We start from the raw sequence: 57671 nt of genomic DNA on the forward strand, positions 1-57671 counted from the left end.
GCTGCACGGGAGGATCGAGGCCCACATCGAGCGCGCGCTGCAGGCCCGACACGACCTGAGCGTGCGCGAGTACTCCCTGCTCGACGTCCTCAGCCGCCAGCACGATGGCGACGGGGGCCACCTGCAGATGAAGCAGGTCGCCGACGCGGTCGTCCTCAGCCAGAGCGCCACCACCCGGCTGGTCACGCGGCTGGAGGACCGGGGCCTGCTCGAGCGCTATCTGTGCCCCACGGACCGCCGCGGCATCTACACCAACGTCACCGAGGCCGGCCTGAAACTGCTCGCCGAAGCGCGCCCGACCAACGACGCGGCACTGCGCGAAGCCCTCGACGTGGCGGCGAAGAACCCCGAACTGGCCCCACTGGTAAGGGTCGTGGAGTCCTTGAAGGCGCCCACCCCCGCTTAGACGTCCTTGCACCTTCAACCAGAAGGGGAACCCGGTTCGCGACGCCTGGCACGCACGCTCGCCACGTTGCGATCGCACTCACCGGACGCCGCGAGCCGATCACCCCCCTTGCTCGGAGCTCTTAGGCTGCGGACATGGGAGATCTTGAAATACGCGCCGCCGTCGCCGACGACCTTCCCGCGATCGTTGCCATGCTCGCGGACGACCCGCTGGGCGCACAGCGGGAGTCACCGGACGACCTCGCCCCGTACCGGACCGCCCTGGAGCGTCTCAGCGCGGATCCGAACCAGCGGCTGATCGTCGCCGTGCGCGAGGGGCGCGTGGTCGGCACGCTTCAGCTGACGATCGTCCCCGGCCTGTCCCGGCGCGGTGCGACCCGGTCCATCATCGAGGGCGTACGCGTCCACAGCGACGAGCGCGGCAGCGGCCTGGGCACCCGGTTCATCGAGTGGGCCGTCGAGGAAGCCCGTCGGGAGAACTGCCAGTTGGTGCAGTTGACCTCCGACACCTCGCGCACCGACGCCCATCGCTTCTACGAGCGGCTGGGGTTCGTGGCCTCGCACGTCGGCTTCAAGTTGCAGCTCTGACGGGGTTCCCACCCGCGGCGAAGGCGGTCGTGTTTCACGTGAAACACGACCGCCTTTTCACCTGCCGAGGCTCAGCCGATCCCTCGCCATCCTTCGAGGTCCACACCACCGGGAACGGTGGCCTTGTCGTCGTACGGCTCACGCGTGAACACGAACGAGCCGAGGTCCAGATGGTCCAGGCTCCCGTCCGGCCGCCGTACCGCCCGCAGGATCTCCCCTGCGAAGTACCCCTCGAGTCCCGTCCAGCTGCCGTCGCCGTTCGGTCGGAACCGAGAGTTTCGACCGCCGCCCGCGAGCGGCCCCAGAGAGACGAGTCCGTCGGCCGTCAGCCGCAGGACGAAGGGACTGGTCCCCCAGTACCACTGGCCCGCCAGCTCCAGGACGGAGGGATCGACCTCGCGCAGCGGTCGCCACGGGTCGGGGATCCGGGGTTCGGCCTCGGCGACGATCCGTACGAGGTCGACCCCCACCTGGGACACCAGCGGACCGGAGGTGCAGTTGGTGAGCACCACCGCGGCGACGTCGTCGGCCACGCTGAGGGTGAGGCTCGCCAGGAAGCCCGGGACCGACCCGGAGTGGCCCACCAGCAGACGTCCGTCCTGGTGGTCGATCCGCAGTCCGAGACCGTAGCTGCCGCCGTCCCGGAGGTCCGCGAGTTCGGGCGGTGCGGAGGGGGTGCGCATCTCGAGCAGGGTTTCGGCACTCAGCACCCGCTCGTCCCCGCGGGTGAGGAAGGCGGCAAACCGAGCCAGGTCGGCGGTCGTGGACCACAACTGGCCTGCCGCGGCCATCCGGCCGAAGTCCTCGGTGGGCTCCGGCAGCATGACGTCGGCCCACGGGTGCACCGCCCAGCCGCCCGCATGCGGATGACTCGGTCGGGTACTCGTTCGCTCCAGACCCAGCGGTTGGAGCACTTCCCGCCGCAGGACGTCCTCCCAGGCGGCCTCCCGCAGCTTCTCGACGAGGGCGCCCAGAAGGCTGTAGCCGGGGTTGGAGTAGTGGAAACGGCGGCCGGCCCGGTGCAGGACGGGGTGGTCGCCGAGGACGTCGCCCAGTTCGGGCCGCAGCGTGCCGGGCGTCCGCTCCCACCACGGCCCGGGCGACTCGGCGGCCAGTCCACCGGTGTGGGAGAGCAGTTGGGCCACCGTGATCTCCCCCGCCCCCGTCCCCGGCAGGTGCTTCTCCAACGGGTCCTCGAGGTCGAGCGCTCCCTCGTCACGCAGCCGCAGCACGAGCACGGCGGTGAAGGTCTTGGTGATCGAGCCGATCCGGTACTGGACGTTCTCGTCCGGTCCGTGGCCGTCGACCGAGGTGCGTGACCCGTGCCAGACGGCTCGGCCGTCCCGCACGACCGCGGCCACGAGCGACGGGGTCCGACCTTCGGCCTGTGCCACGGCGATGCGGTGCAGCAGCGCACGCCGGGTGCCGGGAAGGAGCTCCTCCTGATGTGTTGTCATGGGGCCAGTCCACCCGCCCGCTCCATCGGCGTCGAGCGCATTACCCGGCGAGCCAGGCACGGTGGACGGTGAAAAGCGGGTCTCAGGGCGTCGTGCTCTCCGGGGAGGCAACGGTGAGCACCTTCTCCGCGGATCTCCTCGCCGATCCCCGGGCGGACGACGGTGTCCACGGGCCTGCCGACCAGCGTGACCCCGCGTCGCGTGCCTGCTGCCAGTTCAGCAGCCAGCCCGGGAAGCCGACGTCGTGTGCAGCGGCGAGCCGGGGGAGACAGAGGCCATCAGCGGTGGCGTCATGCCGGGCGTCCCCTGCCGGCAAGACGGCCACGGGCACATGGATCAGGTCGATCCGATCCGGTCGACGGCATCGGTCTCAGTCCCGTGGCATTCACCAATGGGCGGGCTGAGGTGAGGCTGCGTCATCTCGACGCGTCAGCGCCTGGAGCTATGGCCGGTCCGGTCCTTCGGCCGCCTTCATCTCGAGATGCGGGCTTCGATGCCGTCGAGCAGGAAATCGAGGCCGACCCGGAAGGTCTGGTCGGCGTCCAGGTGGTCGGCATCGCGCACCACCGTGGCCAGCGCGGGGAATCGGCCAGTGGCGAAGGTTCGCTCCAGATAGGGCCCGAGTGAGGCCTGCCAACGCTTCTCGTCCATCCCCGTGGCCCGCTCGGCCCGCCGCTCGGCGATCTCCCGACGCACCGCCCCGATCACGTAGGCGTTGACCGCGGCGACCACCGGCATGACGGCGTCGATGTCGACATCGCCCAGTGCGGCCACCACGGTCTCCCCGGTGGCCAGCGCGTGCGGCCCGAGCTGGGGTCGGCCACCCAACAGGTCGGCGAGCCATTCGTGCTCGTGAGCGGCGTGCCGAGTGGCTTCGGCAAGAGACCGGAGCACTTCCCGCCAGCCGTCTCCGACCGGCCGGATCCGAGCCGGATGGCACCCTGCTGCTCCAGGAGGACACGCCCGACGACGCCCCGCTGGAGCGACCCGAGGTCGACCGCGCCGATCTGCGCGACCTACTGCTGGATTCCCTCCCCGAGGACGTGGTGCGCTGGGGGCACGCGTTCACATCCGCCGACAACGGCCTGCTGCACTTCGCCGACGGCAGCAGTGCGGCGTACGACCTGCTGGTCGGCGCGGACGGCGCACAGTCCCGGGTCCGCGCGCTGCTCACCGACGCCCGCCCGGCGCACATCGGTCAGAACGTCGTCGAGGTCGGCATTCCCGACAACGACCGCACGCACCCCGACCTCGCGGCGATGGTCGGGCGCGGCAACTACTGGGTGCTCGGCGACGGAGTATCCCTGGCGGCGCAGCGCAACGGCGACGGCCGCGTTCGCATCGGCCTCAGCTTCTACAACACCGCCGAGGACTGGTTCGCCACCAGCGGGATCCCGTTCGACGACCCGGCAGCCGCCCGGGCGCGGCTGATCGACCTGCTCCCCGGCTGGGACTCACGGTTCACCGCGCTGATCGCCGCCTGCGACGACACGGTCGTGCAGCGGTCGATCACCACGCTCCCGGTCGGCCTGACCTGGCCGTCGACGCCAGGCGTCACGCTGCTCGGCGATGCCGCGCACCTGATGCCACCGGTGGGAGAGGGCGCCAACATGGCGTTGCTCGACGGCGCCCTGCTCGGTCTCGCACTGGCCGCGCACCCGGACGACTTTCCCGCCGCCGTCAAGGAGTACGAATGCGAGATGTTCGAACGCACCAGCGCTGCCGCCCGGATGTCGGCGGACATACAGGAATTGCTGATGTCGCCGGACGCCGCCCAGAAGATGCTCTCGTTCTTCCGACCTGACTGAAGGCAACCGAACACGACCAGGAACCGGTCGTCCGGCCAGCGCCATCAGCAGGACCCCGTTCGATGTCGGGATCCCGGCGACCGTGCCGCGGTTCCGGCCCGTATCGCCCTCCCGGCGGCGATCCGCGCGGCGACCCGTCGGCCGATCTCGTGTGACCTGGGCGTCTTGGCCGTCTCACGGCCTTGCCACCGATGATCAGCCTCACTTCCGTGGCGTTTCCTCGCGAGGGCGAGGTCGAGATCAGGCGGCTTGCCTTGTCGGCCGAGTACACCACGCTGAGCCCCGAGCACGAGGACTACCGGCGGGCCCAGATAGCGCACCGATGAGTTTCCCGCGCCGCGCCGGTCCACACGCCGGACACCCGTGGACGGAAGGCTGGGCGGCCATGCGGAAACTGATCTACGGCATGAACCTGACTCTGGACGGCTACGTCGCCGCGGCCGGCGACGACATCGGTTGGAGCGGACCGCCGAGCCACGAGCTGTTCCGGTGGTGGCTCGACCACGAGCAGGCGAGTGGCCTGTCGCTGTACGGGCGCAAGCTGTGGGAGACGATGAGCTCCTACTGGCCGACCGGCGACCAGCAGCCCCACGCCACCCCGGCGGAGATCGAGTTCGCGCGGACCTGGCGTGACACGCCGAAGGTGGTGTTCTCCTCGACGATCGACACGGTCGACTGGAACACCCGCCTGGTCACCGGCGACGCGATCGCCGAGATCACCCGGCTCAAGGCCGAGGACGGCGGCCCGATGAACATCGGCGGCGCAACGCTCGCCGGGGCTGCCATGCGCGCCGGCCTGATCGACGAGTACGTGATCGCCGCCCATCCGGTCCTGGTGGGCGGCGGCACGCCGTTCTTCACCGCGCTGGACAGCTGGGTGAACCTGAACCTGGTGGAGACGCGGACGTTTCCCGGCGGCGTGGTCCTGACCAGGTACGAGACGAGGCGCTGAGCAGCAGCACCCACGCACTGGTCTCACGGTGATGTCGTACACACGACATCGGTACGGCACGGCCCGTGAGATGACGACATCGGCCGCGAGGTCCTACAGGCTCCCGTCAGGTCTGTGCCATGTCCACGAAGCGCGAGTAGTGGCCCTGGAAGGCCACGGTGATCGTGGCGGTCGGGCCGTTACGGTGCTTGCCCACGATGATGTCCGCCTCGCCCGCGCGCGGCGACTCCTTCTCGTAGGCGTCCTCGCGGTGCAGGAGGATGACCATGTCGGCGTCCTGCTCGATGGAGCCGGACTCACGCAGGTCGGACACCATCGGCTTCTTGTCCGTGCGCTGCTCCGGGCCACGGTTGAGCTGCGAGAGCGCGATCACCGGGACCTCCAGCTCCTTGGCCAGGAGCTTGAGGTTCCGGGACATGTCCGAGACCTCCTGCTGACGGCTCTCGGAGCGCTTGGAGCCGCCGGACTGCATCAGCTGTAGATAGTCGATGATCACGAGCCGGATGTCGTTGCGCTGCTTGAGCCGACGGCACTTGGCGCGGATCTCCATCATCGACAGGTTCGGCGAGTCGTCGATGTACAGCGGTGCGGACGACACCTCGGGCATACGGCGGGCCAGGCGGGTCCAGTCCTCGTCCGTCATCGTGCCGGAGCGCATGTGGTGCAGGGCGACGCGGGCCTCGGCGGACAGCAGACGCATCGCGATCTCGTTGCGGCCCATTTCGAGGGAGAAGATGACGCTCGGCAGGTTGTGCTTGATCGAGGCGGCCCGGGCGAAGTCCAGGGCGAGTGTGGACTTACCCATGGCGGGACGGGCCGCGATGACGATCATCTGGCCGGGGTGCAGACCGTTGGTGAGCGAGTCCAGGTCGGTGAACCCCGTGGGCACACCGGTCATCTCACCACTGCGCGAACCGATCGCCTCGATCTCGTCGAGGGCGCCCTCCATGATGTCGCCGAGGGGGAGGTAGTCCTCACTGGTGCGCTGCTCGGTGACGGCGTAGATCTCCGCCTGGGCCCGGTTGACGATCTCGTCGACGTCGTCCTCGCCCGCGTATCCCATCTGGGTGATGCGGGTGCCGGCCTCGACCAGGCGGCGCAGCACGGCCCGCTCGTGGACGATCTCCGCGTAGTACTCGGCGTTCGCCGCCGTCGGCACCGTCTGGACGAGCGTGTGCAGATAGGAGGCACCGCCGACCTTGTTGATCTCGCCGCGCTTGGTCAGCTCGGCGGCGATCGTGATGGGGTCGGCGGGCTCGCCCTTGGCGTAGACGTCGAGGATCGCCTGGAAGATCGTCTCGTGTGCGGGCTTGTAGAAGTCGTGGCCCTTGATGATCTCGACGACGTCGGCGATCGCGTCCTTGGACAGGAGCATGCCGCCGAGCACGGACTGTTCGGCGTCCAAATCCTGCGGCGGCACCCGCTCGAAAGCGGTGCCGCCGCCGTCCCACTCGCCGGTGTCCCGGCCCCGGTCATGTTGTTCGTCACGGCCGCGGCCACCCTCGCGCCGTCGGGCGGGGGGCAGACGATCGCTGGGACCGCTGTCGGCCCACGGATCGTCCAAGGGCTCGGAAATGCTCACCGAGCCACCTCCTCCCGTCCGCGGAGCGGACCTCGCCGCGCTCTCCATTTCTACGGCACGGCACTGACAACTAAGGGGCCCAACTCCGGTTCTGGCAGGTCGGTTTTGTCGGGTTTTCCGAACCGGTGGACGGAGCAGGCGCCGGACCACCGTAGGGCCGTCGGCACCGTCAGCCAATCTGGTTATCCACAGGCCATGTGGACGACGGCCCGGATGCTGTGGAGAACTCCGCCAAACCTGTGCACGAGTCGGTGGACAGCGCTGTGAACAAGCCCTCCCCTTTTCCCATCGGACCGCTCTGACCAGCAGCTTTCCCATCCACCGGCTGTGCAGAAGAAAAACTTTCCCAGTCGGCGCAAGATCGCTTCGAACGGTGCGCGAGGGGACACGCGAGCGCATGCGCTGTAATAGGCATTCACGCATTGCATCTCTTACCTGTGGACGATTAGATTGATGCTCATGACACAGGCTCCCGCGACCCCCAAGGCCACCCGGCGACGGCACGACCGAGAGATCGTCGCGCTGGCCGTCCCCGCCTTCGGCGCACTCGTCGCCGAGCCACTCTTCGTCCTGGCCGACAGCGCGATCGTGGGTCACCTCGGTACCGCACAGCTCGCGGGACTCGGTATCGCCTCCGCATTGCTGATGACCGCCGTCAGCGTCTTCGTCTTCCTCGCCTACGCCACCACCGCCGCCGTCGCCCGCCGTGTAGGCGCCGGAGACCTCCCGGCCGCCATCCGCCAGGGCATGGACGGCATCTGGCTGGCTCTGTTGCTCGGCGCCGCCGTGATCGCCATCGTCCTGCCGACCGCTCCCGCACTCGTGGAGCTCTTCGGGGCATCCGACACCGCGGCTCCTTTTGCCACCACCTACCTGCGTATCTCCTCACTCGGCATCCCCGCCATGCTCGTGGTGCTCGCCGCCACCGGCGTCCTGCGCGGCCTCCAGGACACCAGGACCCCGCTCTACGTCGCCGTCGCGGGCTTCGTGGCCAACGCCGCACTGAACGTCGGCCTGGTCTACGGCGCGGACCTCGGCATCGCTGGTTCCGCGTGGGGAACCGTCATCGCCCAGTGCGGCATGGCCGCGGTCTACCTCGTCGTCGTGATCCGGGGGGCTCGCCGCCACGGGGCCTCGCTGCGCCCCGATGCCGCGGGCATACGCGCCTCCGCCCAAGCCGGTGTGCCCCTGCTCGTGCGCACCCTCTCCCTGCGTGCCGTGCTGATGATCGCCACCGCCGTTGCCGCCCGCCTCGGTGACGCGGACATCGCGGCACACCAGATCATCCTGTCCTTGTGGAGTCTGCTCGCCTTCGCCCTCGACGCGATCGCGATTGCCGGACAGGCCATCATCGGGCGGTACCTCGGCGCCGGTGATACCGAAGGCGCGCGCGACGCCTGTCGCCGCATGGTGGAGTGGGGCATTGCCGTGGGCGTGGTCCTCGGCGTTTTGGTGGTGCTCACCCGGCCGCTCTTGCTGCCCTTGTTCACCAGCGACGCGGTGGTCAGGGACGCCGCACTCCCCGCCCTTCTCGTCGTTGCCCTGTCCCAACCGATCTCGGGCATCGTCTTCGTCCTGGACGGCGTTCTGATGGGCGCGGGCGACGGGCCCTACCTCGCCTGGGCCATGGTGCTCACCTTGGTCGTCTTCGCTCCGGTGGCCCTGCTCGTTCCGGTGCTGGGCGGAGGCCTCACCGCGGTATGGGGAGCGATGGCACTGATGATGATTGTCCGGATGCTCACTCTCTGGTCGCGAGCCCGCTCGGGTCGCTGGGTGGTCACCGGCGCGACCCGCTGACCGTTTCACGTGAAACCGGCGTTGAACCAGCGTTTCACGTGAAACATGGCCGTGCTTCAGCGAGCCACCGCGGTCGGGTCCGAGCACGCGGAAGGGGCCGCATCCTCACGGATGCGGCCCCTTCTCAGCTCTGCGAGCCGAACGCGACGATCAGGCCGCGACGACCTCGATGTTGACCTTGGCGGCAACCTCGGGGTGCAGACGCACGGACGTCTCGTGGGCGCCCAGGGTCTTGATCGGCGTACCGAGCTCGATGCGGCGCTTGTCGACGTCGGGACCGCCGGCGGCCTTGATCGCCGAGGCGATGTCGGCCGGGGTGACGGAACCGAAGAGACGACCGGCGTCGCCGGAGCGGACGGCCAGGCGGACCTTCACGCCCTCGAGCTGGGCCTTCACCTGGTTGGCCTGCTCGATGGTCTGGATCTCGTGGATCTTGCGAGCCCGACGGATCTGCTCGACGTCCTTCTCGCCACCCTTGGTCCAGCGGATCGCGAAGTTCCGCGGGATCAGGTAGTTGCGAGCGTAACCGTCCTTGACGTCGACGACGTCGCCCGCGGCGCCGAGGCCGGAGACCTCGTGGGTGAGGATGATCTTCATGTGTCGGTCACCCTTCCCTTATCGCGCGGTGGCGGTGTAGGGCAGCAGCGCCATCTCACGGCTGTTCTTGACGGCCGTGGCGACGTCACGCTGGTGCTGCGTGCAGTTGCCGGTCACGCGGCGGGCACGGATCTTGCCACGGTCGGAAATGAACTTCCGCAGCATGTTCGTGTCCTTGTAGTCCACGTACGTGACCTTGTCCTTGCAGAAAGCGCAGACCTTCTTCTTCGGCTTGCGCACAGGCGGCTTCGCCATGGTGTTTCTCCTGTGTGATCAAGAAGTTGGGATACGACCCGCCTTCGGACCGACAGAACCCGGAGAACCGGGCTCGAAGGCCTAGAAGGGGGGCTCGTCCGAGTAGCCGCCACCGCCGCCGCCGGAGTTTCCACCCCAGCCGCCACCGCCACCCTGCTGGCCACCGGCAGGAGCGCCGGTCGCCCAGGGGTCGTCGGTGGGAGCGCCGCCCTGCTGACCGCCACCGGGGCCTCCGCCCCAGCCACCGCCACCCTGGCCGCCACCGCCACCGCCGCCGAAACCGCCGCCGCCACCCTGGCCACCGCGGCCGGAGGTCTTGGTGACCTTGGCCGTGGCGTTGCGCAGGCTGGGGCCGACTTCCTCGACGTCCAGCTCGAAGACCGTGCGCTTGACACCCTCGCGGTCCTCGTAGGACCGCTGCTTCAGCCGGCCCTGCACGATGACGCGCATGCCTCGCTGGAGCGACTCCGCGACGTTCTCCGCCGCCTGGCGCCAGACCGAGCAGGTGAGGAAGAGGCTCTCGCCGTCCTTCCACTCGTTCGTCTGGCGGTCGAAGGTGCGGGGGGTGGACGCGACGCGGAACTTCGCGACCGCCGCACCGGAGGGGGTGAAGCGCAGCTCGGGGTCATCGACAAGATTGCCGATGACCGTGATGACGGTCTCGCCTGCCATGGGGGAACCTCTCGGCGGGTTTGCTGCTGCTGGCTGCTTGTGCTGCTACTCAGATTCCCGAGATCAGCTGAGCGGGAAAGCTCAGTGGGTCTCGGGGCGGAGGACCTTGGTCCGGAGGACCGACTCGTTCAGGTTCATCTGGCGGTCGAGCTCCTTGACGACCGCAGGCTCGGCCTGCAGGTCGATGACCGAGTAGATGCCCTCGGGCTTCTTCTTGATCTCGTACGCGAGACGACGACGGCCCCAGGTGTCGACCTTCTCCACCTTTCCGTTGCCCTCACGGACGACGGAGAGGAAGTTCTCGATCAGCGGGGAGACAGCGCGCTCCTCGAGATCGGGGTCGAGGATGACCATCACCTCGTAGTGACGCATGTGGAACCCACCTCCTTTGGACTCAGCGGCCACGGTCGTTCCGTGGCAGGAGGGTTGTGATGCGTACGCAACGGTATAGGCCGCCACTGACAATCGGGGGTCGGCTGGCGACGCTCCCGCTGTGAGTGGACGGAGTCCCTGGCTGTGCCTGGGCAGACACCGGTGCAGACGGTACAGACTACCTGCACCCCGCTTCCGGTTGAAATCCGGCCGGGGGGACCGCCAATCTGTACACATCGGGTGTGTACGGCGCTACGATGCGCCGCCTTCCGCAGGAGGTGCCTCATGGCACAGGCATTGCGACCCAACACCGCCGGCTCCCTCTTCGCCACCGACGACCGGCGCCATCCCGTCCAGGACGCCCTCTTGGCAGTGACCCTGGTGCTCGGGGTGGTGTCCTTCGTCACGGCGATGTTCCACAACCTCCACCTGCTCAGCTCCTGGACCGGCCTGGTGGGGATCTTCACCGGTGCTTACGGACAGTGGATCTCCGAGACCACCCGTGAGCGCTTCGGTCTGATCCTGGGCCTCGGCGCCTCCGCCGTCGGCTTCTTCCTCGGCATGGCGCACGGCGGCCTCTTCGGCGGCATGTGGTGACCTGACCGACGCCGGCCGGCCCCCGCGACCCCGTCCCCGGCCGACGCGCGGGAGCCCTGCCACGCCTCCCGCTTCGCCCCGGCCGCCAACTCGGCCGGGGCGAAGGTGCCGTGCGCCCAGACGGGCCGCTCGCCAGGCGCAGTAGGCTTCGGCGCGAGAGCCGGAGCCCCTGAACCCATGGGGACACACCAGCCCGAGGAGCGCCCCGAATGAGCCTGACCCTGAGGACGATCAGTCGCGAGCAGCATCTGGCGTACATCCAGAGCCTGCCGTCGGCGAGCCACATGCAGGTTCCGGCCTGGGCCGACGTCAAGGCCGAGTGGCGCTCGGAGAACCTCGGCTGGTTCGACGGCAGGACCGGCGAACTCGTGGGTGTCGGTCTCGTCCTCTACCGCCAGCTGCCCAAGATCAAGCGCTACCTGGCCTACCTGCCCGAGGGCCCGGTCATCAACTGGTACGCGCCGAACCTGACCGACTGGCTGGAACCCATGCTGGCGCACCTCAAGCAGCAGGGTGCCTTCTCCGTGAAGATGGGCCCGCCGGTCATCATCCGGCGCTGGGAGGCCGCCTCCATCAAGGCCGGCATCCAGAACCCCGACGTGAAGCGGCTGCGCGACATCGAGGCCGACTTCATCGAGCCCCGCGCCTTCGAAGTGGCCGACAAGCTGCGCCGGATGGGCTGGCAGCAGGGCGAGGACGGCGGCGCCGGCTTCGGCGACGTCCAGCCGCGCTACGTCTACCAGGTGCCGCTGGCGAACCGTTCCCTTGAAGAGGTCCACAAGAACTTCAACCAGTTGTGGCGGCGCAACATCAAGAAGGCCGAGAAGGCCGGCGTCGAGGTCGTCCAGGGCGGCTACCACGACCTCGAGGAGTGGCAGCGCCTCTACGAGATCACGGCGGTGCGCGACCACTTCCGGCCCCGCCCGCTGTCGTACTTCCAGCGCATGTGGACGGCCCTCAACACCGAGGACCCCAACCGGATGCGGCTGTACTTCGCCCGTCACAACGGCGTGAACCTGTCGGCGGCGACCATGCTGATCGTCGGCGGGCACGTCTGGTACTCCTACGGCGCCTCCGACAACATCGGCCGCGAGTTCCGCCCCTCCAACGCCATGCAGTGGCGGATGCTGCGCGACGCCTACGCGCTCGGCGCAACCGTCTACGACCTGCGCGGCATCTCCGACTCGCTGGACGAGTCGGACCACCTCTTCGGCCTGATCCAGTTCAAGGTCGGCACGGGCGGGCAGGCCGCCGAGTACCTCGGCGAGTGGGACTTCCCGCTGAACAAGCTGCTCCACAAGGCGCTCGACATCTACATGTCGCGCCGCTGAGCACTCAACTGACGCGACGCTCTCGCCGACTCCGTCGGCTCCGACAGTTTCGACACCGCTGACACACCGCAGCCACGAGAAAGGTCCCAGGTCCGGCCATGGCGCTCACGCTCTACGTCGACACCGCGCGCTGGCGGGCGCACCACAAGCACGTGCAGGAGCAGTTCCCGGCACTCGTCCCGGTCTGCAAGGGCAACGGCTACGGCTTCGGGCACGAGCGGCTGGCGGAGGAGGCCACGCGGCTGGGCTCGGACGTCCTGGCCGTCGGCACGACCTACGAAGCCGCGCGGATCAAGGACTTCTTCAGCGGTGACCTGCTGGTGCTGACGCCCTACCGGCGCGGCGAGGAGCCCGTACCGCTGCCCGACCGGGTCGTGCGCTCGGTGTCCTCGGTCGACGGCGTGTACGGCCTCGTGGGCGCCCGTGTGGTCATCGAGGTGATGTCCTCGATGAAGCGCCACGGCATCAGCGAGCAGGACCTGCCGCAGTTGCACGCCGCCATAGAGAACGTCCGCCTGGAGGGCTTCGCCATCCATCTGCCGCTGGACCGCACCGACGGCTCCGACGCCGTCGAGGAGGTCATCGGCTGGATGGACCGGCTCCGCGCGGCCCGGCTGCCGCTGCACACGATGTTCGTCAGCCACCTCAAGGCCGAGGACCTCGTGCGGCTGCAGCAGCAGTTCCCGCAGACCCGTTTCCGCGCCCGCATCGGCACGCGGCTGTGGCTCGGGGACCACGACGCCACCGAGTACCGCGGCGCCGTCCTGGACGTCACGCGTGTCGCCAAGGGCGACCGCTTCGGCTACCGGCAGCAGAAGGCGGCCTCCGACGGCTTCCTGGTGGTCGTGGCGGGTGGTACGTCGCACGGGGTGGGTCTGGAAGCCCCCAAGGCCCTGCACGGCGTCATGCCGCGCGCCAAGGGCGTCGCCCGTGCCGGTCTCGCCACGGTGAACCGGAACCTCTCGCCGTTCGTGTGGGGCGGCAAGCAGCGCTGGTTCGCCGAACCGCCGCACATGCAGGTGTCCATCCTTTTCGTGCCGGCGGACGCCCCGGAGCCGACGGTCGGCGACGAACTGGTGGCCCATCTGCGGCACACCACCACGCAGTTCGACCGGCTCGTGGACCGCTGAGCGGCCCCGGCAACGTCGAAGGCCGTACACGGAGGCTCCGTGTACGGCCTTTCGCATGAACGGGCAGATGCCGTGTTCGCTCAGGGCGAACCGTCGACCGCTTCCCGCTTGCCCCACTCCACCTGCGGGCCGTCGGCGGGGGCCGAGTGCCGGGAACGATGCGTCCGGCCGAGGACGAAGACGTCCGCCGCGCCGTCGAGGACGCCCCCCGAGGGGTCGTCGTCGCCGGACTGCCGCACCACGTCCCGCTCCGGCATCAGGATGTCCCGCACGATCACGACGCACAGGTAGAGCGTCCCCAGCAGGTGCACGCCGATGGCCCAGTGGTAGCCGTCGGTGGGCAGGCCCTTGTGGGCGTCCCCGCTGGTCGTGTACGCGAGGTACAGCCAGATGCCCAGGAAGTAGGCCACCTCGCAGGCCTGCCAGATCAGGAAGTCCCGCCACTTCGGCCGGGCCAACACCGCCAGCGGAACCAGCCACAGGACGTACTGCGGCGAGTAGACCTTGTTGGTGAGGATGAAGGCCGCCACGATCAGGAAGGCCAGCTGGGCGAAACGGGGCCGGCGCGGCGCGGACAGGGTCAGTGCCGCGATGCCCACGCAGCTCAGCGCCACCAGCAGCGTGGCGAAGGTGTTGACGCTGTCGGTGGTGAGCGGGTCGCTGGAGTTCTGCGCCAGGATCAGCCAGAACGAGCCGAAGTCGACGCCCCGCTCCTGGCTGAAGGTGTAGAACTTCGACCAGCCCTCGAAGGCGAACAACATCACCGGCAGGTTCACCACCAGCCAGGCGACGAGCGCACCGCCCAGCGCCGCACCGTACTCCCGCCACTTCCCCGCCCGCCAGCACAGCAGGAACAGCGGACCGAGCAAGAAGACCGGATAGAGCTTGGCGGCGGTGGCGAGTCCCAGCAGGACGCCGAAGGCGAGCGAGCGGCCCCGCGACCACATCAGCATCGCCGCGGCCGTCAGGGCGACCGCGAGCAGGTCCCAGTTGATGGTGGCGGTCAGCGCGAAAGCGGGCGCCAGGGCGATCAGCAGGCCGTCCCACGGCCGCCGGGCGTGGGTACGGGATACGCAGACGGCGATGACGGCCGCGCAGGCCATCAGCATCCCGGCGTTGACCATCCAGTACCACTGTTCCTGGTCCTGGATGCTTCCGCTGCCCGGGGTGAGCCAGCTGGCGACCTCCATGAACACACCGGTGAGCACCGGATACTCGAGGTACTCCATGTCGCCGGGGAGCCTGTCGAAGTACGGGACCAGCCCGTCGGCGAACCCGCGGGCCTGGTAGAGGTGCGGGATGTCCGAGTAGCAGGCGTGCGTGTACTGGGAGCTGGCACCGAAGAACCAGGCCCCGTTGTAGCAGGGCGCCTTCTGGACGAGCCCGAGGGCGAACATCCCGATCGCCACGAGCGCGACGACCCGTACGGGGGTCCACCAGGACGTTCCGAGCAGGGCTCGTCGTCCGAGGGGGCCGCCGATCAGCTCACTACCGGCTGCGGCCACCTCGTCGTCCTTGGTGGGTCGCACCAGATCCGGCTCGTGCGCGCGCGCTGGCGTCGATTCTGCACTGGGCATGGGGCACATCCTGCCGTACGGACCCAGGGAAACGCCGAGGGCCGCCCCACCTGCTGCGGTGGGGCGGCCCTCGTTTCACGTGAAACATGCCCATGTTTCACGTGAAACGCCCGTGTCGGGCGATGCTGCGGCTAGCCGGTTCCGCCTCCGAAGAAGCCACCGCCTGCGCCATTGCCGTTGCCCCTGCTGTCGCCCTGCGTCTCCGAGATCGACGGGGACGGGCTGATCTCTCCCGTGCCGCCGTCCGTGCCGCCGCTGTTCGCGCCGCCCGAGTTCTCGTCACAGTCGAAGAACGAGGTGCACGTCTCGCTCGGGGACGGCGACGGCTCGGTCTGCGTCTCGCTGGGAGTCGGGGAAGGCGACGGACTCGTCTCCTCGGTCTCGGTGACCGAAGGAGTGGGAGTCGGCGACGGTTCCGCGTTGACGACCTCGCCGATGGGCTCGGGCGTCGGGAACGACTTGACCGGCAGACCCTTCATGGCGTCTTCCATGTAGTCGTGCCAGATCTGGGCCGGGAACGAGGCACCGTGGATCTTCTTCTCGCCACCCGTGCCGAACATCTCAAGGAACTGCCGGTTCTTGTTGGTCTCGTCGTCGTCCATCCGGAACATGCTGATCGCGGTGGACAGCTGCGGCGTGTAGCCGACGAACCAGGCCGACTTGTTGCCGTCGGTGGTACCGGTCTTGCCGGCCACTTCCCGGCCGGGCAGCTGGGCGTTGGTACCGGTGCCCTTCTCGACCACGGTCTTCAGGACGTCCGTGACGTTGTCGGCGACCTTCTTGGTGAAGGCCTCCTTCGTCACGGTCTTGTGCGTGTAGATGACGCCGTCCTTGCTCGTGACCTTCTGGACCGAGTACGGGTCCCGCTGCTTGCCGCTGGCCGCGAAGGTGGCGTAGGCGCCCGCCATGCGGATCGCGCTCGGGTCGGAGATGCCGATCGAGAACGAGGGGAACGCACTGCCGCTCAGGCTGTTCTCCTTGACGCCGGCGCTGACGGCGGCCTCCTTCACCTTGTCCAGGCCGACATCCATGCCGAGCTGTACGAAGGCGGAGTTCACCGACTCACGCATGGCCTCCCGCAGGTCGATCTTGTAGTCCGGGGGATCGCCGAGCGAGACGTTGCCATCGTTGGTCTGCAGCCACTCCTCGCCCTTCTCGTTCTTCCAGACCGTCCTGTCGTAGTTCTCGATCTTCAGCTTGTTCTTGCCGCTGAACAGGCTCTTGGGGGAGACGATCGTCCGCTCGTCCTGAGCCTGCGACGATCCCAGGTCCGGGTCGCGCACGCCCCAGGTCATCGCCGCCGCGAGCACGAACGGCTTGAACGTCGAACCCACCTGGGCGCCGGTCTGGTCGGCGTTGTTGGTGAAGTGCTTGGTCGCGTCCTCACCGCCGTAGATCGCCTCGATGGCGCCGGTCGCCGGATTGACGGACGCCCCGCCGAACTGGACGTGGGTGTCCGTGTCCGGGCGCAGATCCGGCTTGATCTTGGCCTTCTGGACCTTCTTGACCGCCGCCTCGAGCTCGTTGATCTTCTTCTTGTCGAAGGTCGTGTAGATCGAGAAGCCGCCGCGCTGCAGCTTGTCCTGGGTGATCCCCGTTTCCTCGCTGTGGGTGACCACATAGCTGTTGGCGAGGTCGACGAGGTAACCGATCTGGCCGCTCAGCTGCGTGTTCGAGCGAGGGTTCTCCCACTTGGGGAGCGTGGTGTACTTGGCCCGCTCCGCGGCGCTCAGGTGCTTGTACTCGACCATCTTGTCGAGGGTGTCCTGCATCTGGCGTGTGGCCCGCTTGCGGTTGGCGTCCGCCGTCGCGGCCGGGTCGATGGAGACCGCGCCCGCGGGGTCGTAGTACGTGGCGCCCTTCAGCATGGCGGCCAGGAAGGCGCACTCGCCGGGGTTGAGCTTGATGGCGTCCTTGTTGAAGTACGCGCGGGCGGCGGCCTGGATCCCGTAGGCGTTGCGTCCGTAGTACGCGGAGTTCAGGTAGCCGGCCATGATCGTGTCTTTGTCGAGCTTGGCGCCGACCTTGATCGACACGAAGATCTCCTTGAACTTCCGGGAGACCGTCTGCGACTGGTCGTTCAGCATGGCGTTCTTGACGTACTGCTGGGTGATGGTCGAGCCACCCTGCGTCTGTCCGCCCCTGGCCATGTTGAACACGGCCCGCGCGATGCCCTTGGGATCGATGCCGCTGTCGGTGTAGAAGGTCTTGTTCTCCTGCGAGATCACCGCCCAGCGCATGGCTTCGGGGATCTGTGAGAGATCGATGATCTGGCGGTTCGTCTCACCACCGGTGGCAACCATCTGGCTGCCGTCCTTCCAGTAGTAGACGTTGTTCTCCGACGTCGCCGTCTCGTCGACCTTCGGGATGCCCACCATGGCGTATCCGATGCCCGCCACGGCCACCAGGCTGCCGAGGAAACCGACGAAGAGGCCGGTGACCAGCTTCCAGGAGGGCACCCAGCGGCGCCAGCCGTCCTTGTAGGCGCGCGGATAGTCGATCAGGCGCTTCTTGCCGGGTGCGGGGCGCCCCCTGCCCCGGCCGGCGAGTCCGGTCGAGTCGCCGCGGCGGCCTCCTGCGGGTTCGGCTGCTCGGCGCCGGCCGCCCGCACTTCTCTGGGCCGCGCGCCGGGCCTCGGCGCGACCGCCGGACGACTGCTCCTCGCCTCCCAACCCGTAGAAACCCGACCCCTGCGAGTCGGATGGAGACCCGGTGGCGCCTCGCGGTGCCGCACGGCGGCCGGAGGACGAGCCGGACTGGCCGCGTCGGGCCGCGGCACGTCCGCCTCCCTGCGGCTGCGGCGGTTTGCGACGGTGCTCGCTCATCGAACGATTACTCCTCGGGCAGGCGCATCCGTGCGCGCCTGGAAACGGCGGCTGGTTTCCTGTCCCCCCGATGTACGGATGCGGTCGCTGGCGCATTCACCCGTACCGCACCGGGGACCTCGACGCCCCCCGGCGTCATATGAGACCCGGTGGTGTGCATGGCGCACAGACTACGCACCGTCAAAACCTGCCCAGCCCCAAGGTTCACCCCAAATCAGGCAACTTGCCCACAACTAATCGACGATGTGATCCCGTTCACCCTCCTCCCTCTTGTCGCATGCGGAAGGCCGTTCTATCGTCGTGATGTATCGAGTCGATACATCGGGGCGAGATAAGGAGAGAGGGGGCGATCATGAGCCGGCGTTCCGGGATCCTCGAGTTCGCCGTCCTCGGCCTGCTCCGCGAGTCCCCGATGCACGGCTACGAGCTGCGTAAACGACTCAATACGTCACTGGGTGTGTTCCGAGCCTTCAGCTACGGCACCCTTTACCCCTGCCTCAAGACACTGGTCGCCAACGGCTGGTTGATCGAAGAGCCGGGGACCGCTCCCGAGGACGCCCTCACCGCTCCCCTCGCGGGACGCCGCGCCAAGATCGTCTACCGGTTGACGGCGGAAGGTAAGGAGCACTTCGAGGAGCTGCTCTCCCAGACCGGCCCCGACGCGTACGAGGACGAGCACTTCGCCGCTCGCTTCGCCTTCTTCGGGCAGACCTCCCGCGATGTGCGCATGCGCGTCCTGGAGGGACGGCGCAGCCGCCTGGAGGAGCGTCTGGAGAAGATGAGTGCCTCCCTGGCGCGCACCCGGGAGCGCCTCGACGACTACACGCTCGAGCTCCAGCGCCACGGAATGGAGTCCGTGGAGCGCGAAGTGCGCTGGCTGAACGAGCTCATCGAGAGCGAGCGGGCCGGGCGGGACCTGAGGGGTTCCGCATCCGGGGGTACCGCTCAGCAGGACACCACATATGGAGCGACGGGCGGCCTGCCCCGTCCCGGGGACACCCCCGGGACGGATACGCCCGACGACACCGCCACGTGAGCGCCCACTCAGGGCCTCACTCGTACAAACAGGGAGCAACCGGAATGGGTTCGGTTCGCGTAGCCATCGTCGGCGTGGGCAACTGCGCCGCGTCGCTGGTGCAGGGCGTGGAGTACTACAAGGACGCCGACCCGGCGGCCAAGGTCCCCGGCCTGATGCACGTCCAGTTCGGCGACTACCACGTCCGTGACGTGGAGTTCGTCGCCGCGTTCGACGTGGACGCGAAGAAGGTCGGCCTGGACCTCGCGGACGCCATCGGCGCGTCCGAGAACAACACCATCAAGATCTGCGACGTGCCCACCTCCGGTGTCACGGTCCAGCGCGGTCACACCCTCGACGGTCTCGGCAAGTACTACCGCGAGACCATCGAGGAGTCCGCCGAGGAGCCGGTCGACGTCGTCCAGGTCCTCAAGGACAAGCAGGTCGACGTCCTCGTCTGCTACCTGCCCGTCGGCTCCGAGGACGCGGCGAAGTTCTACGCCCAGTGCGCCATCGACGCCAAGGTCGCCTTCGTCAACGCCCTGCCGGTCTTCATCGCCGGCACCAAGGAGTGGGCGGACAAGTTCACCGAGGCGGGCGTCCCGATCGTCGGTGACGACATCAAGTCCCAGGTCGGCGCCACCATCACGCACCGCGTCATGGCCAAGCTGTTCGAGGACCGCGGTGTCATCCTGGACCGCACGATGCAGCTGAACGTCGGCGGCAACATGGACTTCAAGAACATGCTCGAGCGTGACCGCCTCGAGTCGAAGAAGATCTCCAAGACGCAGGCCGTCACCTCCCAGATCCCCGACCGGGACCTCGGCGAGAAGAACGTCCACATCGGCCCGTCCGACTACGTCGCCTGGCTCGACGACCGCAAGTGGGCTTACGTCCGCCTCGAAGGCCGCGCCTTCGGTGACGTCCCGCTGAACCTGGAGTACAAGCTCGAGGTCTGGGACTCCCCGAACTCCGCGGGTGTCATCATCGACGCCCTGCGCGCCGCGAAGATCGCCAAGGACCGCGGCATCGGCGGTCCGATCCTGTCGGCGTCGAGCTACTTCATGAAGTCCCCGCCGGTCCAGTACTTCGACGACGAGGCCCGCGAGAACGTGGAGAAGTTCATCAAGGGTGACGTCGAGCGCTGAGGCTCACCAAGTCGCTCCTGCCAGGGCCGTAGACGGTCCCCGGGTCGCCCGACCCGGGGACCTCTCCGTATGTGAGGCTGTGCCCCATGGCCGTCGTCCGTGATCTACGCGTTCTGCTGCGCCTGCGTGACTTCCGGCGGCTGCTCGCCGTACGACTGCTCTCGCAATGCGCCGACGGCGTCTACCAGGTAGCGCTCGCCACGTACGTCGTCTTCTCGCCGGAGAAGCAGACCTCGGCCACCGCGATCGCCTCCGCGATGGCGGTCCTGCTGTTGCCCTACTCCCTGGTCGGCCCCTTCGCCGGTGTCCTGCTGGACCGCTGGCGCCGCCGCCAGGTCTTCCTCTACGGCAACCTGCTGCGCGCTCTGCTGGCGGGCGCCACTGCCGTGCTGATGGTCAGTGACGTCCCCGACTGGCTCTTCTACGTCTCCGCGCTGTGCGTCACCGCCGTCAACCGCTTCGTCCTGGCCGGGCTGTCCGCCGCGTTGCCGCGCGTGGTCGACGCCGAGCGCCTGGTGATCGCCAACTCCCTCTCACCGACCGCCGGGACGCTTGCCGCGACGGCGGGCGGAGGCCTCGCCTTCGTCGTCCGGCTGGTGGCGTCGGACTCCGATGCCGCGGTGGTGCTGCTGGGCTCGGCGCTGTACCTGTGCGCCGCGCTGATGTCCCTGCGGATGGCGGTGGACCTGCTCGGCCCCGACCGCGAGGGGAAACCGCCCCGGCTTGCGAGCTCGCTGCGGGGCACCGCCCGCGGCCTGGTGGCCGGCGTGCGCCATCTGAGGGAGCCCCGGCGCAGACAGGCCGCCCGGGCGCTCGGGGCCATCACGCTGATGCGGTTCTGCTACGGCGCCCTGACCGTCATGGTGCTGATGCTCTGCCGGTACGCCTGGTCCTCGACGACGGACGAGGGCCTGGCGCTGCTGGGACTGGCCGTGGGCATCTCCGGCATCGGGTTCTTCGTGGCGGCCGTGGTGACGCCGTACGCGGTGGGACGCCTTGGACCGGCCCGCTGGATGCTCGTCTGCGCGGCCGCGGGGTCCGTCCTGGAGCTCACCCTGGTGCTGTCGTTCGCTCAGGCCTCGGCCCTGGTCGCCGCGTTCTTCCTGGGGCTCGTCACACAGGGCGCGAAGATCGCCACCGACACCATCGTCCAGTCCTCCGTGGAGGACGGTTTCCGCGGCCGGATCTTTTCTCTCTACGACGTGCTGTTCAACGTCGCCTTCGTCAGCGCCGCCGCAGTGGCCGCACTGATGCTGCCACCTGACGGGCGTTCAGTGGCCTTGGTGGTCACAATCGCCGTTATCTACGGAGCAGTTGCTGCTGCTATGGCCCGATTTCAACGCCAGTAAGTGTCACATCAATGACACAGACTCCCCCTCGGGTACGGGACTGTCAGTGGGGCCCGGTAACTTACCTGCGTCTTATCTCGCGTCCTTTTCGCGTCACACGCCTATGTTCTCAGGGGGACCCCAAGTGACGACTCCGCCGCCCCAGGGCCAGAACCCGTTCGCGCAGCAGGGCCAGCAGCCCTACGGCCAGCCGCAGGGCCAGGCCCCGTACCCGCCCCAGGGCGGCTACCCGCCCCAGGGCGGCTACCCGCAGCAGGGCGGCTACCCGCAGCAGCCCGGCCAGCCCGGCTACCCCCAGCCCGGTGTCGCTCCCTTCGGCGCGGTCCCCCCGCCGCCGCCGCAGCGCAAGGTCAGCTTCAAGGTGATCAAGAACGTCGTCATCGTCCTCGCCGTCCTCGGTGTGGCCATCGGCGGTTTCATAGCCAGCCGGGACGACGCCAACACCGCGGCGGTCGGCGACTGCATGCACCGCGGCAACAGCGACGACAGCAACCCCGACCTCGAGGTCGTCGACTGCACCTCGGCCGACGCCCAGTACGTCGTGCTCGCCAAGGTCGAGGGCACGTACTCCGCTCTCACGGCCGACAGCAAGTGCGAGGAGAAGGCCAAGGACTTCCAGTACTCGTACACCGAGACCGGCGACGGCACCAACTTCCTGCTCTGCCTGAAGGACTACGCGAAGAAGTAAGGCAGATACGCCGAGGGGCGATGTTTCACGTGAAACATCGCCCCTCGGCGTATCTGGACGGGGTCGTGTTTCACGTGAAACACGACCCCGTTTCACAGGATCAGCTCTGCTCGGCCCACCACTCCTCCAGCGCGGCCACAGCCGCGTCGTACCCCATCGGCCCGTTCTCGAGCCGCAGCTCCAGCAGGTGCTTGTACGCCTGGCCGACGGCCGGGCCGGGAGCGACACCCAGGATTTCCATGATCTGGTTGCCGTCGAGGTCGGGACGGATCGCGTCCAGCTCCTCCTGCTCCTTCAGCTGGGTGATCCGCTCCTCCAGCCCGTCGTACGCACGCGAGAGCGCGGCTGCCTTGCGCTTGTTCCGCGTCGTGCAGTCGGAGCGGGTCAGCTTGTGGAGCCGCTCGAGAAGCGGCCCCCCGTCCCGCACATAGCGACGGACGGCGGAGTCCGTCCACTCGCCGGTGCCGTACCCGTGGAAGCGCAGGTGAAGCTCGACCAGACGGGAGACGTCCTTCACCAGGTCGTTGGAGTACTTCAACGCGGTCATGCGCTTCTTCGTCATCTTCGCCCCGACCACCTCGTGGTGGTGGAACGAGACCCGGCCGTCCTTCTCGAAGCGACGCGTACGGGGCTTGCCGATGTCGTGCAGCAGCGCGGCCAGACGGAGGGTGAGGTCGGGACCGTTCTCCTCCAGCTCGATCGCCTGCTCCAGGACGATCAGAGTGTGCTCGTAGACGTCCTTGTGCCGGTGATGCTCATCGCTCTCCAGGCGCAGCGCCGGCAGCTCGGGCAGCACACGGTCGGCGAGACCGGTGTCGACGAGGAGTGTCAGGCCCTTGCGTGGGTGCCCGGACAGGACCAGCTTGTTCAGCTCGTCCCGGACCCGCTCGGCCGAGACGATCTCGATGCGGCCGGACATGTCCTTCATCGCCGCGATGACCTCGGGGGCGACCTCGAAGTCGAGCTGGGCGGCGAAGCGGGCTGCACGCATCATCCGCAGCGGGTCGTCGGAGAACGACTCCTCAGGGGTACCCGGGGTGCGCAGCACACGTGCCGCGAGATCCCCGAGACCGCCGTGCGGGTCGATGAACTCCTTCTCCGGAAGGGCCACCGCCATCGCGTTCACCGTGAAGTCCCGGCGGACGAGGTCCTGCTCGATCGAGTCGCCGTACGACACCTCCGGCTTGCGGGAGGTCCGGTCGTAGGCCTCGGACCGGTAGGTGGTGACCTCGATCTGGAAGCCGTCCTTCTGCGCCCCGACCGTTCCGAAGGCGATCCCGACCTCCCACACGGCGTCCGCCCACGGCCGAACGATCTTCAGTACGTCCTCGGGGCGGGCATCGGTGGTGAAGTCCAGGTCGTTGCCGAGCCGGCCGAGGAGCGCGTCCCGGACCGAGCCGCCGACCAGGGCGAGGGAGAACCCGGCCGCCTGAAAACGGCGGGCGAGGTCGTCGGCGACCGGAGCGACCCGCAGCAGTTCACTCACCGCGCGGTTCTGCACCTGGCTCAGGGCACTGAGGTTGTCTTCGTTGGCGTTCGGCACAACAGAAGAGGGTACGTGGCCCGCAGGGCGACGGGCGCCCCCATTAAGGGGCAGGGCACCTCCCCGGACAGCCGCGCAAAACCAGCGTTCGCGACCTACTCGGGTTCTCCTCTTCATACACACACATAGAGGACTCCCGCCGATCGTTTCCGATCTTGTGGAGCACTCCGCGGCACTTACCCTCAGCGCGCATCGTTACCATGCGTGGACGCACATTCCGACGACCACTGACGACGACGAGGGACGGACGAACGCGTGGCCGAGGCGGCACTCCCGAGGACGACTCCCTCACCTGCCCGCCGGTGGCTGCGGCGCACCGGAGCACTGCTCGCGGGGGCGCCTCTGCTGGCCGGCCTGCTCCAGCTGCCCGCCTCCTCGGCGCAGGCCGGAGAGGCGGCCTCGGTCCAGGACGCCTCGAACGCCGGCACGGTGGCCGTCTCCGTGGACACCCTCACTCCCAGCGCCCCCACCGAGGGGGACACGCTGACCGTGTCCGGCACGGTGACCAACAACGGCAAGCAGGCGGTCACCGAGGCGCAGGTCGACCTGCGGGTGGGCGCCGCGCTGCCCACCCGCTCCTCGATCGACCGCGCCACCCGGCGGGCCGACGACCTGTCGGGCCCCGTCGGGAGCGCCGTGGGCGGGAAGTACGTCGCCAAGTTCGCCGAGCTCACACCGGGCGTGTCCCAGCAGTTCAGCATCTCCGTGCCGGTCGACGAGCTCGACCTGAAGAACGAGGGGGTCTACCCCCTCGGGGTCTCCCTCTCGGGCGAGACGTCCGCGAAGCCTTGGGAACGGATGCTGGGCATTCAGCGCACGTTCCTGCCGTGGCAGCCGGAGGAGGCGGGCAGCAAGACCCGGACGACCGTGCTGTGGCCTCTGATCTCCTCCGTCCACATGACCGCGGAGACCGGCTCCAACGAACAGCAGACACCGGTCTTCCTCAACGACGAACTCGCCCGGGAGATCTCCCCCGGCGGTCGTCTGGACCAGCTCCTGAGCCTGGGCCGGAGTCTCGACGTCACCTGGGTGATCGACCCGGACCTGTTGTCGTCCGTTGATGCCATGGCCAGCCGTTACGACATCCGCAACGGAAGCGAGACCACGGCCGGCACCCATCAGGCGGTCGCCAAGCAGTGGCTCGCCGAGCTCCAGGAAGCGGTCCAGGGCAAGGAGGTCGTCGCCCTGCCCTTCGGCGACCCCGACCTGGCTTCGCTCGCCCACAACGGCACCGGCGTCAGCGGCTCGCTCAGTCAGTTCAAGGCGGCCACCGACGTCGCCGCCACCACAGTGGAGACGGTCCTCCACGTGACCCCGAACACCGACTTCGCCTGGCCCGTGGAGGGCGCCGTCGACCCGTCGGTCGTCAAGGTCGCCACCTCCGCCGGCGCCGACAAGGTGATCGCGCGCAGCGACAGCCTGGAGGAGTCCGGCAGCCTGTCGTACACCCCGTCCGCCGCCCGGCCCATCGGGGGCGGTACGACGGCGGTCGTCGCGGACGCACTGCTGTCGACCGCGTTCCAGGGGGATCTGACGAACGCCTCCACGGCCACGCTCGCCGTGCAGGAGTTCCTCGCGCAGAGCCTGGCCGTGACGCAGCAGACGGACAAGCAGCGCAGCATCGTCGTCGCCCCGCAGCGCATGCCCACCGCGGGCCAGGCGCAGGTGATGGCGGAGGCGGTCGCCGCCCTCCAGAACTCCACGTGGTCGCAGTCCCAGCAGCTCTCGGCGGCCGCCGCGGCCAAGCCCGACCCCGCAGCCGCCACGAAGGTGCCGGCGCTGTCGGCGTATCCGTCGGAACTGCGCAAGCAGCAGCTGCCGCGGTCGGCCTTCCAGCAGATGGCGGCCACGCAGGACCGGCTCGACAACTTCAAGGTGATCCTGACCGACGAGTCCCGGGTGGTGACCCCGTTCGGGCGAGCCATGAACCGGGAGATGTCCACGTCATGGCGGGGCCGGGCCACGGAGGCACGCAGCTTCCGCCAGGGGGTGCAGGACTACCTCGCCACCCTCGCCGCCCAGGTCAAGCTGATCCAGAAGTCGGACACCAAGCTCTCCGGGCGCAGCGCCACGATTCCCGTGACCGTGCAGAACAACCTGGTGCAGGGTGTCGACCACCTCGTTCTGCGGCTCACGTCGACCAACCCGACCCGTCTGGAGTTCGGCGGCAAGGGCTACTCCGAGCAGCGCATCGCGGTCTCCGGCGGACACAGCACGACGGTGAAGTTCAACACGTCGGCCAACGTGAACGGCCAGACCACACTGGTCGCCCAACTGTTCACCGAGGACGGCCGGGAGTACGGTTCACAGGTCTCCTTCGACGTGAAGGTCACCGAGATCACGCCCACCGTGATGCTCGTCATCGGCGGCGGCGTCCTGCTGCTCGTGTTGGCCGGCTTCCGCATGTACACCCAGCGCAAGCGCGCCGCGGCCCGGGAGGCCGAGGAGGACGCCCGCGACGAGGCGTACGTGCCCTCCGAGGAGACCGGCACCCCCCAGCCCGCCGAGGTACCGGCCCCCGAAGAGTCCGGGGTCCGGTCGGGGGCAGACGACCCGCAGCAGCCGAGTGACGCACCGGACACCGCAGCGGAAAGCACCGACCCTTCGGGGACGGGTGAGAGAGTGGACCGTTGAGGATGTCGTGGCCGGTGGGCCCGGGACGATGAGGTGGGGTAACCATGAACGCGCCGTACGACGGTGACCGCGGCCAGGCCGCGGGCAGCTCGGGCCACCCCGAGGGCCCGCCGCCCGAGCACGGCCAGGTACCGCCGCAGCACCCGGCGGACATGTACCTCCAGGACGCCTACGACCAGGACCCCTACCGGTCCCAGGACCTCACCGCCCAGGATCCGGTCGCCGAGGCGCTCTACGACCGCGCCGCGCACCCCCCGCCGCCGCCCGGGACGTACGAGCCGCAGCAGCCGCTGTACGACCGGCCCCAGCAGTCCCCGTACGCGCCCGACCCGCGGGTGTGGGCCCAGCCCCCGGCGCCCGAGCCGGAGGGGCCCACCCAGTACCTGCCGTACGGCGACGATCCCCGCAGGACTCAGTTCGTGGGTGTGGACGACCTGGTGACGCACTCCAGCGAGGAACGGCACGAGCCCGACGCGTTCGCCCACCTCTTCCGTGACCAGCAGCAGAACGGCGCGCGCACTCCGATGGAGTCCCCGGCGGTGCCGAACCCGGCGGCGGCCACCGGCGGCCAGGCACCGGCACCGCAGTACCAGGCGGCGCCTCCGTCGGACCAGACCATGGACCTCGGCGCCCGGCCGATCGCGGAAGCGGCGCCGGAACCGGCACCCGCCCCGGCCGCGGCCCCGAAGAAGGGCGGCCGCGCCGCCGGTCTGCTGAAGTCCAGCGCCGTGATGGCGGCGGGCACGATGGTCTCGCGTCTCACCGGCTTCGTCCGCTCCGCGCTGATCGTCTCCGCGCTCGGCGTCGGCCTCCTCGGTGACACCTTCCAGGTCGCCTACCAGCTGCCTACGATGATCTACATCCTCACCGTCGGCGGCGGCCTCAACTCGGTCTTCGTGCCGCAGCTCGTGCGGGCCATGAAGGAGGACGAGGACGGTGGCGAGGCGTTCGCCAACCGTCTGCTGACCCTGGTCATCGTGGCGCTCGGCCTGCTCACGATCGCGTCGGTCGCCGCGGCGCCCGTCCTGATCCGCCTGCTGTCCGCCCCGGTCGCCGGCGACCCGGCCGCCAACGAGGTCGGCATCACCTTCGTCCGCTACTTCCTGCCGTCCATCTTCTTCATGGGCATCCACGTCGTGATGGGGCAGATCCTCAACGCGCGAGGCAGGTTCGGCGCGATGATGTGGACGCCGGTCCTGAACAACGTCGTCATCATCGTGACGCTGGGCATGTTCATCTGGGTCTACGGCACCGCCGCCGACTCCGGCATGCAGGTCACGACCATTCCTCCGGAGGGCCAGCGGCTCCTCGGCGTCGGCGTCCTGCTCGGCCTGGTCGTCCAGGCCCTGGCGATGATCCCGTACCTGCGCGAGACCGGCTTCCGAATGCGGCTGCGCTTCGACTGGAAGGGCCATGGCCTCGGCAAGGCCGTGACGCTCGCCAAGTGGACCTTCCTCTTCGTCCTCGCCAACCAGGCCGGCGCGATCGTCGTCTCCCAGCTGTCCACGGCGGCCGGCAAGGACTCGCCCGTCGACGGCACCGGCTTCGCCGCCTACGCCAACGCCCAGCTGATCTGGGGCCTGCCCCAGGCGATCATCACCGTCTCCCTGATGGCCGCCCTGCTGCCGCGCCTGTCCCGCTCGGCGGCCGAGGGTGACGGCGGCGCCGTCCGCGACGACATCTCCCAGGGCCTGCGCACCACGGCCGTCGCGATCGTGCCGATCGCCTTCGGGTTCCTCGCGCTCGGCATCCCGATGTGCACCCTGATCTTCGGCTCCTCCGGCACCAGCGAGGCCACGAACATGGGCTTCATGCTGATGGCCTTCGGCCTCGGCCTGATCCCCTACTCCGTGCAGTACGTCGTTCTGCGCGCCTTCTACGCCTACGAAGACACCCGCACCCCCTTCTACAACACGGTCATCGTGGCCGCCGTCAACGCCGGCGCCTCGGCGGTCTGCTTCTTCGTTCTGGACCCGCGCTGGGCGGTGGTCGGCATGGCCGCCTCGTACGGGCTGGCCTACGCGATCGGCGTCGGCGTCGCCTGGAACCGGCTGCGCAAGCGGCTCGGCGGCGATCTCGACGGCTCTCGGGTCCTGCGCACGTACGCACGTCTGTGCATCGCCTCCGTACCGGCCGCCGCCCTCAGCGGCGCGGCCTGCTACGGCATCGGCCGCACCCTGGGCCAGGGCGCCCTGGGTTCCCTCGCCGCGCTGCTGGCCGGCGGAGCCGTGCTGTTCGGCATCTTCTTCGTCGCCGCCCGCCGCATGCGCATCGAGGAGCTCAACTCGCTCGTCGGCATGGTCCGCGGACGCCTGGGTCGCTGAGTCGGGGGGTAGGCGCACAACCATCGTCCGCCGCCGCGTGTCGTGCATAGCGTCGGACTGTGGGCACAATTGGGTTCGGCGTCGGACGGCGCGCACGAGGTCGGACGGCGCGCAATGAATGGGGAGGCAGGAACGACGGTGGCAGAACGGAGTACGGCTGCCGTCGACGTGGCAGACAACAGCGGTGACGAGCCGCTGACCGCGCAGGCGGACCAGTCCACGGCCGACGGGGTGGCCAAGAACCGGGAGCGGGACACGGACAGGGACGAGGCACAGGGGAGTGGCGGGACGGAGCGTCCCGGGAAGGCCTCGGCGCCGGAGCTGCACAGCGGGCACAAGCTCGCCAGACGCTACCGCCTCGAGGACTGCGTCACCCGTCTGGACGGTTTCAGCAGCTGGCGTGCGGTCGACGAGAAACTGCGCCGCGCCGTCGGCGTCCACGTCCTGCCGGCGGACCATGCCCGGGCCCGTTCCGTGCTGGCCGCGGCGCGTTCCTCCGCGCTGCTGGGCGATCCCCGCTTCGTCCAGGTGCTGGACGCCGTCGAGGAGAACGATCTCGTCTACGTCGTCCATGAGTGGCTGCCCGACGCCACCGAACTGACCACCCTCCTCGCGTCGGGGCCGCTGGAGCCGCACGACGCCTACCAGATGGTCAGCCAGATCGCCTCCGCCATGGCCGCCGCGCACCGCGAGGGCCTGGCCCATCTGCGGCTCAATCCCAACGCGGTGCTGCGCACCTCCACGGGCCAGTGGCGCATCCGAGGTCTCGCCGTGAACGCCGCGCTGCGCGGCGTCTCCTCCGACACCCCTCAGCGCACCGACACCGAAGCGATCGGCGCCCTGCTGTACGCGGCGCTCACCCAGCGCTGGCCGTACGAGAACGATGCCTACGGCCTGTCGGGGCTGCCCAAGGACATCGGGCTGATCGCCCCCGACCAGGTCCGAGCCGGCATCCACCGGGGTCTGTCGGAGCTGTGCATGCGCGCCCTCGTCAACGACGGCGCGACCGCGTCCCGGCACGAGGCCGCCTGCACCACGCCGGAGGAACTGGTGAAGGCGGTCGGCGAGATGCCCCGCATCCGCCCGCCGGAGCCCACGTTCACGGCACCCCCCGAGTACCAGCGCACCACCTACCAGCAGGGCACGTACGGCCGCACCGCACCGCACCCGGGCGTCACCCAACCGGTGGTGGCCCCGCCGCCCCCGCTGCAGAGCCGCACCGGCAAGGCCCTGAAGTGGGCGGTCTCGGCGCTGCTCATCGCGGCGCTGGGGCTCGGCAGCTGGCAGCTCGCGGACGCCCTGATGGACCGGGGCAAGTCCGACGACAACAACCAGACGCAGACCACGGACGAGGGCGACAAGAACAGCACGGCGCCCAAGCCCGTCAAGAACCTGCCCATCCACGACTCAGTCGAGTACTACCCGGACGGCAAGCCGCAGCACGCGGGAGACGTGAAGCTCACCTACGACGGCGACAGCTCCACGTACTGGCGGACGTACTCGTACACCGACGGCCCCGTCCTCGCCCCGTTCAAGAAGGGCGTGGGCATCGTCTACGACCTCGGTTCCGAACAGAGCCTGGCGGCCGCTTCGATAGGGCTGCGTTACATCGGTAACCACACGACCGCGGCTCTCTACGCGACCGACTCGCTGTCCTCGTCGGCGTCGCTCGGTTCCATGAAGAAGATCGCCGAAGCGCAGACCTCCGGCACGGGACTGAAGATCTCCGCCAAGACGCCGGTGAAGACGCGGTACGTTCTCCTGTGGATCACCGCCGTGCCCTACTCGGGACTGGACGAGTACAGCAACGCCGGTTTCAAGCAGGCCGTCACCGACGTGAAGTTCACGGGCTGACATCTCACCGGAGGGGGAGGAGGTCCGATGGCGGAGGGCGCCGGATACGACGGGGTGAGCGATCAGGACCTCCTCGCCCGCCATGTGGAGGGCGAACCCGACGCCTTCGGTGAAATCGTCCGCCGCCACCGCGACCGACTGTGGGCGGTGGCGCTGCGGACCCTGGGGGATCGCGAGGAGGCCGCTGACGCGGTCCAGGACGCCCTGGTCTCCGCCTACCGGGCCGCTCACACCTTCCGCGGCCAGTCCGCCGTCACCACCTGGCTGCACCGCATCACGGTGAACGCCTGTCTGGACCGGGCTCGCAAGGCAGCCTCCCGCAAGACCTCGCCCGTCGACGACACCGAGCGTCTGGAACAACTGCTGGAGCCGCACGAGTCGGCCGCGGCTCCGGCCGAGCGCAACGACCTGCACCGCCAGCTCCTCGAGGCACTCGGCACGCTCCCGGCCGATCAGCGCGCTGCACTGGTGCTGGTCGACATGCAGGGCTATCCCGTCGCCGAGGCTGCCCGCGTGCTCGACGTCCCGACGGGGACGGTGAAGAGCCGGTGTTCGCGGGGAAGAGCCAGACTCCTTCCGCTGCTCACTCATCTACGGCCGGACGGCCCCGATGAGCCGAGAGAAGGGGGGCCGGGACGGAACCGGACGCAGGGGACATCCGTCCCACCCGCAGCGGGACCTCAGGGTGAGGGCCCGGACAGCGCCGGTACCGGCGATTCAGCTGCTGTGAAGGGCGGAGGTGGGCGAGCGTGACATCGACGACGGACACGACCGGGCACCCGGACGTCGCGGAGATCTCCGACCTCACCGAGGGTCTGCTGCCCCCGTCCCGCACCGCCGACGTACGACGCCACCTCGCCGGGTGCGAGCTCTGTGCGGATGTCCACGCGTCACTGGAGGAGATCCGAGGGCTGCTGGGCACCCTGCCCGGTCCGCCCCGCATGCCGGACGACGTCGCCCACCGCATCGACGCGGCGCTCGCCGCCGAGGCCCTGCTGAGTGTCACAACGCCGGACGACACGGAGCCGCAGGGCGCTGCGCCGGTACCCACTGTGTCGAAGAGCACCGAGCCCGAGCGCTCCGCGCCCGCCAGCTCGCCGCCGGCTGAGCCGGACGCGCTGCCCCCGTCCGTCTCCGAGACGGATCGCGCTGCACATGTTTCACGTGAAACACCGGCCACGCCCAACCGTCCCGCCGGGCGGGCGCGTGGCGCCACCACCGGACCGGGTCGCAAGGAACGCAAGCGGGGAGGGCGCCGCAGGGTCGCCGTCCTCGGTACCGTATTGGCGGCTGCCGCGCTGGGGCTCGGCTCGGTACTGGTGACGTCGCTGACCGGAGGCGGCGGACCGGGCACCTCCGCGGAGGGAGGTACCTCCACTGCCGCGGACACCTTCTCCGAAGACAGGCTGGAACAGCAGGTCGCCGATCTCCTCACCAGGGCTCAGGGCGGCCGTTCCCCGCACACCCTGGGAACGGAGAGCGACCCCGGCATCAAGAGCCCACAGGTCCTCCAGCAGCCCACGGTTCCACCCTGCGTCCAGCAAGGCATCGGCCGCAGCGACGAGGCTCTCGCCACGGAGACAGGTACCTACGACGGCAGGGAGGCCCTGCTCGTCATCCTGTCCGACCCCGCCGACACCACCCGGGTCACCGCCTACCTCATGGACGCGACCTGTGTGAAGCAGCCGTCGGCCGGCACGGCCGAGGTGCTTCTGAAGGACTCCTACACCCGCCGCTGACCTTCCAGGCGTGGTCTTCCTCCTGCGTGGTATCCCGTACGGTGTCGCTCCCTGCGTGTGCCCGGCCACACCGGGAATGCGCGCCCCTTAGGATCCGTTGGGTGGGGTGAGAGTTCAGAGAGGCTCCCACCGGTCGAACGATGCAGACCAGAGACGAGGAATCCAGCCGTGAGCGACGTCCGTAACGTGATCATCATCGGCTCCGGGCCCGCCGGCTACACGGCGGCGCTGTACACCGCGCGCGCGTCACTGAAGCCGCTGGTGTTCGAAGGTGCCGTCACCGCGGGCGGTGCGCTGATGAACACGACCGAGGTGGAGAACTTCCCCGGCTTCCAGGACGGCATCATGGGCCCCGAGCTCATGGACAACATGCGCGGTCAGGCCGAGCGGTTCGGCGCCGAGCTCGTTCCGGACGACATCGTCTCCGTCGACCTCAGCGGTGAGATCAAGACCGTCACGGACACCGCCGGCACGGTGCACCGCGCCAAGGCCGTCATCGTGGCCACCGGCTCACAGCACCGCAAGCTCGGTCTGCCGAACGAGGACGCCCTCTCCGGCCGCGGTGTCTCGTGGTGCGCCACCTGTGACGGCTTCTTCTTCAAGGACCAGGACATCGCCGTGATCGGCGGCGGTGACACGGCGATGGAGGAGGCCACCTTCCTCTCGCGCTTCGCCAAGTCGGTCACGATCGTGCACCGTCGGGACACTCTGCGCGCTTCCAAGGCGATGCAGGAGCGGGCCTTCGCCGACCCGAAGATCAAGTTCGTCTGGGACAGCGAGGTCGCCGAGATCCAGGGCGACCCGAAGCTGGCCGGGCTGAAGCTGCGCAACCTCAAGACCGGTGAGCTTTCCGACCTGCCGGTGACCGGCCTGTTCATCGCGATCGGCCATGACCCGCGCACCGAGCTCTTCAAGGGCCAGCTCGACCTAGACGAGGAGGGCTACCTGAAGGTGGCTGCTCCCTCCACCCGGACGAACATGACCGGTGTCTTCGCCGCTGGCGACGTGGTGGACCACACCTACCGCCAGGCGATCACCGCGGCCGGCACCGGCTGCTCCGCCGCCCTCGACGCTGAGCGTTTCCTCGCCGCTCTCGCGGACGAGGAGCAGGCCGAGCCCGAGAAGACCGTCGTCTGACCCTCTCCCACTCCACCGCCCACACCAGTCAAAAGGAGCCCGCCGTGGCCGACCTGAAGAACGTGACCGACGACTCCTTCGAGCAGGACGTCCTCAAGAGCGACAAGCCTGTCCTGGTGGACTTCTGGGCCGCCTGGTGCGGTCCGTGCCGCCAGATCGCTCCGTCCCTCGAGGCGATCGCCAACGAGTACGGCGACAAGATCGAGGTCGTCAAGCTCAACATCGACGAGAACCCGGGTACGGCCGCCAAGTACGGCGTCATGTCCATCCCGACACTGAACGTCTACCAGAACGGCGAGGTCGCCAAGACCATCGTCGGCGCCAAGCCGAAGGCCGCGATCGTCCGCGACCTCGAGGACTTCATCGCCGAGTGACGTTTCACGTGAAACACGAAAGGGCCGGCCCGGATGGGTCGGCCCCTTCGTTTGTCGTCGGGTCCGGTCACAGCGGTCGCAACACCGGCTCTTTCTGGACCGCCCCCAGCAGTCGATCGAGCGCCATCTCCACGTCTTCCTTCCAGGAGAGCGTGGTGCGCAGCTCCAGTCTCAGCCGCGGATGCGTGGGATGCGTGCGGACCGTCTTGAAGCCCACCGCCAACAGATGGTCGGCCGGGAGGAGGCAGGCCGGCTCCTTCCAGCGGGCGTCACCGAAAGCCTCGATCGCCTTGAAGCCGCGTCGCAGCAGATCCTTGGCCACTGTCTGGACCATCACCCGGCCGAGTCCCTGCCCCTGGTAGCCGGGCATGATGAACGCCGTCATCAACTGCACCGCGTCGGGGGACACCGGACTCGTGGGGAACGCCGTCGAGCGGGGAACGTACGCGGGCGGCGCGTACAGCACGAAACCCACCGGGACGTCGTCGACATAGACCACACGGCCACAGGATCCCCAGTCCAACAGGACCCCGGAGATCCAGGCTTCCTTCTCCGTGGCGGCCGTGCCGGCCTTTACCGCGGCTTCGCCGCTGACGGGGTCCAGCTCCCAGAAGACGCACGAGCGGCAGCGCTGGGGAAGGTCCGGAAGGTTGTCCAGCGTGAGCGGTACGAGCCGACGCCCCATGAAGGCTGTTCCTCGCTTCCTTCGCCCGCGGACTCGCGAGCGGCTGTCAGGGCGCCGCGTTCCCTGAGCAGACTGCCGACGAAGCCGCCGACCGCCCCCAGTCCCAGTCCCGCGCTCACCAGTCCGGTCCGGCTCATCGTTCGCATGGCCCCCGCCTCCCCCTCAGAGGTGCTGCTCCGGTGGATGCGCCATACCCGAATGCATCGTATCTACGATGCGATTCCATCGACACCGACCGAACGCAAAGAGCGGGCCGTGTCCGGTACACACCGGACACGGCCCGTTCACACACTCACCCCGGGCCCTTGCTGCCGGGGCTGGTCACCGGGACCTTCGCCGCTGGAGCTGGTCAGCCGTCCGCTTCCGTGGCATCGCCCTCGACGAGCCCCTTCTGGAGAACGGGCCCCTCGCCGGGAGCGAGCGAGTCGAGGATCCGCTCGAGATCCTCCATCGACGCGAACTCGACAGTGATCTTGCCCTTCTTCTGACCCAGGTCGACCTTCACTCGCGTGTCGAACCGGTCCGAGAGCCGGGTGGCGAGGTCGGACAGGGCCGGGGAGACCCGGCCACCGGCACGCGGCCCCTTGGCACGCTGTGCCGCTTGCGGACGCGAGCCCATGAGGGTCACGATCTCCTCGACGGCCCGCACCGACAGCCCTTCGGCCACGATCCTGTGGGCCAGCCGGTCCTGCTCCTCCGAGTCCTCCACCGAGAGCAGTGCCCGCGCATGACCAGCCGAGAGGACTCCTGCGGCCACGCGACGCTGCACCGCGGGCGAGAGCTTCAGCAGACGGAGGGTGTTGGAGACCTGTGGACGGGACCGGCCGATGCGGTCCGCCAACTGGTCGTGCGTGCAGTTGAAGTCCTTCAACAGCTGGTCGTATGCGGCCGCCTCCTCCAGCGGGTTCAGCTGAGCCCGGTGAAGGTTCTCCAGCAGAGCGTCCAGGAGGAGCTTCTCGTCCTCCGTGGCCCGCACGATCGCCGGGATGGCCTCCAGGCCGGCCTCTCGGCAAGCCCTCCAGCGCCGCTCCCCCATGATCAGCTCGTAGCGGCCGGGGCCGAGCTGCCGCACGACGACCGGCTGGAGGAGACCGACTTCCTGGATGGAGGTGATCAGTTCCTGCAGCGCGTCCTCGTCAAAGACGTCACGCGGCTGGCGCGGGTTCGGCGTGATCGCGTCGAGGGGGATCTCGGCGAAGTGCGCGCCCACCGGAGGTGCGAGCGTCTCCACCGAGCCACTCCCCGTGGGCTCCTCTGTTTCACGTGAAACAGGCGGCAGCGTGGCCACCTTCGCCGCGGCCACTCCTCGGTCGGTCGTCAGGACCGGGACCGCCGCAGGGGACGTGGAGGCCATGCCCCCCACTGGGGCAGTCGCCGGCGTCTTCTCCGTCGGGGCAGCGGGGATCAGTGCCCCAAGACCACGGCCCAGCCCCCTCCGTCGCTCACTCACTGGATCCCCTCCACGATGTTCGGGTTGTTCTGGGCGCCGATGTGGACGTGCGTGGGGTCATAGCTGACCTCGACGCCCTTCAGCGCGATTTCGCGGGCCGCCTCAAGATAGGAGAGGGCGCCGCTCGATCCAGGATCGTAGGTCAGCACCGTCTGCCCGTAGCTCGGCGCCTCGGAGATACGGACCGAGCGGGGAATGCTCGTCCGCAGCACCTCGTCACCGAAGTGGGTGCGCACCTCCTCCGCGACCTGTGACGCAAGACGCGTCCGGCCGTCGTACATGGTGAGCAGGATGGTCGACACATGCAGGGTGGGGTTGAGGTGCCCCCGGACCAGGTCGACGTTGCGCAGCAGTTGGCCCAGGCCCTCCAGCGCGTAGTACTCGCACTGGATCGGGATGAGGACCTCCTGGCCCGCAACGAGTGCGTTGACGGTCAACAGGCCGAGGGAGGGCGGGCAGTCGATGAGGACGTAGTCCAGCGGCTGCTCGTAGGCCTGGATGGCTCGCTGCAGTCGGCTCTCTCGGGCGACCAGGGAGACCAGCTCGATCTCTGCACCGGCGAGATCGATGGTGGCGGGGGCGCAGAAGAGGCCTTCGACGTCGGGTACCGGCTGGACCACTTCCGAGAGCGGGCGGCTCTCCACCAACACGTCATAGATGGACGGGACTTCGGCGTGGTGGTCGATTCCCAGGGCGGTGGACGCGTTGCCCTGAGGATCGAGGTCGATCACCAGGACACGGCTGCCGTGCAGGGCCAGGGATGCGGCAAGGTTGACGGTCGTCGTCGTCTTGCCCACACCACCCTTCTGGTTGGCGACCACGATGATGCGGGTCTGCTCAGGACGTGGCAGACCCTCACCGGCGCGGCCCAGAGCTTCCACCGCCAGTTGGGCCGCTCGACCGATCGGGGTGTCGTCCATCGGGGGCGGTGTTTCACGTGAAACATCCTCCCCCAACGACTCGGTACGGGGACCGGGGACCGGGTCGGTCATCGGTCCCGCGATGTTGGCGTCGGACCGCAAGGATTCACTCTCCTCGACTTCAAGCTCGCAATGAACAGAGCCTGCCATGTCTTCGGGGTCGCGAACCAGTGAGGCCTGGGGTTCTGTGGAGAAATCCACCTCTGTGGACAACTCCGGCCCCTTGTCGAGTGAGCCGAGCGGCTTTCGTTCGCGGGGTTCGGCCGCGGCGCGGGTCCGACTGATGATGCCGTGCAGCAGTGAGCGACGTTTCACGTGAAACACGATGCACAGCGCCCGCGGCCGAACTGTCGCGACACTCCGTCTCGCGTGGGTTTGGCAGCTTGTGTGGCCTATGGCGAGCAGTCAGTCCCGATCAGCGTCGACGACGGGCGCGGCCGGTTCGGGCCGCCTTCGCCCGCTTCGCAGCGAACCGCACACCACCGGGGCTCTCCCCGACCTCGACCCTCACCACCGTGGAGAGCGGGTCGACGACGCCTTCTCCGACGTGCAGGATCGACGTGTTCACCGCTCCGAGCTTGCTCAGGGCGGTCGCCGCGCTCTTCAGCTCCTCCTCCGCGGTGTCGCCCTTGAGAGCCAGCATCTCGCCGTAGGGACGCAACAGCGGGATACCCCAGGTGGCCAGACGGTCCAGCGGGGCCACGGCCCGGGCGGTCACGACATGGACCGGCGGCAGCTTGCCCATGACCTCCTCGGCACGCCCACGGACGACGGTCACATGGTTCAGCCCGAGGAGCTCGACGACCTCGGTCAGGAAGTTCGTGCGCCGCAGCAGCGGCTCCAACAGGGTGATCTTGAGGTCTTCCCGCACGAGTGCCAGGGGGATACCGGGCAGACCGGCACCAGAACCGACGTCGCACACCGTCACCTCCTCGGGGACCGCCTCGGAGAGCACAGCGCAGTTCAGCAGATGCCGCTCCCACAGACGTGGCACCTCACGCGGACCGATGAGCCCGCGCTGTACACCTGCCTCGGCCAGGAGCTCGGCGTACCGGACCGCATCAGCGAAGCGATCACCGAATACCTCGCGTGCCTGCTCGGGCGCAGGGGGAAGCTCCGCTGCCTCCGTCACGGGGACCGTCCTTCCGTACCGCATCAGCGCCTTCAGCGCCGACCACCAGAACTACCAGGCTGACAAAGACCGGCCCCGTCTGCGCAACAGACGGGGCCGGAGAAACGTCCGTACCGAATCAGTCGGGGAGTACGACGACGAAGCGCTGCGGCTCCTCGCCCTCGGACTCGCTGCGCAGGCCGGCCGCCTTGACCGCGTCGTGGACGACCTTGCGCTCGAACGGCGTCATCGGCTTCATCCTCACCGGCTCGCCGCTGTTCTTCGCGTCCGCCGCGGCCTTGGCACCCAGCTCGGACAGCTCGGTGCGCTTCTTGGCGCGATAGCCCGCGATGTCCAGCATCAGCCGGCTGCGGTCGCCGGTCTCCCGGTGCACGGCCAGCCGCGTCAGCTCCTGAAGCGCCTCCAGCACCTCACCGTCCCGGCCGACCAGCTTCTGCAGGTCGCGGCTGCCCGCGTCGCTGATGATCGACACAGCGGCACGGTCGGCCTCGACGTCCATGTCGATGTCGCCGTCGAGGTCGGCGATGTCCAGCAGACCCTCGAGGTAGTCCGCCGCGATCTCGCCCTCCTGCTCCAGGCGGGTCAGGGTGTCTGCACCTTCGGCGGCGGCGGAGGTGGTGCCTTCCGTCACGGGATGGGCTCCTTCTTACTTCTTGGACGGGGACTTGGGGCGCTGGGGGCCACCCTTGCGCTGCCCGGACTGGGCCTTGCTGCGGCCGCTGGGGCCGGACTTGGGGGCGGCCTTCTTCGCAGCGGGCTCGTCCTCGGGCTCGTCGGACTTGCTCAGCGACGTCGTCGTGGTCTCGCCGGCCGCCTTCGCGGTTCCGGACTGGCGCTGGGACTTGCTCTGGCGCTTGGGCTGCTGCCGCCTGGCCGACGTGGCGGTCGTCACGCCGTCCTCGGAGTCGACGGCGACGGCCTGGGACTCGCCCTTCGTCACGGAGCCGTCGGCCTGGGCCACGAGGCCCGCCTTGGTCAGGCCGTTGATGAACTTGCGCTCGTACTCGTTGCGGTCGCGGCCCTTGGTGACGATGGCCTTGACGATGGCCCTCTCACCGCGGCCGCGCGTCTTGCCGTGGTGCGTGACGTGCTTGTACAGGCGCTCGAGGTAGGCGGCCTGGGCCTTGGAACCCGGCGTCGGGTTGTTGTGGATTACGTACATCTGCTGGCCCATGGTCCACACGTTGGTGGTCAGCCAGTAGACGAGGACACCGACGGGGAAGTTGATGCCGAAGACGGCGAACATGATCGGGAAGACGTACATGAGCATCTTCTGCTGCTGCATGAACGGCGTCTTCACCGTGGTGTCGACGTTCTTCGTCATCAGCTGGCGCTGGGTGAAGAACTGCGAGGCCGACATCAGGACGATCATGACCGCGGTGACGATGCGGACGCTGGTCAGCGAGGCCTCGAGCGCCGCGACGTCCGAGGCGCTGTCGGTGAACTTCGCCGCCAGGGGGGCACCGACGATGTGCGCCTTCTGCGCGCTCTCCAGCAGACCCTGGTTGATCACACCGATGGTTTCACCATTGGCGATGCTGTTGAGCACGTGGTACAGCGCGAAGAAGAACGGGGACTGCGCCAGGATGGGAAGGCACGAGGAGAGCGGGTTGGTGCCCGTCTCCTTGTACAGCTTCATCATCTCTTCGGACTGGCGCTGCTTGTCGTTCTTGTAGCGCTCCTGGATCTTCTTCATCTCGGGCTGCAGCGTCTGCATCGCCCGCGTCGCCTTGATCTGCTTCACGAAGAGCGGGATCAGACAGATCCGGATGAGGATCACCAGAGACACGATGGACAGGCCCCAGGCCCACCCCGTGTCCGGGCCGAAGAGGGCACCGTACACCTTGTGGAACTGGACGATGACCCAGGAGACGGGTGTGGTGATGAAACTGAAGAGGCTGGCAATCGTGTCCACTAATCATGCTCCTTGGGCATGGGACGGGGTCTCTGCGGCCGGGCTCGAGGAAGCATTCTCCTCGGTGGCCGTTTCGGCGGCGGAGGGCCCGCCCCTGCGTGCGCGCCATGCGTCACGCAGCATCTCGTGCCACCGCGGACGCTTGCGCGGCGGGACATGGTCCACGCCTCCCAGTGACCACGGATTGCACCGCAGGATGCGCCAGGCCGTCAGGGCCGTTCCCTTGATCGCACCGTGCCGGTCGATGGCCGTGTAGCCGTAGTGGGAGCACGAGGGGTAGTACTTGCACACCGGCCCGAGCAGCGGGCTGATCGTCCACTGGTAGAGCTTGATCAGGGCCAGCAGCGGGTACTTCATCGCGCGCCCCCTCCCAGCAGCCGTTGCAGTGCGGCATCCAGGTCTTGGGCCAGCTGTGCGTGGTCGGCGTCGCCCGCACCGGGCAGCGCCCGTACGACTACCAGGCTACCGGGGGGAAGGAGGGCGACTCGCTCGCGCATCAGATGGCGCAGTCTGCGCTTCACCGTGTTGCGCACGACCGCACCACCCACTGCCTTGCTCACGACGAAACCCGCACGCGTCGGGGGAGCGCTCTCCCCAGGCGCGTGCGGGTCCGTGGCACCGCTTCGAAGGTGGACGACGAGAGTCGGGCGTCCGGCCCGACGGCCTCGTCGTACCGCGGTCGCGAAGTCCTCGCGCCGCCTCAGCCGGTTCTCGGTGGGCAGCACGACGGCATGACCTGACCGGGATCAGGCGGACAGACGGGCGCGACCCTTGCTACGGCGGGACGCGAGAATCGCGCGGCCGGCACGGGTCCGCATCCGCAGCCGGAAGCCGTGGGTCTTCGCGCGACGACGGTTGTTCGGCTGGAAGGTGCGCTTGCTCACTCGGGGGCTCCAGAAATTCGGTAGTGGCGGGGTGCCGTCCTGGCTGTCACCGTGCGCCCACGAGTAGCTCGCGTTAACGCCCGAGTGCACCGCTTCCCGATCACCTGACGCGATCTGTGCCCATCGGAGGCAGGCGGCAGCAGCCATCGACAACTCGACCTGGTTACGGTACGCGGGGCTGCGCCATCCGGTCAAACCAGGGGTCACCGGGAGACACTGTCCACAGCCTGGGGACAACAACTTGAACCGTACCCGCCGCGCTGACTACCGTGGCTGGACTCCGATTCGTTCCCTTGTCCCCCGCCCCGACACTTTTCCTCCCCGCCGTCCCACCCGACTGACATCCCGATCCGTCCCACGATCACACCTTCGAGGGACCTGTGAGAGAGCGTGCCCTGTGGCTGACGTACCTGCCGATCTTGCCGCAGTGTGGCCACGCGTACTGGAGCAACTCCTCGGGGAGGGCCGCGGGCAGGGCGTCGAGGCGAAGGACGAGCGCTGGATCCGCCGCTGCCAGCCGCTGGCTCTGGTGGCCGACACCGCCCTGCTCGCCGTGCCGAACGAGTTCGCGAAGGGCGTGCTGGAGGGCCGGCTCGCCCCGATCGTCAGCGAGAGCCTGAGCCGCGAGTGCGGCCGGCCGATCCGCATCGCGATCACCGTCGACGACTCCGTGGGTGAGCCCCCGGCCCCGGCGAAGCCGCGCTACGAGGAGACCGAGCTCCCGACCGGCCAGTACGGCGGCCAGTACGGCGGCCAGCACGACAGCTCGTACGACTCCGGCTACGACCAGCAGTACGACCGTCCCTACGAGGGTTACGGCCGTCACCGCGGCGAGCCGGGCGAGCCCGACGACCAGGGCTCCCGCCCCGACCAGCTGCCCACCGCCCGGCCGGCCTATCCCGCCGAGTACCAGCGTCCCGAGCCGGGCGCCTGGCCGCGGCCCGCCCAGGACGAGTACGGCTGGCAGCAGCAGCGTCTCGGCTTCCCCGAGCGCGACCCCTACGCGTCGCCGTCGCAGGACTCCTACGGCGGTCCCCCCCAGCAGGACTCCCCTTACGGGCCCCCCGCTCAGGACGCCTACAGGTCCCCGTCCCAGGACTACCGCCCGCAGCCGATGGACCGGCCGTCCTACGACCCCTCTCCCTACGAGCAGAAGCGCTCCGAGTACGACCAGCGCGACGCCGTGCGGCGGGAGCTGCCCGAGCCGTCGGGCGGCGGGGGCGACCCGCACCGCGGTGGTCCGGTCGGCCCAGGTCAGACCGGTGTCGGCGCGCCCGGACCGTCGGGCTCGGCGTCCGGCGGCCCGGCGGGCGGGCCGGGGGAGCCGACCGCGCGGCTCAACCCGAAGTACCTGTTCGACACGTTCGTCATCGGCGCGTCCAACCGCTTCGCGCACGCGGCGGCGGTCGCCGTGGCGGAGGCGCCGGCGAAGGCGTACAACCCCCTGTTCATCTACGGGGAGTCGGGGCTCGGCAAGACGCACCTGCTGCACGCGATCGGGCACTACGCGCGGAGCCTGTACCCGGGCACGCGGGTGCGGTACGTGAGCTCGGAGGAGTTCACCAACGAGTTCATCAACTCCATCCGGGACGGCAAGGGCGACAGCTTCCGCAAGCGGTACCGCGAGATGGACATCCTCCTCGTGGACGACATCCAGTTCCTCGCGGACAAGGAGTCGACGCAGGAGGAGTTCTTCCACACCTTCAACACGCTCCACAACGCGAACAAGCAGATCGTGCTGTCCTCCGACCGGCCGCCGAAGCAGCTGGTGACGCTGGAGGACCGGCTGAGGAACCGTTTCGAGTGGGGTCTGATCACGGACGTCCAGCCGCCCGAGCTGGAGACGCGCATCGCGATCCTGCGCAAGAAGGCGGTGCAGGAGCAGCTCAACGCGCCGCCGGAGGTGCTGGAGTTCATCGCGTCGCGGATCTCGCGGAACATCCGCGAGCTGGAGGGCGCGCTGATCCGGGTGACGGCGTTCGCCTCGCTGAACCGGCAGCCGGTGGACCTCGGTCTGACGGAGATCGTGCTCAAGGACCTGATCCCCGGTGGCGAGGACTCGGCCCCCGAGATCACCTCCACCGCGATCATGGGCGCGACCGCCGACTACTTCGGCCTCACGGTCGAGGACCTGTGCGGCACCTCGCGCGGGCGCGCGCTCGTCACGGCACGGCAGATCGCCATGTACCTGTGCCGTGAGCTGACCGATCTGTCGCTGCCGAAGATCGGCGCGCTGTTCGGCGGCCGCGACCACACGACGGTGATGCACGCCGACCGCAAGATCCGCAACCTGATGGCCGAGCGGCGCTCCATCTACAACCAGGTCACCGAGCTGACCAACCGCATCAAGGCCGGCTGACCGGTCACGAGCCCGCGGTGGGCGCCTCGGGACCTGGTCCCGGGGCGCCCTTCCCTGTTCGGGGAGCGCGAGTGCGGCGCGAGTGCCGAAGGGGCGACCCCATGGGGTCCGGGACGGTCCTGAGGCACTAGGGGCGGGTCCGGGGTGTCGAAGGTGGCCCGAGGGTTTCCGACGGTCCCGAGGACTACCCGCGCGAGTACGGAAGAGCGGCCCAGGAGCCGCCGCCGACGGCCCCTGAGATCGATGCGGACGACCGCTGAGATCGGCGCGGACGACCGCTGGAATCGCCGCGGACGGTGCTGGAATCGCCGCGGACCCCGCTTCGGAACGGCGCGGACGGCCATTGAGCACACCGACACCCCCGGGAACACCTCCGCACACCCCCCGAAGCACCTCTGAAGCACCCCTGGAACCCCACTGAAGCCCCCTGGACGCCTCCGAGACGCCCTCGCCCCGCTCTCGTCCCGGACACCGCCTGTTCGATTACTCGCCGGGTTACGGCCACCCTCCACAGATTTGGTGACCCCCTCGCGTCCACAAGCTGGGGACTGCAAAGTTGTCCAGACGGCATCCACAGGGGCTGCTGTCGAAAGACGATCGGACCAGGTCACCAGGTTGTGGATTCGTGGACGAAGGATCTCCACAGGCTGTGGACAACAAGTCGGTCCACACCCTGTGCACGAAGTTGTCCACCGGCAACCCACAGGTTGAGGCCGGTTGTCCCCAGCGAGCGCCCGCTTCTCCACATGGCTGTCCACTGTTCGGCAACCCGACGCGCCTCCTCACCGGCCCGAGTGAAAGGCGTCACACGAAGGTGCCGGGTTGGGCTGTGGGAAACGGGGGTAAAGCTGGGGACGGCCCTGGGGAGAAGTCGCCCCGTCCTGTGCACGGCGTGTGCAGAACTTTTCGTTCTCCACAGACGACCCCGGTTGTCCACCGCCTCCACCCACAGGCCCCGTGGACAAAATTCCGGTCCTGAGCTGCGAAGACGCAGTTATCCACGGTTTCCACAGGCCCTACTACTACTCCCGACTAGAGAGAGCCAGGAATCCGTTTCGAAGGGGGTCCTGTGCACAACTCGCTCTTCGGTCCCCGGCTGCCCCTCGTCACGACTTGACCCCGACGGGCACCTACTGTCAGTGCGGTGCGTCAGACTGGTCCCCGGTGGTCCTTCCCCTCACGAGGGCCGACGACACCGAGACAGACCACGAAGCCAGGCAGGGCGAGCAGCGCCGGCAACAGCAGGAGGCGGCAACAGTGAAGATCCGGGTGGAACGCGACGTACTCGCGGAGGCAGTGGCCTGGGCGGCCCGCAGCCTCCCGGCCCGTCCGCCGGCGCCTGTCCTCGCCGGCCTCCTGCTGAAGGCCGAGGACGGCGCCCTCAGCCTCTCCAGCTTCGACTACGAGGTCTCGGCGCGCGTGTCGGTGGAGGCCGAGGTCGAGGAGGAGGGCACGGTCCTCGTCTCCGGCCGGCTGCTCGCGGACATCTGCCGCGCGCTCCCCAACCGTCCGGTGGAGATTTCCACAGACGGTGTACGGGCGACGGTGGTCTGCGGCTCCTCCCGCTTCACTCTCCACACCCTGCCCGTGGAGGAGTACCCGTCGCTGCCGCAGATGCCGAACGCGACGGGCACGGTCCCGGGCGAGGTCTTCGCCTCCGCGGCCGCCCAGGTCGCCATCGCCGCCGGCCGTGACGACACCCTGCCCGTGCTGACCGGTGTGCGCATCGAGATCGAGGGCGACACCGTCACGCTGGCCTCCACCGACCGCTACCGCTTCGCGGTCCGCGAGTTCCTGTGGAAGCCGGAGAACCCGGACGCCTCCGCGGTCGCGCTGGTGCCCGCCAAGACCCTCCTGGACACCGCCAAGGCGCTGACCAGCGGCGACAGCGTCACCCTGGCACTGTCCGGCTCGGGCGCCGGCGAGGGCCTGATCGGCTTCGAGGGCGCCGGCCGCCGTACGACGACCCGCCTCCTCGAGGGCGATCTCCCGAAGTACCGCACGCTCTTCCCGACGGAGTTCAACTCCGTCGCCGTGATCGAGACCGCCCCCTTCGTGGAGGCCGTCAAGCGTGTGGCGCTGGTCGCGGAGCGCAACACCCCGGTGCGCCTCAGCTTCGAGCAGGGCGTGCTGATCCTGGAGGCCGGCTCCAGCGACGACGCACAGGCTGTGGAAAGGGTCGACGCCCAGCTCGAGGGCGACGACATCTCCATCGCCTTCAACCCGACCTTCCTGCTGGACGGCCTGAGCGCGATCGACTCCCCGGTGGCCCAGCTGTCCTTCACGACGTCCACCAAGCCCGCGCTGCTCAGCGGCAAGCCGGCCGTGGACGCCGAGGCGGACGAGGCCTACAAGTACCTGATCATGCCGGTGCGCCTGAGCGGCTGAGACGCCGGACGTTGTCCACAGGCCGTGGAGAAGATGTCCCGGCCTGTGGGGAACGCGCAGGTGAGAGCGGCACTGCGGGCGTACGGATGAGCGCGTATGCCCACAGGTGTGCGTGAGCGTCCGGGTTTAGGCTCGGACACGGGTACGAAGGTGCCCCTCACGCCACACAGCGACCTAAGGAACAACTGATGGAGCTCGGTCTCGTCGGCCTCGGCAAGATGGGCGGCAACATGCGCGAGCGGATCCGCCGCGCGGGCCACACCGTCGTCGGATACGACCGCAACCCGGACCTCGCCGATGTCCACAGCCTCGAAGAACTCGTGGGCAAGCTCGAGGGCCCGCGCGTGGTGTGGGTGATGGTGCCGGCCGGTGCCGCCACCCAGTCGACGGTCGACGAGCTGGCCGAGCTGCTCGAGCCGGGCGACGTCGTCGTGGACGGCGGCAACTCCCGCTGGACGGACGACGAGAAGCACGCCGAGGAGCTGGCCGCCAAGGGCATCGGCTTCGTCGACTGCGGTGTCTCCGGTGGCGTCTGGGGCCTGGAGAACGGCTACGCGCTGATGTACGGGGGTGACGCGGAGAACGTCGCCAAGGTGCAGCCGATCTTCGACGCGCTCAAGCCGGAGGGCGACTTCGGCTCGGTGCACGCCGGCAAGGTCGGTGCCGGTCACTTCGCGAAGATGGTCCACAACGGCATCGAGTACGCCATGATGCAGGCCTACGCCGAGGGCTGGGAGCTCCTGGAGAAGGTCGACTCCGTCACCGACGTCCGCGAGGTCTTCCGCTCCTGGCAGGAGGGCACCGTCATCCGTTCCTGGCTGCTGGACCTCGCGGTCAACGCCCTCGACGAGGACGAGCACCTGGACAGGCTGCGCGGTTTCGCCCAGGACTCCGGCGAGGGCCGCTGGACCGTCGAGGCGGCCATCGACAACGCCGTGCCGCTGCCCGCGATCACGGCCTCGCTGTTCGCGCGGTTCGCCTCCCGTCAGGAGGACTCGCCGCAGATGAAGATGATCGCGGCGCTGCGCAACCAGTTCGGCGGCCACGCGGTCGAGAAGAAGTAGTCCACGGGGCCGCCCAGCGGTCCACCACGCCGGGGGAGGTCGGTGAAACGACCATGCACGTCACGCATCTGTCGCTGGCCGACTTCCGCTCGTACGCCCGGGTCGAAGTTCCGCTCGACCCGGGCGTCACGGCTTTCGTCGGCCCCAACGGGCAGGGGAAGACCAACCTCGTCGAGGCCGTCGGCTACCTCGCCACCCTCGGCAGCCACCGGGTCTCCTCCGACGCGCCCCTGGTCCGCATGGGTGCCGACCGCGCCATCGTCCGGGCGCAGGTCAGGCAGGGCGAGCGGCAGCAACTGGTCGAGCTGGAGCTGAACCCGGGCAGGGCCAACCGCGCCCGCATCAACCGCTCCTCGCAGGTCAGGCCGCGGGACGTGCTGGGGATCGTGCGGACCGTGCTGTTCGCGCCCGAGGACCTGGCGCTGGTCAAGGGCGACCCCGGTGAGCGGCGACGCTTCCTCGACGAGATGATCACCGCGCGCTCCCCGCGCATGGCCGGTGTCCGCTCCGACTACGACCGCGTCCTCAAGCAGCGCAACACCCTGCTGAAGTCGGCCGCGCTGGCCCGGCGCCACGGGGGACGTTCCATGGACCTGTCCACCCTCGACGTGTGGGACCAGCATCTCGCGTGCGTGGGCGCGGAGTTGCTCGCCCAGCGGCTCGACCTCGTCGCCGCGATCCAGCCGCTCGCCGACAAGGCGTACGAGCAACTGGCCCCCGGCGGCGGCCCGGTCGCCCTGGAGTACAAACCGTCGGCCCCCGGCGAGGCACACACGCGTGAGCACCTCCACGAGCAGCTGATGGCGGCACTCGCCGACGCCCGCAAGCAGGAGATCGAGCGGGGCGTCACCCTGGTCGGCCCGCACCGGGACGACCTGACGCTGAAACTCGGGCAGTTGCCCGCTAAGGGGTACGCCTCGCACGGCGAGTCCTGGTCCTACGCGCTCGCGCTGCGGCTGGCCTCCTACGATCTGCTGCGCGCCGAGGGCAACGAGCCGGTGCTGGTCCTCGACGACGTCTTCGCCGAGCTGGACGCCCGACGCCGTGAGCGGCTGGCGGAACTGGTCGCGCCCGGTGAGCAGGTGCTGGTGACGGCCGCGGTCGACGACGACGTACCGCATGTGCTCAGCGGCGCCCGGTTCGCGGTGGCGGACGGGACGGTCGAGCGCGTATGACCGGACGGGCGGAGCACGGATGAGCGGGCAGCAGGAGCCGAAGAGGACGCCCGAGCCGTCCGGGGTCGACCTCGCTCGCGTGGCGCTCAGGGCGGCGCGCGAACAGGCACGCGCGCGGGGGGACGCGGCGCAGCAGAAGAAGCAGGCCCGGCGCGGAGGCGGCCTGCGCTCCGGCGCGCGCGCGGACGGCCGGGACCCGATGGCGCTCGGCGCCGCGATCAACCGGCTGCTGACCGAGCGAGGCTGGGAGGCGCCGGCCGCGGTGGGCGGGGTGATGGGCCGTTGGCCGCAGATCGTCGGCGAGGACGTCGCCAAGCACTGCGTGCCCGAGCGCTACGACGAGGACGAGCGGGTGCTGGTGGTGCGCTGTGACTCCACGGCCTGGGCGACGAACCTGCGGCTGCTCGCCCCGACGCTGGTGGCCCGGCTGAACGAGGACCTGGGGCACGGCAGGGTGCGGCAGATCCGGGTGCAGGGGCCCGGCGGCCCGCCCCGTCGGTACGGCCCGCTGCGCGCACCGGGCAGCTCGGGACCCGGTGACACCTACGGGTGAGGCGCCTGCGTGCGGGGTGACATCCGTCACGTGTTTCCGGCCGGGGCGGTCCCGTCGTACCGCTCCGGCCGTCGTCTTGTATGCCCGCGCGAGCCCTGCGGGCGGGGGCGAAACCGGACCTGACTCCACGGTAGCCAAGGGTTGACACCCAGAAGCGCTGAGTGCCGCTGTGAGCCTCTTGGAGACCCCTTCCGCATATCGGGACCCGGAAGAGACCGGTTGAGGGCGGCACATGCGGACTCAGGTACCGGCAAACCCCCATCAGTGTCAGCGCTACCGGTAGACTGGAAGCCAATCCCGCCCCGAAAGAGGGGACCGCCCGGGACAAGCTGAGCAACGCTGATCAAGGCTGACCAACGCAACATGCCGCAGCCGCTCCGGCAACCCGCCGACGAGCCTGGCTGGTGCTGTGCCAGAAAGGGCGCTTCGTGGCCGATTCCGGCAACCCCAACGAGAACATCCCGTCCACCGACGCCGGCGCGAACGGCGAGGCCAACGCCTCGAGCAGCGAGGTGACCGCCTCGTACGACGCCAGCGCCATTACCGTCCTCGAGGGCCTGGACGCCGTCCGCAAGCGACCCGGTATGTACATCGGTTCCACCGGTGAGCGCGGTCTGCATCACCTCGTGTACGAGGTCGTCGACAACTCGGTCGACGAGGCGCTGGCCGGGCACGCGGACACCATTGACGTCACGATCCTGGCCGACGGCGGTGTGCGGGTCACGGACAACGGCCGCGGCATCCCGGTGGGCATCGTGGCCTCCGAGGGCAAGCCGGCCCTCGAGGTCGTGCTGACCGTGCTGCACGCGGGCGGCAAGTTCGGCGGCGGCGGCTACGCGGTCTCCGGCGGTCTGCACGGCGTCGGCGTGTCCGTCGTCAACGCCCTGTCGAGCAAGGTCGCCGTCGAGGTCAGGACCGACGGCCACCGCTGGACGCAGGACTACAAGATGGGCGTCCCCACGGCGCCGCTGGCCAAGCACGAGGCCGTCGAGGACACCGGCACGTCGGTCACCTTCTGGGCCGACCCGGACATCTTCGAGACCACCGAGTACTCCTTCGAGACGCTGTCGCGGCGCTTCCAGGAGATGGCGTTCCTCAACAAGGGCCTGACGATCAAGCTCACCGACGAGCGTGAGTCGGCCAAGGCCACCGCCGGGGCGGACGAGGCGGGTGCGGACGAGAAGGACGAGGTCAAGACCGTCACGTACCACTACGAGGGCGGCATCGTCGACTTCGTGAAGTACCTCAACTCCCGCAAGGGCGAGGCGGTTCACCCCACCGTCATCGACCTCGAGGCGGAGGACAGGGACAAGAGCCTGTCCCTCGAGGTCGCCATGCAGTGGAACAGCGGGTACAGCGAGGGCGTGTACTCCTTCGCCAACATCATCCACACGCACGAGGGCGGTACCCACGAGGAGGGCTTCCGCGCGGCGCTGACGAACCTGATCAACAAGTACGCGCGCGACAAGAAGCTGCTGCGGGAGAAGGACGACAACCTCACGGGCGACGACATCCGCGAGGGCCTGACGGCGATCATCTCGGTCAAGCTGAGCGAGCCCCAGTTCGAAGGCCAGACCAAGACCAAGCTGGGCAACACCGAGGCCAAGACCTTCGTCCAGAAGGCGGTCTACGAGCACCTCAACGACTGGCTGGACCGCAACCCGGTGGAGGCGGCGGACATCGTCCGCAAGGGCATCCAGGCGGCCACCGCGCGCGTGGCGGCCCGCAAGGCCCGCGACCTCACCCGCCGCAAGGGCCTGCTGGAGTCGGCGTCCCTGCCGGGCAAGCTCTCCGACTGCCAGTCGAACGACCCCACCAAGTGCGAGATCTTCATCGTCGAGGGTGACTCCGCCGGCGGTTCGGCCAAGTCGGGCCGCAACCCGCAGTACCAGGCGATCCTCCCGATCCGCGGCAAGATCCTCAACGTCGAGAAGGCCAGGATCGACAAGATCCTGCAGAACCAGGAGATCCAGGCGCTGATCTCCGCCTTCGGCACGGGCGTGCACGAGGACTTCGACATCGAGAAGCTCCGCTATCACAAGATCATCCTGATGGCGGACGCCGACGTCGACGGCCAGCACATCAGCACCCTGCTGCTGACCTTCCTGTTCCGCTTCATGCGGCCGCTGGTCGAGGCCGGGCACGTGTACCTCTCCCGTCCCCCCCTGTACAAGATCAAGTGGGGCCGGGACGACGTCGAGTACGCCTACTCGGACCGCGAGCGCGACGCGCTGATCGAGATGGGCCGCCAGCGCGGCAAGCGGGTCCGCGAGGACTCGATCCAGCGCTTCAAGGGCCTCGGCGAGATGAACGCCGAGGAACTGCGCGTGACCACGATGGACCAGGAGCACCGGGTCCTCGGTCAGGTCACCCTCGACGACGCCGCCCAGGCCGACGACCTGTTCTCGGTCCTCATGGGCGAGGACGTAGAAGCCCGCCGCGCGTTCATCCAGCGCAACGCCAAGGACGTCCGTTTCCTCGACATCTGAGTCGGTCTCAGCTGACCGCACCAGGAAGGATCTTCACCAGCAATGGCCGACGAGAACACTCCCGTCACCCCTGAAGAGGGCGGCGAAGTCGCGATGCGCGTCGAGCCCGTCGGGCTCGAGACGGAGATGCAGCGCTCGTACCTCGACTACGCGATGTCCGTCATCGTGTCCCGTGCGCTGCCCGACGTCCGTGACGGTCTCAAGCCCGTCCACCGCCGTGTCCTGTACGCCATGTACGACGGCGGCTACCGCCCCGAGCGCGGCTTCTACAAGTGCGCCCGCGTCGTCGGCGACGTCATGGGCAACTACCACCCCCACGGCGACTCCTCGATCTACGACGCCCTGGTGCGCCTCGCCCAGCCGTGGTCGATGCGGATGCCGCTGGTGGACTCCAACGGCAACTTCGGCTCCCCGGGCAACGACCCGGCGGCGGCGATGCGCTACACCGAGTGCAAGCTGGCGCCGCTGTCGATGGAGATGGTCCGTGACATCGACGAGGAGACCGTCGACTTCACGGACAACTACGACGGCCGCTCCCAGGAGCCGACCGTCCTGCCGGCCCGCTTCCCGAACCTGCTGATCAACGGTTCGGCCGGTATCGCGGTCGGCATGGCGACCAACATCCCGCCGCACAACCTGCGCGAGGTCGCGGCCGGCGCCCAGTGGTACCTGGAGAACCCGGAGGCCTCCCACGAGGAACTCCTGGACGCGCTCATCGAGCGCATCAAGGGCCCCGACTTCCCGACCGGCGCGCTCGTCGTCGGCCGCAAGGGCATCGAGGAGGCGTACCGCACGGGCCGCGGCTCGATCACCATGCGCGCGGTCGTCGAGGTCGAGGAGATCCAGAACCGCCAGTGCCTGGTGGTCACGGAGCTGCCGTACCAGACCAACCCCGACAACCTCGCGCAGAAGATCGCCGACCTGGTGAAGGACGGCAAGATCGGCGGCATCGCGGACGTCCGCGACGAGACGTCGTCCCGTACGGGCCAGCGTCTGGTCATCGTGCTGAAGCGCGACGCGGTCGCCAAGGTCGTCCTGAACAACCTCTACAAGCACACCGACCTGCAGTCCAACTTCGGCGCCAACATGCTGGCGCTGGTCGACGGCGTGCCGCGCACCCTCTCCCTGGACGCGTTCATCCGCCACTGGGTGGCGCACCAGATCGAGGTCATCGTCCGCCGGACGCGCTTCCGGCTGCGCAAGGCAGAGGAGCGCGCGCACATCCTGCGCGGCCTGCTCAAGGCCCTGGACGCCATCGACGAGGTCATCGCGCTGATCCGGCGCAGCGACACCGTCGACATCGCGCGCACGGGCCTGATGGAGCTCCTGGAGATCGACGAGATCCAGGCCAACGCGATCCTCGAGATGCAGCTGCGGCGCCTCGCCGCCCTGGAGCGCCAGAAGATCGTCCAGGAGCACGACGAGCTTCAGTCGAAGATCAACGAGTACAACGAGATCCTCGCCTCGCCGGTCCGCCAGCGCGGCATCGTCAGCGAGGAGCTAGCCGCGATCGTCGAGAAGTACGGCGACGACCGCAAGACCAAGCTGGTGCCCTACGACGGTGACATGTCCATCGAGGACCTGATCGCCGAGGAGGACATCGTCGTCACCGTCACGCGCGGCGGTTACGTCAAGCGCACGAAGACGGACGACTACCGCGCCCAGAAGCGCGGCGGCAAGGGCGTGCGCGGCGCGAAGCTGAAGGAAGACGACATCGTCGACCACTTCTTCGTCTCGACGACGCACCACTGGCTGCTGTTCTTCACCAACAAGGGCCGGGTGTACCGGGCGAAGGCGTACGAGCTGCCGGACGCCGGGCGTGACGCGCGTGGACAGCACGTCGCCAACCTGCTGGCCTTCCAGCCGGACGAGGCGATCGCCGAGATCCTCGCGATCCGCGACTACGAGGCGGTGCCCTACCTGGTCCTCGCCACGAAGGCCGGTCTGGTCAAGAAGACGCCGCTGAAGGATTACGATTCGCCCCGCTCCGGCGGCGTGATCGCGATCAATCTGCGGGAGCGGGAGGACGGTTCAGACGACGAACTGATCGGTGCCGAACTCGTCTCGTCCGATGATGATCTGCTTCTGATCAGCAAGAAGGCACAGTCGATCAGGTTCACCGCAACGGACGACACGCTGCGCCCCATGGGCCGTGCGACCTCGGGTGTCAAGGGCATGAGTTTCCGCGAGGGGGACGAGCTGCTCTCGATGAATGTTGTTCGACCCGGTACGTTCGTGTTCACTGCCACCGACGGCGGGTACGCGAAGCGGACCGCCGTCGACGAGTACCGCGTCCAGGGTCGCGGCGGCCTCGGCATCAAGGCCGCCAAGATCGTCGAGGACCGTGGTTCTCTCGTCGGCGCGCTGGTGGTCGAGGAGACCGACGAGATCCTCGCCATCACGCTCGGCGGCGGTGTGATTCGTACGCGAGTCAACGAGATCAGGGAGACGGGCCGTGACACCATGGGCGTCCAACTGATCAACCTGGGCAAGCGCGATGCCGTCGTCGGTATCGCACGTAACGCCGAGGCGGGGCGCGAGGCGGAGGAGGTCGACGGTGACATCGTCGTCGACGAGACCGCCGAGGACGCCACGACCGTCGGCACGGACGAGGGTGAGACGCCCTCGGCCGAGTAGCACGAGGAGTGAGTCATCGTGAGCGGAGCCACGGGCGCCGGTTCGGTCGGTACATCGGCCGGCACCTCTGCCGGACCTTCTACCGGTACTTCTGCCGGTCAGGAAGAGGACGACGGCGGCCGTGGCTCCGCCACGGGGGCGAAGGACGCGCGGCCGACCACCGCGCGTACCGGCGAGGCGCGTGCGGACGCGCAGGTGATGGACACCCACACCACCAACCTGCAGGCGATCAAGCCGTCCACGGCCGACCCGCGCTCGCCTGACACTCATGGATCCCAGGGGGGAACTGTGACGGACACCCGAGGTCCGCAGACCAAGAAGCAGCAGGCGGGAGCGGGCCCGGCCGCTCCGGGCGCAGCACCGCGCCCCCAGACCGGGGCGGAGGCCCAGCCGGTCTCGCCGCTGCCCGGGGAGCGCCGCACGCAGCAGCCCGCCGGGCCCTACCACCCGCCGCAGGCCTACCCGGCGCAGAGCCAGAGCGACGCGGTGCGCCGTCCGCGCACGGGCGCCCGCACCACGCCCCGGGTGCGCAAGGCGCGGCTGCGGGTGGCCAAGGCCGACCCGTGGTCGGTGATGAAGGTCAGCTTCCTGCTCTCCATCGCGCTGGGCATCTGCACGATCGTCGCGGCCGCCGTGCTGTGGATGGTCCTGGACGCGATGGGCGTCTTCTCGTCGGTCGGCGGCACGATCTCGGAGGCCACCGGCTCCAACGAGTCGAACGGCTTCGACCTCCAGGCCTTCCTGTCCCTCCCCCACGTCCTGATGTTCACGTCGATCATCGCGGTCATCGACGTCGTCCTCGCGACGGCCCTCGCGACCCTCGGCGCGTTCATCTACAACCTCTCCGCCGGCTTCGTCGGCGGCGTGGAGCTGACGCTCGCCGAGGACGAGTGAGCGTCGCCGCATCCGGCCGCGGGCGGTCCCGGACTATCGATTTTGGGACTGCCCGCGTCGTGCGCTAATCTTCAGGAGTCAGCGCGCGGGACACACACCGCAGAGCGCGGCGGGGCTATAGCTCAGTTGGTTAGAGCGCATCCCTGATAAGGATGAGGCCACAGGTTCAAATCCTGTTAGCCCCACCAGCACAAAGACCCCCAACCGATCATGGTTGGGGGTCTTTGACATCTATGGCTGACATCAACGGGTGCTGCTAGCCGATCAGTGGGTCTTCCAGGAGTTCGGCCAGCATCGAGACGGCCTCGCGCTCACTGTCGCCCACCACGTGCGTGTAGACGTCCATGGTCATGCTGATCTGGCTGTGGCGCAGGATCGCCTGAGCGACCTTGGGGTGCACCTTTAGGAAGGCCAGCAGGGTGCCGCAGGTGTGCCGGGCCAGCCGGACCGTGATGCGGCGAACACTGGCCCGCTTCACGAGGCGATCGAAGGTCCGGGAGAAGCCGGTCGGGTCGATCATGCCGCCGTGCTCGGAAGAGAAGATCAGGTCGTGGTCTTCTTCCTGCGACCAGTGGTCACCGGCGATCTTCCGCTCCAGCTCCTGGAGCTCCCGGCGCTCCTCCAGCGCACGGGTGCAGAACTCCGGCAGGGGAAGCACCGCCTGTGAGGACTCGGTCTTGAGGTCCTTGAGGACCAGGCCGACGCCTTTCTCTCGCTGTACCTGCTTGACCGGGGTGAACTGGCCGGCCTCGAAGTCGATGTCCTGCCAGCGCAGGCCGAGGACCTCACTCCGACGGAGGCCGAGCACCAGGACCAGGACGCAGGCCGCGTAGAGGCGGTGCGCGCGGACCGAGCGGAGGAACGTGATCGCCTCGCGCGCGCTCCACGCCTTGCCCTTGTCCTTGGTGACCTTGGGCATGTCCACCAGGAGCGCGACATTGCGGGTGAGCAGCTCTTCGCGCATGGCCAGGTTGAGTGCGTTCCGGAGGACGCGCAGCACCTCGAAGCGGGTGGCCGCGCCCACCTTCTCCCGCTTCAGCGTGGCCATGAAGGTTCGGAGCTGGGCGGGCGTCAGCTTGGTGAGTGGCTTCTTGCCAAGGTGTGGCAGCAGGTAGAGCCGCACCTTGGACTCGTACTTGACGTACGTGTTGTGCTCGCGTTCCGGCTTGACGATGTGCTCCAGCCAGTACGTCAGCCACTCGCCCAGCGTCCAAGCCCGCGAGGGCACCGGGACGCCGTTGCGCTCCTGGTCCTGGAGCTTGCCGAGCTTTTCGTTCGTGTCGTCCCAGGTGGAGCCGTACACGTACTTGCGGACACGGTTGCCGTCGGTGTCCGTGACGTACGCGGCCCCCTGGTAGCGGCCGTCCTTCCGCTTGGTGATGGTTCCCCCGCCGTTCGGGCGACGCTTGGCCATCAGGCGGCCTCCCCGATCCCCCGGCGGATGAATTCCCGTACGGCGTCATCGGGGATGCGCCGGCAGCCGTCGACCTTCATGGAGGCCAGGCGGTTCGTACGGATCAGGTCGTAAACCTTGGTGCGGCCGACCTTGAGCCGCGCCATGACCTCCGGCACGGTAAGCAGCTCCGGGGCGGTGGTCATGTGGCGGCTCCTTCCAGGGTGGGTAGTTCCTCACGTGCGGTTTCGCGGTTGTGTTGGATGTCGCGGCGGATGTTGGCGGCGAGCCAGGATTCGCCGGGGGTGTGGCCGTGGCCGGCGTAGGTCCAGTGGGCGAGGGTCAGGGTGGTTGCCTCCGGGGCGTCGGGGTCGGGCAGGCCGAGGGCTTCGCGCTGTTGGGCGGCGCGGTAGTCGGCGCGGGTCTTGCGGAGGGCGCCGAGGGTGGTGGAGTAGCGGCGGGATTTGGTGGAGAAGTGGCCGCGGAAGCCGAGCATGTGGGCCCAGTCGCGGAGCTTGCGGTCCGGGTAAAGGGCGTGCAGGTCGAGGCACGCGGCGATGAGCCGGGCGGGGTGGTCGGGCACGCCGAGCAGGGCGAGGGCCTCCTTGTTGCCGATGCGGCGGTCGACGGTGCCGGTGGTCTCGGCGGCTTTGGTGGCGTACTTGGCGACGTAGGAGGCGACGGCCTGTTCGGTGATCTCTTCGCCGTGGCCGAAGGCGCCGATCGGCTGTACGTCGAGCTGTGTGCCCCAGCGCAGGGTGCGGGCGGGCTGGTCCCCGGCCGGGTCGACGTCGACCGCGACGCGGGCGGCGGCTGCGCGGATCGCGTCGGTGAGGAGGTCGAGGGTGGCCCAGGTCGGCGGCGGTTCGTCGGGGCCGTCTGGTCCGTCGAAGCGGATCACGGTATGGAAGTGCACGGCTCCGCGCTTTTGGTACTCGGCGACCTTGCCGAAGGCCACCCTGGACTGTTCCCGGGCGGCTTTCTGGGTGAGGCCCGCGCGGCGGGCGATCTCGCGGCGGAGGTAGATCGTGAAGTAGCGCCACAGCTCGGAGGCGTGGTTGTTCCACAGCACCGCGCCTGCGTAGTCGTATGTGTCGGGGTCGAGGGGGGTGCCGAGTTCGGGGGCGTCCTCGGGGTGGCGGGTGCCGCAGCGGCAGGGCCGGTTGCCGGGGCGGTTGTGGACCGGACCGAAGGATGGCGCGGTGAGGGTGGCGAAGACGCGGGGGTGATCGCGGATGGTGTGCGGGGTGCCCTTGTCCGGATCGCCGACGAGGCCGGCACGGATGAGGTGGTAGGTGTCGCCGGCGTAGGTCCAGGCGCAGGCGGGGCAGCGTGAGGCGCGGCGGTTGCCGCAGGCCACGCGGAGCCGGCCGCCGGGCTCGGTGTCGGTGTCGTAGGTGTGCAGGACCTGGCCGGTGCTGCGGTCGCGGGTGACGGTCGAGCCCCGCAGGTGGATCGGGTCGGAGCAGCCCCCGGTGCGGCGGAGCTGTTCTTGGATGCGGTCGAAACCGGGAGACCCGGCCAGCCTCAGCACGTCGGCGAGGGTGGCCGGGTCCAGGCCCGCCGCGGTGGCGGCGTTGGTCATCGAGCGCTCTCCCTGCGGTTCTTACGCGGGGGGTCGGAGTGGAATCGGGTGGTGCCCAGGTCGCGGCCGTCGTGCTCGTACCGCGGGGCGTTGGGGTTGCGGTCGTTCCAGTCCTCCGCGCACACCTTGTGGACGGCTTCGCCCGAATGGGAGCGCAGGGGGGTGGGCTTGCCGCACTGGGTGCAGGCGCAGTCACCGCCGTGGTCGAAGTGCTGGCCGGAGTTCCAGTTCAGGAGTCCCACGGCCGTCACCGCCCCGTCCGGGCGAGGCCGGCGGCGGGGCGGGTGGTGCCGGTGCCCTTGCAGGTCGGGCAGGTGACGGTGAGGGTGGCGCGGGTGCCGTCGGCGTGGCGGGTGCCGGTGGTGATGGCGGCGGTGGCGAAACCGTCGCAGTCGCGG

At 68.9% G+C, this 57671-nt stretch carries 50 protein-coding genes, 1 tRNA gene and 1 pseudogene (2 of these 52 only partly in view); 28 read left to right on the plus strand and 24 right to left on the minus strand.

Annotated features, from left to right (window positions below; genetic code table 11):
- Both ACZ4YY_RS09445 and ACZ4YY_RS09450 read left to right on the plus strand, forming a co-directional pair.
- Positions 1-406, plus strand: partial view of a MarR family winged helix-turn-helix transcriptional regulator gene (locus ACZ4YY_RS09445; protein WP_468285862.1) — the 3' portion only. It extends 59 nt beyond the left edge of the window; the window shows 406 of its 465 coding nt (coding positions 60-465); its start codon lies beyond the left edge, outside the window; it ends in the stop codon at positions 404-406.
- Positions 407-540: 134 nt separating this feature from the next.
- The gene (locus tag ACZ4YY_RS09450) at positions 541-993 is read left to right on the plus strand and encodes a GNAT family N-acetyltransferase (protein ID WP_468285866.1); all 453 of its coding nucleotides are present in this window, start codon (positions 541-543) and stop codon (positions 991-993) included.
- Between the two features lie 71 nt (positions 994-1064).
- Here ACZ4YY_RS09450 and ACZ4YY_RS09455 read toward each other — a convergent pair whose 3' ends face one another.
- Together ACZ4YY_RS09455 and ACZ4YY_RS09460 are read right to left on the minus strand one after the other, a co-directional pair.
- Positions 1065-2450, minus strand: a complete 1386-nt coding sequence (locus ACZ4YY_RS09455; RefSeq protein WP_468285869.1) for a serine hydrolase domain-containing protein — start codon at positions 2448-2450, stop codon at positions 1065-1067.
- Between the two features lie 471 nt (positions 2451-2921).
- Complete coding sequence (locus tag ACZ4YY_RS09460; RefSeq protein ID WP_468286573.1) at positions 2922-3374, minus strand: TetR/AcrR family transcriptional regulator C-terminal domain-containing protein; 453 nt, start codon at positions 3372-3374, stop codon at positions 2922-2924.
- A 2-nt stretch (positions 3375-3376) separates the two neighbouring features.
- On the opposite strand from ACZ4YY_RS09460, the pseudogene ACZ4YY_RS09465 reads away from it, so the two are divergent.
- Positions 3377-4258, plus strand: a pseudogene (locus ACZ4YY_RS09465) (FAD-dependent oxidoreductase); the annotation flags it as partial.
- A gap of 385 nt (positions 4259-4643) precedes the next feature.
- Positions 4644-5210, plus strand: a complete 567-nt coding sequence (locus ACZ4YY_RS09470; protein WP_468285872.1) for a dihydrofolate reductase family protein — start codon at positions 4644-4646, stop codon at positions 5208-5210.
- Positions 5211-5316: 106 nt separating this feature from the next.
- Here the strand turns inward: ACZ4YY_RS09470 and dnaB are convergent, their stop codons facing one another.
- Complete coding sequence (dnaB, locus tag ACZ4YY_RS09475; RefSeq protein WP_468285875.1) at positions 5317-6792, minus strand: replicative DNA helicase; 1476 nt, start codon at positions 6790-6792, stop codon at positions 5317-5319.
- Positions 6793-7251: 459 nt separating this feature from the next.
- Between dnaB and ACZ4YY_RS09480 the strand changes: the two genes are divergently transcribed.
- Positions 7252-8589: an MATE family efflux transporter gene (locus ACZ4YY_RS09480; RefSeq protein ID WP_468285877.1), complete on the plus strand. Its 1338-nt coding sequence runs from the start codon at positions 7252-7254 to the stop codon at positions 8587-8589.
- A 150-nt stretch (positions 8590-8739) separates the two neighbouring features.
- Here the strand turns inward: ACZ4YY_RS09480 and rplI are convergent, their stop codons facing one another.
- The 4 genes from rplI to rpsF all read right to left on the minus strand — a co-directional run bounded on the left by rplI (position 8740) and on the right by rpsF (position 10485).
- Positions 8740-9186, minus strand: a complete 447-nt coding sequence (gene rplI / locus ACZ4YY_RS09485; RefSeq protein ID WP_468285881.1) for a 50S ribosomal protein L9 — start codon at positions 9184-9186, stop codon at positions 8740-8742.
- An 18-nt stretch (positions 9187-9204) separates the two neighbouring features.
- A complete protein-coding gene (gene rpsR / locus ACZ4YY_RS09490) occupies positions 9205-9441 on the minus strand; it encodes a 30S ribosomal protein S18 (RefSeq protein ID WP_130439187.1) in 237 nt (78 codons plus the stop codon).
- Between the two features lie 81 nt (positions 9442-9522).
- Positions 9523-10113, minus strand: coding sequence for a single-stranded DNA-binding protein (locus ACZ4YY_RS09495; RefSeq protein ID WP_468285886.1), 591 nt, complete (start codon positions 10111-10113; stop codon positions 9523-9525).
- An 81-nt stretch (positions 10114-10194) separates the two neighbouring features.
- Positions 10195-10485, minus strand: coding sequence for a 30S ribosomal protein S6 (gene rpsF / locus ACZ4YY_RS09500; protein ID WP_004950685.1), 291 nt, complete (start codon positions 10483-10485; stop codon positions 10195-10197).
- Positions 10486-10770: 285 nt separating this feature from the next.
- Here rpsF and ACZ4YY_RS09505 point away from each other — a divergent pair, with 285 nt between their 5' ends.
- The 3 genes from ACZ4YY_RS09505 (at position 10771) to ACZ4YY_RS09515 (ending at position 13543) form a co-directional block, all read left to right on the plus strand.
- Entirely contained in the window at positions 10771-11082 is a 312-nt protein-coding gene (locus tag ACZ4YY_RS09505) for a hypothetical protein (protein WP_468285888.1), read from the plus strand.
- A gap of 209 nt (positions 11083-11291) precedes the next feature.
- Positions 11292-12413: a peptidoglycan bridge formation glycyltransferase FemX gene (femX, locus tag ACZ4YY_RS09510; RefSeq protein WP_468285891.1), complete on the plus strand. Its 1122-nt coding sequence runs from the start codon at positions 11292-11294 to the stop codon at positions 12411-12413.
- A gap of 98 nt (positions 12414-12511) precedes the next feature.
- Entirely contained in the window at positions 12512-13543 is a 1032-nt protein-coding gene (locus ACZ4YY_RS09515; RefSeq protein ID WP_468285893.1) for an alanine racemase, read from the plus strand.
- Between the two features lie 80 nt (positions 13544-13623).
- Here the strand turns inward: ACZ4YY_RS09515 and ACZ4YY_RS09520 are convergent, their stop codons facing one another.
- Together ACZ4YY_RS09520 and ACZ4YY_RS09525 are read right to left on the minus strand one after the other, a co-directional pair.
- Positions 13624-15120 carry a glycosyltransferase family 87 protein gene (locus tag ACZ4YY_RS09520; protein ID WP_468285896.1) on the minus strand — a complete coding sequence of 499 codons (1497 nt, stop codon included), beginning with the start codon at positions 15118-15120 and terminating at the stop codon, positions 13624-13626.
- Between the two features lie 131 nt (positions 15121-15251).
- A complete protein-coding gene (locus ACZ4YY_RS09525) occupies positions 15252-17945 on the minus strand; it encodes a transglycosylase domain-containing protein (RefSeq protein WP_468285899.1) in 2694 nt (897 codons plus the stop codon).
- A 352-nt stretch (positions 17946-18297) separates the two neighbouring features.
- Between ACZ4YY_RS09525 and ACZ4YY_RS09530 the strand changes: the two genes are divergently transcribed.
- The 4 genes from ACZ4YY_RS09530 to ACZ4YY_RS09545 all read left to right on the plus strand — a co-directional run bounded on the left by ACZ4YY_RS09530 (position 18298) and on the right by ACZ4YY_RS09545 (position 22145).
- A complete protein-coding gene (locus ACZ4YY_RS09530; protein WP_468285902.1) occupies positions 18298-18981 on the plus strand; it encodes a PadR family transcriptional regulator in 684 nt (227 codons plus the stop codon).
- A gap of 44 nt (positions 18982-19025) precedes the next feature.
- Positions 19026-20108, plus strand: a complete 1083-nt coding sequence (locus tag ACZ4YY_RS09535) for an inositol-3-phosphate synthase (protein ID WP_468285912.1) — start codon at positions 19026-19028, stop codon at positions 20106-20108.
- A gap of 86 nt (positions 20109-20194) precedes the next feature.
- Entirely contained in the window at positions 20195-21457 is a 1263-nt protein-coding gene (locus tag ACZ4YY_RS09540; RefSeq protein WP_468285915.1) for an MFS transporter, read from the plus strand.
- Positions 21458-21581: 124 nt separating this feature from the next.
- Positions 21582-22145, plus strand: a complete 564-nt coding sequence (locus ACZ4YY_RS09545; protein ID WP_468285918.1) for an LppU/SCO3897 family protein — start codon at positions 21582-21584, stop codon at positions 22143-22145.
- A 100-nt stretch (positions 22146-22245) separates the two neighbouring features.
- Here ACZ4YY_RS09545 and ACZ4YY_RS09550 read toward each other — a convergent pair whose 3' ends face one another.
- The gene (locus ACZ4YY_RS09550; RefSeq protein WP_468285920.1) at positions 22246-23688 is read right to left on the minus strand and encodes a CCA tRNA nucleotidyltransferase; all 1443 of its coding nucleotides are present in this window, start codon (positions 23686-23688) and stop codon (positions 22246-22248) included.
- A gap of 255 nt (positions 23689-23943) precedes the next feature.
- Between ACZ4YY_RS09550 and ACZ4YY_RS09555 the strand changes: the two genes are divergently transcribed.
- The 7 genes from ACZ4YY_RS09555 to trxA all read left to right on the plus strand — a co-directional run bounded on the left by ACZ4YY_RS09555 (position 23944) and on the right by trxA (position 33750).
- Positions 23944-26322, plus strand: a complete 2379-nt coding sequence (locus ACZ4YY_RS09555) for a DUF6049 family protein (protein WP_468285923.1) — start codon at positions 23944-23946, stop codon at positions 26320-26322.
- A 44-nt stretch (positions 26323-26366) separates the two neighbouring features.
- Positions 26367-28646, plus strand: a complete 2280-nt coding sequence (gene murJ, locus ACZ4YY_RS09560) for a murein biosynthesis integral membrane protein MurJ (RefSeq protein ID WP_468285926.1) — start codon at positions 26367-26369, stop codon at positions 28644-28646.
- Positions 28647-28784: 138 nt separating this feature from the next.
- A complete protein-coding gene (locus ACZ4YY_RS09565) occupies positions 28785-30500 on the plus strand; it encodes a protein kinase family protein (RefSeq protein WP_468285929.1) in 1716 nt (571 codons plus the stop codon).
- Between the two features lie 27 nt (positions 30501-30527).
- Positions 30528-31253, plus strand: a complete 726-nt coding sequence (gene sigM / locus ACZ4YY_RS09570) for an RNA polymerase sigma factor SigM (RefSeq protein ID WP_468285932.1) — start codon at positions 30528-30530, stop codon at positions 31251-31253.
- Positions 31250-32239, plus strand: a complete 990-nt coding sequence (locus tag ACZ4YY_RS09575; RefSeq protein ID WP_468285937.1) for an anti-sigma factor family protein — start codon at positions 31250-31252, stop codon at positions 32237-32239. Before sigM ends, ACZ4YY_RS09575 begins: the two co-directional genes overlap by 4 nt.
- A gap of 168 nt (positions 32240-32407) precedes the next feature.
- On the plus strand, positions 32408-33376 hold the full coding sequence (trxB, locus tag ACZ4YY_RS09580) for a thioredoxin-disulfide reductase (protein ID WP_468285939.1): 969 nt from the start codon (positions 32408-32410) through the stop codon (positions 33374-33376).
- A 44-nt stretch (positions 33377-33420) separates the two neighbouring features.
- Positions 33421-33750 (plus strand): thioredoxin, encoded by a 330-nt coding sequence (trxA, locus tag ACZ4YY_RS09585; RefSeq protein ID WP_189931557.1) that lies wholly within the window; start codon positions 33421-33423, stop codon positions 33748-33750.
- A gap of 67 nt (positions 33751-33817) precedes the next feature.
- On the opposite strand, the gene ACZ4YY_RS09590 is transcribed toward trxA, so the two are convergent.
- The 9 genes from ACZ4YY_RS09590 to rpmH form a co-directional block, all read right to left on the minus strand.
- Positions 33818-34435, minus strand: a complete 618-nt coding sequence (locus ACZ4YY_RS09590) for a GNAT family N-acetyltransferase (RefSeq protein WP_468285943.1) — start codon at positions 34433-34435, stop codon at positions 33818-33820.
- A 349-nt stretch (positions 34436-34784) separates the two neighbouring features.
- Positions 34785-35885, minus strand: a complete 1101-nt coding sequence (locus ACZ4YY_RS09595) for a ParB/RepB/Spo0J family partition protein (protein WP_468285946.1) — start codon at positions 35883-35885, stop codon at positions 34785-34787.
- A complete protein-coding gene (locus ACZ4YY_RS09600) occupies positions 35882-36955 on the minus strand; it encodes a ParA family protein (protein ID WP_468286576.1) in 1074 nt (357 codons plus the stop codon). Before ACZ4YY_RS09600 ends, ACZ4YY_RS09595 begins: the two co-directional genes overlap by 4 nt.
- A 265-nt stretch (positions 36956-37220) precedes the next feature.
- Positions 37221-37937: a 16S rRNA (guanine(527)-N(7))-methyltransferase RsmG gene (gene rsmG, locus ACZ4YY_RS09605; RefSeq protein WP_468285949.1), complete on the minus strand. Its 717-nt coding sequence runs from the start codon at positions 37935-37937 to the stop codon at positions 37221-37223.
- A gap of 118 nt (positions 37938-38055) precedes the next feature.
- Positions 38056-38568, minus strand: coding sequence for a Jag family protein (locus ACZ4YY_RS09610; RefSeq protein WP_468285952.1), 513 nt, complete (start codon positions 38566-38568; stop codon positions 38056-38058).
- A 15-nt stretch (positions 38569-38583) separates the two neighbouring features.
- Positions 38584-39852, minus strand: a complete 1269-nt coding sequence (gene yidC, locus ACZ4YY_RS09615; protein ID WP_468285955.1) for a membrane protein insertase YidC — start codon at positions 39850-39852, stop codon at positions 38584-38586.
- A gap of 3 nt (positions 39853-39855) precedes the next feature.
- Positions 39856-40209, minus strand: a complete 354-nt coding sequence (gene yidD, locus ACZ4YY_RS09620) for a membrane protein insertion efficiency factor YidD (RefSeq protein WP_468285958.1) — start codon at positions 40207-40209, stop codon at positions 39856-39858.
- Entirely contained in the window at positions 40206-40577 is a 372-nt protein-coding gene (gene rnpA, locus ACZ4YY_RS09625; protein ID WP_468285961.1) for a ribonuclease P protein component, read from the minus strand. Before rnpA ends, yidD begins: the two co-directional genes overlap by 4 nt.
- 21 nt (positions 40578-40598) lie before the next feature.
- Positions 40599-40736, minus strand: coding sequence for a 50S ribosomal protein L34 (rpmH, locus tag ACZ4YY_RS09630; RefSeq protein WP_003956500.1), 138 nt, complete (start codon positions 40734-40736; stop codon positions 40599-40601).
- 397 nt (positions 40737-41133) lie between these two features.
- Here rpmH and dnaA point away from each other — a divergent pair, with 397 nt between their 5' ends.
- The 9 genes from dnaA to ACZ4YY_RS09675 all read left to right on the plus strand — a co-directional run bounded on the left by dnaA (position 41134) and on the right by ACZ4YY_RS09675 (position 54483).
- Entirely contained in the window at positions 41134-43095 is a 1962-nt protein-coding gene (gene dnaA, locus ACZ4YY_RS09635) for a chromosomal replication initiator protein DnaA (protein WP_468285964.1), read from the plus strand.
- Between the two features lie 1257 nt (positions 43096-44352).
- Entirely contained in the window at positions 44353-45483 is a 1131-nt protein-coding gene (gene dnaN / locus ACZ4YY_RS09640) for a DNA polymerase III subunit beta (protein ID WP_468286579.1), read from the plus strand.
- Positions 45484-45671: 188 nt separating this feature from the next.
- Positions 45672-46547, plus strand: coding sequence for a phosphogluconate dehydrogenase (NAD(+)-dependent, decarboxylating) (gene gnd / locus ACZ4YY_RS09645; RefSeq protein ID WP_468285967.1), 876 nt, complete (start codon positions 45672-45674; stop codon positions 46545-46547).
- Between the two features lie 53 nt (positions 46548-46600).
- Positions 46601-47722 carry a DNA replication/repair protein RecF gene (recF, locus tag ACZ4YY_RS09650; protein WP_468285970.1) on the plus strand — a complete coding sequence of 374 codons (1122 nt, stop codon included), beginning with the start codon at positions 46601-46603 and terminating at the stop codon, positions 47720-47722.
- Between the two features lie 19 nt (positions 47723-47741).
- Positions 47742-48275 (plus strand): DciA family protein, encoded by a 534-nt coding sequence (locus ACZ4YY_RS09655; RefSeq protein ID WP_468285973.1) that lies wholly within the window; start codon positions 47742-47744, stop codon positions 48273-48275.
- Positions 48276-48679: 404 nt separating this feature from the next.
- Complete coding sequence (gene gyrB, locus ACZ4YY_RS09660) at positions 48680-50764, plus strand: DNA topoisomerase (ATP-hydrolyzing) subunit B (protein WP_468285976.1); 2085 nt, start codon at positions 48680-48682, stop codon at positions 50762-50764.
- A gap of 42 nt (positions 50765-50806) precedes the next feature.
- Positions 50807-53401, plus strand: a complete 2595-nt coding sequence (gene gyrA / locus ACZ4YY_RS09665; RefSeq protein WP_468285979.1) for a DNA gyrase subunit A — start codon at positions 50807-50809, stop codon at positions 53399-53401.
- 18 nt (positions 53402-53419) lie between these two features.
- Positions 53420-54295 carry a DUF3566 domain-containing protein gene (locus ACZ4YY_RS09670; protein WP_468285985.1) on the plus strand — a complete coding sequence of 292 codons (876 nt, stop codon included), beginning with the start codon at positions 53420-53422 and terminating at the stop codon, positions 54293-54295.
- 111 nt (positions 54296-54406) lie between these two features.
- Positions 54407-54483, plus strand: a tRNA-Ile gene (locus ACZ4YY_RS09675).
- Positions 54484-54551: 68 nt separating this feature from the next.
- Here ACZ4YY_RS09675 and ACZ4YY_RS09680 read toward each other — a convergent pair.
- The 5 genes in view from ACZ4YY_RS09680 to ACZ4YY_RS09700 are tightly spaced (at most 5 nt apart) and all read right to left on the minus strand, a layout consistent with a single transcriptional unit that may run on beyond the window.
- On the minus strand, positions 54552-55709 hold the full coding sequence (locus tag ACZ4YY_RS09680; RefSeq protein ID WP_468285988.1) for a tyrosine-type recombinase/integrase: 1158 nt from the start codon (positions 55707-55709) through the stop codon (positions 54552-54554).
- Complete coding sequence (locus tag ACZ4YY_RS09685; protein WP_468285991.1) at positions 55709-55894, minus strand: helix-turn-helix domain-containing protein; 186 nt, start codon at positions 55892-55894, stop codon at positions 55709-55711. Before ACZ4YY_RS09685 ends, ACZ4YY_RS09680 begins: the two co-directional genes overlap by 1 nt.
- Positions 55891-57273 carry a replication initiator protein RepSA gene (repSA, locus tag ACZ4YY_RS09690; protein WP_468285996.1) on the minus strand — a complete coding sequence of 461 codons (1383 nt, stop codon included), beginning with the start codon at positions 57271-57273 and terminating at the stop codon, positions 55891-55893. Before repSA ends, ACZ4YY_RS09685 begins: the two co-directional genes overlap by 4 nt.
- Positions 57270-57515, minus strand: coding sequence for a hypothetical protein (locus ACZ4YY_RS09695; protein WP_468286001.1), 246 nt, complete (start codon positions 57513-57515; stop codon positions 57270-57272). Before ACZ4YY_RS09695 ends, repSA begins: the two co-directional genes overlap by 4 nt.
- 5 nt (positions 57516-57520) lie before the next feature.
- On the minus strand, positions 57521-57671 hold the 3' portion of the coding sequence (locus tag ACZ4YY_RS09700; protein ID WP_468286004.1) for a hypothetical protein. It continues 32 nt past the right edge of the window; 151 of the gene's 183 nt are visible here — the last part of the coding sequence; its start codon lies off the right edge, out of view — the gene reads right to left on this strand; its stop codon occupies positions 57521-57523.

The sequence above is a fragment of the Streptomyces sp. NPDC030143 genome (assembly GCF_055573695.1).

Excerpts from the sequence above, each read along its gene's own strand:
- ACZ4YY_RS09525 (WP_468285899.1), bottom strand. The coding sequence starts at position 17,945 with ATGAGCGAGCACCGTCGCAAACCGCCGCAGCCGCAGGGAGGCGGACGT.
- rpsR (WP_130439187.1), bottom strand. The coding sequence starts at position 9,441 with ATGGCGAAGCCGCCTGTGCGCAAGCCGAAGAAGAAGGTCTGCGCTTTC.
- repSA (WP_468285996.1), bottom strand. The coding sequence starts at position 57,273 with ATGACCAACGCCGCCACCGCGGCGGGCCTGGACCCGGCCACCCTCGCC.
- femX (WP_468285891.1), top strand. The coding sequence starts at position 11,292 with ATGAGCCTGACCCTGAGGACGATCAGTCGCGAGCAGCATCTGGCGTAC.
- ACZ4YY_RS09530 (WP_468285902.1), top strand. The coding sequence starts at position 18,298 with ATGAGCCGGCGTTCCGGGATCCTCGAGTTCGCCGTCCTCGGCCTGCTC.
- ACZ4YY_RS09520 (WP_468285896.1), bottom strand. The coding sequence starts at position 15,120 with ATGCCCAGTGCAGAATCGACGCCAGCGCGCGCGCACGAGCCGGATCTG.
- ACZ4YY_RS09600 (WP_468286576.1), bottom strand. The coding sequence starts at position 36,955 with ATGGCAGGCTCTGTTCATTGCGAGCTTGAAGTCGAGGAGAGTGAATCC.
- ACZ4YY_RS09505 (WP_468285888.1), top strand. The coding sequence starts at position 10,771 with ATGGCACAGGCATTGCGACCCAACACCGCCGGCTCCCTCTTCGCCACC.
- gnd (WP_468285967.1), top strand. The coding sequence starts at position 45,672 with ATGGAGCTCGGTCTCGTCGGCCTCGGCAAGATGGGCGGCAACATGCGC.
- ACZ4YY_RS09455 (WP_468285869.1), bottom strand. The coding sequence starts at position 2,450 with ATGACAACACATCAGGAGGAGCTCCTTCCCGGCACCCGGCGTGCGCTG.
- ACZ4YY_RS09450 (WP_468285866.1), top strand. The coding sequence starts at position 541 with ATGGGAGATCTTGAAATACGCGCCGCCGTCGCCGACGACCTTCCCGCG.
- ACZ4YY_RS09655 (WP_468285973.1), top strand. The coding sequence starts at position 47,742 with ATGAGCGGGCAGCAGGAGCCGAAGAGGACGCCCGAGCCGTCCGGGGTC.
- ACZ4YY_RS09480 (WP_468285877.1), top strand. The coding sequence starts at position 7,252 with ATGACACAGGCTCCCGCGACCCCCAAGGCCACCCGGCGACGGCACGAC.
- ACZ4YY_RS09540 (WP_468285915.1), top strand. The coding sequence starts at position 20,195 with ATGGCCGTCGTCCGTGATCTACGCGTTCTGCTGCGCCTGCGTGACTTC.
- rpsF (WP_004950685.1), bottom strand. The coding sequence starts at position 10,485 with ATGCGTCACTACGAGGTGATGGTCATCCTCGACCCCGATCTCGAGGAG.
- ACZ4YY_RS09680 (WP_468285988.1), bottom strand. The coding sequence starts at position 55,709 with ATGGCCAAGCGTCGCCCGAACGGCGGGGGAACCATCACCAAGCGGAAG.
- ACZ4YY_RS09515 (WP_468285893.1), top strand. The coding sequence starts at position 12,512 with ATGGCGCTCACGCTCTACGTCGACACCGCGCGCTGGCGGGCGCACCAC.
- ACZ4YY_RS09535 (WP_468285912.1), top strand. The coding sequence starts at position 19,026 with ATGGGTTCGGTTCGCGTAGCCATCGTCGGCGTGGGCAACTGCGCCGCG.
- gyrA (WP_468285979.1), top strand. The coding sequence starts at position 50,807 with ATGGCCGACGAGAACACTCCCGTCACCCCTGAAGAGGGCGGCGAAGTC.
- ACZ4YY_RS09590 (WP_468285943.1), bottom strand. The coding sequence starts at position 34,435 with ATGGGGCGTCGGCTCGTACCGCTCACGCTGGACAACCTTCCGGACCTT.
- ACZ4YY_RS09470 (WP_468285872.1), top strand. The coding sequence starts at position 4,644 with ATGCGGAAACTGATCTACGGCATGAACCTGACTCTGGACGGCTACGTC.
- ACZ4YY_RS09495 (WP_468285886.1), bottom strand. The coding sequence starts at position 10,113 with ATGGCAGGCGAGACCGTCATCACGGTCATCGGCAATCTTGTCGATGAC.
- yidD (WP_468285958.1), bottom strand. The coding sequence starts at position 40,209 with ATGAAGTACCCGCTGCTGGCCCTGATCAAGCTCTACCAGTGGACGATC.
- murJ (WP_468285926.1), top strand. The coding sequence starts at position 26,367 with ATGAACGCGCCGTACGACGGTGACCGCGGCCAGGCCGCGGGCAGCTCG.
- recF (WP_468285970.1), top strand. The coding sequence starts at position 46,601 with ATGCACGTCACGCATCTGTCGCTGGCCGACTTCCGCTCGTACGCCCGG.
- sigM (WP_468285932.1), top strand. The coding sequence starts at position 30,528 with ATGGCGGAGGGCGCCGGATACGACGGGGTGAGCGATCAGGACCTCCTC.
- ACZ4YY_RS09685 (WP_468285991.1), bottom strand. The coding sequence starts at position 55,894 with ATGACCACCGCCCCGGAGCTGCTTACCGTGCCGGAGGTCATGGCGCGG.
- rplI (WP_468285881.1), bottom strand. The coding sequence starts at position 9,186 with ATGAAGATCATCCTCACCCACGAGGTCTCCGGCCTCGGCGCCGCGGGC.